This is a genomic window from Paragemmobacter straminiformis (assembly GCF_014243445.1).
Taxonomy (GTDB): domain Bacteria; phylum Pseudomonadota; class Alphaproteobacteria; order Rhodobacterales; family Rhodobacteraceae; genus Paragemmobacter; species Paragemmobacter straminiformis.
In genome coordinates, this window is sequence record NZ_JACLQD010000004.1 from 337,324 (window position 1) to 390,309 (window position 52,986).

General features: G+C 66.9%; 59 protein-coding genes, 1 tRNA gene and 1 pseudogene (2 of these 61 cut by a window edge). 23 read left to right on the forward strand and 38 right to left on the reverse strand.

Going from position 1 to position 52,986, the window contains the following annotated elements:
• The 6 genes from tpa to H7F16_RS15030 all read left to right on the forward strand — a co-directional run.
• Window positions 1–333 carry the end of a hypotaurine--pyruvate aminotransferase Tpa gene (gene tpa / locus H7F16_RS15005; protein WP_185798429.1) on the forward strand. Its footprint begins 1,050 nt before the window's first position, so the window shows 333 of its 1,383 coding nt (coding positions 1,051–1,383); its start codon lies off the left edge, out of view; the stop codon is at window positions 331–333.
• A 157-nt stretch (window positions 334–490) separates the two neighbouring features.
• A complete protein-coding gene (locus tag H7F16_RS15010) occupies window positions 491–1,090 on the forward strand; it encodes a riboflavin synthase (RefSeq protein ID WP_185798430.1) in 600 nt (199 codons plus the stop codon).
• Between the two features lie 266 nt (window positions 1,091–1,356).
• The gene (gene ribB, locus H7F16_RS15015) at window positions 1,357–2,451 is read left to right on the forward strand and encodes a 3,4-dihydroxy-2-butanone-4-phosphate synthase (protein WP_185798431.1); all 1,095 of its coding nucleotides are present in this window, start codon (window positions 1,357–1,359) and stop codon (window positions 2,449–2,451) included.
• Between the two features lie 5 nt (window positions 2,452–2,456).
• The gene (locus tag H7F16_RS15020) at window positions 2,457–2,957 is read left to right on the forward strand and encodes a 6,7-dimethyl-8-ribityllumazine synthase (RefSeq protein ID WP_185798432.1); all 501 of its coding nucleotides are present in this window, start codon (window positions 2,457–2,459) and stop codon (window positions 2,955–2,957) included.
• Window positions 2,954–3,418, forward strand: a complete 465-nt coding sequence (gene nusB / locus H7F16_RS15025) for a transcription antitermination factor NusB (RefSeq protein WP_185798433.1) — start codon at window positions 2,954–2,956, stop codon at window positions 3,416–3,418. Before H7F16_RS15020 ends, nusB begins: the two co-directional genes overlap by 4 nt.
• A 283-nt stretch (window positions 3,419–3,701) precedes the next feature.
• Window positions 3,702–4,025 carry a hypothetical protein gene (locus H7F16_RS15030; RefSeq protein ID WP_185798434.1) on the forward strand — a complete coding sequence of 108 codons (324 nt, stop codon included), beginning with the start codon at window positions 3,702–3,704 and terminating at the stop codon, window positions 4,023–4,025.
• A 69-nt stretch (window positions 4,026–4,094) separates the two neighbouring features.
• Here H7F16_RS15030 and H7F16_RS15035 read toward each other — a convergent pair whose 3' ends face one another.
• Entirely contained in the window at window positions 4,095–4,919 is an 825-nt protein-coding gene (locus H7F16_RS15035; protein ID WP_185798435.1) for an SDR family NAD(P)-dependent oxidoreductase, read from the reverse strand.
• A 314-nt stretch (window positions 4,920–5,233) separates the two neighbouring features.
• On the opposite strand from H7F16_RS15035, the gene H7F16_RS15040 reads away from it, so the two are divergent.
• Complete coding sequence (locus H7F16_RS15040; RefSeq protein ID WP_185798436.1) at window positions 5,234–5,704, forward strand: MmcB family DNA repair protein; 471 nt, start codon at window positions 5,234–5,236, stop codon at window positions 5,702–5,704.
• Here the strand turns inward: H7F16_RS15040 and H7F16_RS15045 are convergent.
• A complete protein-coding gene (locus H7F16_RS15045) occupies window positions 5,701–5,928 on the reverse strand; it encodes a DUF6324 family protein (RefSeq protein WP_185798437.1) in 228 nt (75 codons plus the stop codon). The two genes, H7F16_RS15040 and H7F16_RS15045, sit on opposite strands and share 4 nt — an antisense overlap.
• A 174-nt stretch (window positions 5,929–6,102) precedes the next feature.
• Here H7F16_RS15045 and H7F16_RS15050 point away from each other — a divergent pair.
• Both H7F16_RS15050 and H7F16_RS15055 read left to right on the forward strand, forming a co-directional pair.
• A tRNA-His gene (locus H7F16_RS15050) sits at window positions 6,103–6,179 on the forward strand.
• 166 nt (window positions 6,180–6,345) lie between these two features.
• A complete protein-coding gene (locus H7F16_RS15055; protein ID WP_185798438.1) occupies window positions 6,346–6,738 on the forward strand; it encodes a type II toxin-antitoxin system PemK/MazF family toxin in 393 nt (130 codons plus the stop codon).
• Window positions 6,739–7,135: 397 nt separating this feature from the next.
• Here the strand turns inward: H7F16_RS15055 and H7F16_RS15060 are convergent, their stop codons facing one another.
• Window positions 7,136–8,080: a sulfonate ABC transporter substrate-binding protein gene (locus H7F16_RS15060; protein ID WP_185798439.1), complete on the reverse strand. Its 945-nt coding sequence runs from the start codon at window positions 8,078–8,080 to the stop codon at window positions 7,136–7,138.
• Between the two features lie 437 nt (window positions 8,081–8,517).
• On the opposite strand from H7F16_RS15060, the gene H7F16_RS15065 reads away from it, so the two are divergent.
• The 3 genes from H7F16_RS15065 to H7F16_RS15075 are packed head-to-tail and all read left to right on the forward strand — an operon-like array spanning window position 8,518 to window position 10,633.
• Entirely contained in the window at window positions 8,518–9,357 is an 840-nt protein-coding gene (locus H7F16_RS15065; RefSeq protein WP_185798440.1) for an ABC transporter permease subunit, read from the forward strand.
• On the forward strand, window positions 9,344–10,141 hold the full coding sequence (locus tag H7F16_RS15070; protein WP_241741462.1) for an ABC transporter ATP-binding protein: 798 nt from the start codon (window positions 9,344–9,346) through the stop codon (window positions 10,139–10,141). The genes H7F16_RS15065 and H7F16_RS15070 overlap by 14 nt, the downstream gene beginning before the upstream one ends.
• 51 nt (window positions 10,142–10,192) lie before the next feature.
• On the forward strand, window positions 10,193–10,633 hold the full coding sequence (locus tag H7F16_RS15075; protein WP_185798442.1) for an RrF2 family transcriptional regulator: 441 nt from the start codon (window positions 10,193–10,195) through the stop codon (window positions 10,631–10,633).
• Here the strand turns inward: H7F16_RS15075 and H7F16_RS15080 are convergent.
• On the reverse strand, window positions 10,617–11,135 hold the full coding sequence (locus H7F16_RS15080; RefSeq protein ID WP_185798443.1) for a hypothetical protein: 519 nt from the start codon (window positions 11,133–11,135) through the stop codon (window positions 10,617–10,619). The two genes, H7F16_RS15075 and H7F16_RS15080, sit on opposite strands and share 17 nt — an antisense overlap.
• Window positions 11,135–12,580 (reverse strand): FAD/NAD(P)-binding protein, encoded by a 1,446-nt coding sequence (locus H7F16_RS15085; protein WP_185798444.1) that lies wholly within the window; start codon window positions 12,578–12,580, stop codon window positions 11,135–11,137. Before H7F16_RS15085 ends, H7F16_RS15080 begins: the two co-directional genes overlap by 1 nt.
• A 343-nt stretch (window positions 12,581–12,923) precedes the next feature.
• Here H7F16_RS15085 and ssuD point away from each other — a divergent pair, with 343 nt between their 5' ends.
• The 4 genes from ssuD to H7F16_RS15105 all read left to right on the forward strand — a co-directional run bounded on the left by ssuD (window position 12,924) and on the right by H7F16_RS15105 (window position 16,690).
• Complete coding sequence (ssuD, locus tag H7F16_RS15090) at window positions 12,924–14,060, forward strand: FMNH2-dependent alkanesulfonate monooxygenase (RefSeq protein WP_185798445.1); 1,137 nt, start codon at window positions 12,924–12,926, stop codon at window positions 14,058–14,060.
• Window positions 14,061–14,069: 9 nt separating this feature from the next.
• Window positions 14,070–14,933, forward strand: coding sequence for an amidohydrolase family protein (locus H7F16_RS15095; RefSeq protein WP_185798446.1), 864 nt, complete (start codon window positions 14,070–14,072; stop codon window positions 14,931–14,933).
• Window positions 14,930–15,655: a glutathione S-transferase family protein gene (locus tag H7F16_RS15100; protein ID WP_185798447.1), complete on the forward strand. Its 726-nt coding sequence runs from the start codon at window positions 14,930–14,932 to the stop codon at window positions 15,653–15,655. Before H7F16_RS15095 ends, H7F16_RS15100 begins: the two co-directional genes overlap by 4 nt.
• Window positions 15,656–15,766: 111 nt before the next feature.
• A complete protein-coding gene (locus H7F16_RS15105; RefSeq protein WP_185798448.1) occupies window positions 15,767–16,690 on the forward strand; it encodes a serine O-acetyltransferase in 924 nt (307 codons plus the stop codon).
• Between the two features lie 122 nt (window positions 16,691–16,812).
• Here the strand turns inward: H7F16_RS15105 and H7F16_RS15110 are convergent, their stop codons facing one another.
• The 15 genes and pseudogenes from H7F16_RS15110 to H7F16_RS15180 form a co-directional block, all read right to left on the reverse strand.
• Window positions 16,813–18,057 (reverse strand): SfnB family sulfur acquisition oxidoreductase, encoded by a 1,245-nt coding sequence (locus H7F16_RS15110; protein ID WP_185798449.1) that lies wholly within the window; start codon window positions 18,055–18,057, stop codon window positions 16,813–16,815.
• Between the two features lie 4 nt (window positions 18,058–18,061).
• A complete protein-coding gene (locus H7F16_RS15115) occupies window positions 18,062–18,838 on the reverse strand; it encodes an ABC transporter ATP-binding protein (RefSeq protein WP_185798450.1) in 777 nt (258 codons plus the stop codon).
• Window positions 18,839–18,897: 59 nt separating this feature from the next.
• Window positions 18,898–20,232: an ABC transporter substrate-binding protein gene (locus tag H7F16_RS15120; RefSeq protein ID WP_185798451.1), complete on the reverse strand. Its 1,335-nt coding sequence runs from the start codon at window positions 20,230–20,232 to the stop codon at window positions 18,898–18,900.
• Window positions 20,233–20,275: 43 nt separating this feature from the next.
• Entirely contained in the window at window positions 20,276–21,325 is a 1,050-nt protein-coding gene (locus H7F16_RS15125; RefSeq protein WP_185798452.1) for a branched-chain amino acid ABC transporter permease, read from the reverse strand.
• A 3-nt stretch (window positions 21,326–21,328) separates the two neighbouring features.
• A complete protein-coding gene (locus H7F16_RS15130) occupies window positions 21,329–22,225 on the reverse strand; it encodes a branched-chain amino acid ABC transporter permease (RefSeq protein ID WP_185798453.1) in 897 nt (298 codons plus the stop codon).
• Window positions 22,225–23,091, reverse strand: a complete 867-nt coding sequence (locus tag H7F16_RS15135) for an ABC transporter ATP-binding protein (RefSeq protein WP_185798454.1) — start codon at window positions 23,089–23,091, stop codon at window positions 22,225–22,227. Before H7F16_RS15135 ends, H7F16_RS15130 begins: the two co-directional genes overlap by 1 nt.
• 45 nt (window positions 23,092–23,136) lie before the next feature.
• A pseudogene (locus H7F16_RS15140) lies at window positions 23,137–23,817 on the reverse strand (LLM class flavin-dependent oxidoreductase); the annotation flags it as partial.
• Window positions 23,818–23,838: 21 nt separating this feature from the next.
• Window positions 23,839–24,399, reverse strand: a complete 561-nt coding sequence (locus H7F16_RS15145) for an NAD(P)H-dependent oxidoreductase (RefSeq protein ID WP_185798455.1) — start codon at window positions 24,397–24,399, stop codon at window positions 23,839–23,841.
• Window positions 24,400–24,681: 282 nt separating this feature from the next.
• A complete protein-coding gene (locus tag H7F16_RS15150) occupies window positions 24,682–26,178 on the reverse strand; it encodes a winged helix-turn-helix domain-containing tetratricopeptide repeat protein (RefSeq protein WP_185798456.1) in 1,497 nt (498 codons plus the stop codon).
• A 59-nt stretch (window positions 26,179–26,237) separates the two neighbouring features.
• A complete protein-coding gene (locus H7F16_RS15155; RefSeq protein WP_185798457.1) occupies window positions 26,238–26,465 on the reverse strand; it encodes a hypothetical protein in 228 nt (75 codons plus the stop codon).
• 131 nt (window positions 26,466–26,596) lie between these two features.
• A complete protein-coding gene (locus tag H7F16_RS15160) occupies window positions 26,597–27,274 on the reverse strand; it encodes a glycosyltransferase family 2 protein (protein ID WP_185798458.1) in 678 nt (225 codons plus the stop codon).
• On the reverse strand, window positions 27,243–27,821 hold the full coding sequence (locus H7F16_RS15165; protein ID WP_185798459.1) for a DedA family protein: 579 nt from the start codon (window positions 27,819–27,821) through the stop codon (window positions 27,243–27,245). Before H7F16_RS15165 ends, H7F16_RS15160 begins: the two co-directional genes overlap by 32 nt.
• The gene (locus H7F16_RS15170; protein ID WP_185798460.1) at window positions 27,818–28,927 is read right to left on the reverse strand and encodes a ceramide glucosyltransferase; all 1,110 of its coding nucleotides are present in this window, start codon (window positions 28,925–28,927) and stop codon (window positions 27,818–27,820) included. The genes H7F16_RS15165 and H7F16_RS15170 overlap by 4 nt, the downstream gene beginning before the upstream one ends.
• The gene (locus H7F16_RS15175; RefSeq protein WP_185798461.1) at window positions 28,927–29,745 is read right to left on the reverse strand and encodes a UDP-2,3-diacylglucosamine diphosphatase; all 819 of its coding nucleotides are present in this window, start codon (window positions 29,743–29,745) and stop codon (window positions 28,927–28,929) included. Before H7F16_RS15175 ends, H7F16_RS15170 begins: the two co-directional genes overlap by 1 nt.
• A 156-nt stretch (window positions 29,746–29,901) precedes the next feature.
• The gene (locus H7F16_RS15180; protein WP_185798462.1) at window positions 29,902–31,044 is read right to left on the reverse strand and encodes an alpha-D-ribose 1-methylphosphonate 5-triphosphate diphosphatase; all 1,143 of its coding nucleotides are present in this window, start codon (window positions 31,042–31,044) and stop codon (window positions 29,902–29,904) included.
• An 81-nt stretch (window positions 31,045–31,125) separates the two neighbouring features.
• Between H7F16_RS15180 and H7F16_RS15185 the strand changes: the two genes are divergently transcribed.
• Window positions 31,126–31,815, forward strand: coding sequence for a DUF1045 domain-containing protein (locus tag H7F16_RS15185; RefSeq protein WP_185798463.1), 690 nt, complete (start codon window positions 31,126–31,128; stop codon window positions 31,813–31,815).
• On the opposite strand, the gene phnN is transcribed toward H7F16_RS15185, so the two are convergent.
• Genes phnN through phnG form a run of 7 tightly spaced genes read right to left on the reverse strand, consistent with a single transcriptional unit; the run spans window position 31,797 to window position 36,805 of the window.
• Window positions 31,797–32,339 carry a phosphonate metabolism protein/1,5-bisphosphokinase (PRPP-forming) PhnN gene (gene phnN, locus H7F16_RS15190; protein WP_185798464.1) on the reverse strand — a complete coding sequence of 181 codons (543 nt, stop codon included), beginning with the start codon at window positions 32,337–32,339 and terminating at the stop codon, window positions 31,797–31,799. The genes H7F16_RS15185 and phnN overlap by 19 nt on opposite strands.
• The gene (gene phnL / locus H7F16_RS15195) at window positions 32,336–33,019 is read right to left on the reverse strand and encodes a phosphonate C-P lyase system protein PhnL (protein ID WP_185798465.1); all 684 of its coding nucleotides are present in this window, start codon (window positions 33,017–33,019) and stop codon (window positions 32,336–32,338) included. The genes phnN and phnL overlap by 4 nt, the downstream gene beginning before the upstream one ends.
• A gap of 4 nt (window positions 33,020–33,023) precedes the next feature.
• The gene (phnK, locus tag H7F16_RS15200) at window positions 33,024–33,818 is read right to left on the reverse strand and encodes a phosphonate C-P lyase system protein PhnK (RefSeq protein WP_185798466.1); all 795 of its coding nucleotides are present in this window, start codon (window positions 33,816–33,818) and stop codon (window positions 33,024–33,026) included.
• A 14-nt stretch (window positions 33,819–33,832) separates the two neighbouring features.
• Window positions 33,833–34,708: an alpha-D-ribose 1-methylphosphonate 5-phosphate C-P-lyase PhnJ gene (locus H7F16_RS15205; RefSeq protein WP_185798467.1), complete on the reverse strand. Its 876-nt coding sequence runs from the start codon at window positions 34,706–34,708 to the stop codon at window positions 33,833–33,835.
• Window positions 34,705–35,805: a carbon-phosphorus lyase complex subunit gene (locus H7F16_RS15210; protein ID WP_185798468.1), complete on the reverse strand. Its 1,101-nt coding sequence runs from the start codon at window positions 35,803–35,805 to the stop codon at window positions 34,705–34,707. The genes H7F16_RS15205 and H7F16_RS15210 overlap by 4 nt, the downstream gene beginning before the upstream one ends.
• Window positions 35,805–36,374: a phosphonate C-P lyase system protein PhnH gene (phnH, locus tag H7F16_RS15215; protein ID WP_185798469.1), complete on the reverse strand. Its 570-nt coding sequence runs from the start codon at window positions 36,372–36,374 to the stop codon at window positions 35,805–35,807. Before phnH ends, H7F16_RS15210 begins: the two co-directional genes overlap by 1 nt.
• Window positions 36,371–36,805, reverse strand: a complete 435-nt coding sequence (phnG, locus tag H7F16_RS15220) for a phosphonate C-P lyase system protein PhnG (RefSeq protein ID WP_185798470.1) — start codon at window positions 36,803–36,805, stop codon at window positions 36,371–36,373. The genes phnH and phnG overlap by 4 nt, the downstream gene beginning before the upstream one ends.
• A gap of 113 nt (window positions 36,806–36,918) precedes the next feature.
• Here phnG and phnF point away from each other — a divergent pair, with 113 nt between their 5' ends.
• Both phnF and H7F16_RS15230 read left to right on the forward strand, forming a co-directional pair.
• Window positions 36,919–37,626 (forward strand): phosphonate metabolism transcriptional regulator PhnF, encoded by a 708-nt coding sequence (phnF, locus tag H7F16_RS15225; RefSeq protein ID WP_185798471.1) that lies wholly within the window; start codon window positions 36,919–36,921, stop codon window positions 37,624–37,626.
• Window positions 37,627–37,693: 67 nt separating this feature from the next.
• Complete coding sequence (locus H7F16_RS15230) at window positions 37,694–38,872, forward strand: alpha-D-ribose 1-methylphosphonate 5-triphosphate diphosphatase (RefSeq protein ID WP_185798472.1); 1,179 nt, start codon at window positions 37,694–37,696, stop codon at window positions 38,870–38,872.
• A gap of 16 nt (window positions 38,873–38,888) precedes the next feature.
• Here the strand turns inward: H7F16_RS15230 and H7F16_RS15235 are convergent, their stop codons facing one another.
• From H7F16_RS15235 to phnC, 5 genes are all read right to left on the reverse strand, one after another.
• Entirely contained in the window at window positions 38,889–39,506 is a 618-nt protein-coding gene (locus H7F16_RS15235; protein WP_185798543.1) for an LbetaH domain-containing protein, read from the reverse strand.
• A 2-nt stretch (window positions 39,507–39,508) separates the two neighbouring features.
• Complete coding sequence (gene phnE / locus H7F16_RS15240) at window positions 39,509–40,828, reverse strand: phosphonate ABC transporter, permease protein PhnE (protein ID WP_185798473.1); 1,320 nt, start codon at window positions 40,826–40,828, stop codon at window positions 39,509–39,511.
• Window positions 40,825–41,634: a phosphonate ABC transporter, permease protein PhnE gene (gene phnE, locus H7F16_RS15245; RefSeq protein ID WP_241741463.1), complete on the reverse strand. Its 810-nt coding sequence runs from the start codon at window positions 41,632–41,634 to the stop codon at window positions 40,825–40,827. Before phnE (H7F16_RS15245) ends, phnE (H7F16_RS15240) begins: the two co-directional genes overlap by 4 nt.
• A 149-nt stretch (window positions 41,635–41,783) precedes the next feature.
• Window positions 41,784–42,683, reverse strand: coding sequence for a phosphonate ABC transporter substrate-binding protein (gene phnD, locus H7F16_RS15250; protein ID WP_185798475.1), 900 nt, complete (start codon window positions 42,681–42,683; stop codon window positions 41,784–41,786).
• Window positions 42,684–42,737: 54 nt separating this feature from the next.
• The gene (phnC, locus tag H7F16_RS15255) at window positions 42,738–43,559 is read right to left on the reverse strand and encodes a phosphonate ABC transporter ATP-binding protein (protein ID WP_185798544.1); all 822 of its coding nucleotides are present in this window, start codon (window positions 43,557–43,559) and stop codon (window positions 42,738–42,740) included.
• A 160-nt stretch (window positions 43,560–43,719) separates the two neighbouring features.
• On the opposite strand from phnC, the gene H7F16_RS15260 reads away from it, so the two are divergent.
• The 4 genes from H7F16_RS15260 to phoB all read left to right on the forward strand — a co-directional run bounded on the left by H7F16_RS15260 (window position 43,720) and on the right by phoB (window position 46,503).
• The gene (locus H7F16_RS15260) at window positions 43,720–44,391 is read left to right on the forward strand and encodes a CHAD domain-containing protein (protein ID WP_185798476.1); all 672 of its coding nucleotides are present in this window, start codon (window positions 43,720–43,722) and stop codon (window positions 44,389–44,391) included.
• Between the two features lie 24 nt (window positions 44,392–44,415).
• Window positions 44,416–44,592, forward strand: a complete 177-nt coding sequence (locus tag H7F16_RS15265) for a hypothetical protein (RefSeq protein WP_185798477.1) — start codon at window positions 44,416–44,418, stop codon at window positions 44,590–44,592.
• A gap of 93 nt (window positions 44,593–44,685) precedes the next feature.
• Window positions 44,686–45,738 carry a PstS family phosphate ABC transporter substrate-binding protein gene (locus H7F16_RS15270; RefSeq protein WP_185798478.1) on the forward strand — a complete coding sequence of 351 codons (1,053 nt, stop codon included), beginning with the start codon at window positions 44,686–44,688 and terminating at the stop codon, window positions 45,736–45,738.
• Between the two features lie 63 nt (window positions 45,739–45,801).
• Complete coding sequence (gene phoB / locus H7F16_RS15275; protein ID WP_185798479.1) at window positions 45,802–46,503, forward strand: phosphate regulon transcriptional regulator PhoB; 702 nt, start codon at window positions 45,802–45,804, stop codon at window positions 46,501–46,503.
• A 2-nt stretch (window positions 46,504–46,505) separates the two neighbouring features.
• Here phoB and H7F16_RS15280 read toward each other — a convergent pair whose 3' ends face one another.
• From H7F16_RS15280 to H7F16_RS15305, 6 genes are all read right to left on the reverse strand, one after another.
• On the reverse strand, window positions 46,506–47,381 hold the full coding sequence (locus H7F16_RS15280) for a lysophospholipid acyltransferase family protein (RefSeq protein ID WP_185798480.1): 876 nt from the start codon (window positions 47,379–47,381) through the stop codon (window positions 46,506–46,508).
• A gap of 16 nt (window positions 47,382–47,397) precedes the next feature.
• Window positions 47,398–48,654, reverse strand: coding sequence for an alpha-D-ribose 1-methylphosphonate 5-triphosphate diphosphatase (locus H7F16_RS15285; protein ID WP_185798481.1), 1,257 nt, complete (start codon window positions 48,652–48,654; stop codon window positions 47,398–47,400).
• 10 nt (window positions 48,655–48,664) lie between these two features.
• Entirely contained in the window at window positions 48,665–49,462 is a 798-nt protein-coding gene (gene phnE, locus H7F16_RS15290; protein ID WP_185798482.1) for a phosphonate ABC transporter, permease protein PhnE, read from the reverse strand.
• Entirely contained in the window at window positions 49,459–50,265 is an 807-nt protein-coding gene (locus H7F16_RS15295; protein WP_338402017.1) for a phosphonate ABC transporter ATP-binding protein, read from the reverse strand. The genes phnE (H7F16_RS15290) and H7F16_RS15295 overlap by 4 nt, the downstream gene beginning before the upstream one ends.
• A 2-nt stretch (window positions 50,266–50,267) precedes the next feature.
• Window positions 50,268–51,134 carry a PhnD/SsuA/transferrin family substrate-binding protein gene (locus tag H7F16_RS15300; RefSeq protein ID WP_185798483.1) on the reverse strand — a complete coding sequence of 289 codons (867 nt, stop codon included), beginning with the start codon at window positions 51,132–51,134 and terminating at the stop codon, window positions 50,268–50,270.
• Between the two features lie 325 nt (window positions 51,135–51,459).
• A protein-coding gene (locus H7F16_RS15305) for an FAD-dependent oxidoreductase (RefSeq protein WP_185798484.1) crosses the window boundary here: on the reverse strand, window positions 51,460–52,986 show its 3' portion. It continues 231 nt past the right edge of the window; the window shows 1,527 of its 1,758 coding nt (coding positions 232–1,758); its start codon lies beyond the right edge, outside the window — the gene reads right to left on this strand; its stop codon occupies window positions 51,460–51,462.

Genomic DNA, 52,986 nt, shown 5'->3' on the forward strand with positions numbered 1-52,986 from the left:
GAGAACACCATCAGGATGGGCGACTATTGCCTTGGCCGTCTGGGCGAGCTGATGGAGAAGCACAAGGTCATCGGCGATGTGCGCGGCAAGGGGTTGTTCCTTGGTGCCGAGCTGGTGGCGGACCGTGCCACCAAGGAGCCTGCCGACGAGAAGAAAGTGCAGGCGGTGGTGGCCGATTGCATGGCGCAAGGGGTGATCATCGGGGCGACCAACCGCTCGCTTCCCGGTCTGAACAACACGCTTTGCCTTTCGCCCGCGCTGATCGCGACGAGCGACGACATCGACCAGATCATCGAGGCGATGGACGGGGCCATCGGGCGCGTTTTCGCCTGAGGTCAGGGGACGGCGGCGCGGGTGACCGCGCGGTGTGCAAGGCGCGGCCTCCGGAAACGGGGGCCGCGTTTTTGCTTGTGCGGCGGCCGCGCCGCCTGCGGGGTTGCGAAGCGGGTGGGCGGGGGCTAGGTCTTTGGCCAAAGGATAGGAGAAAGCCATGTTCACCGGCATCGTCACCGACATCGGGCGCGTCTTGGAGACCGAGCAGCAGGGCGACCTGCGGGCGCGGATCGGCACGGGATACGATGTGGCGGGAATCGACATCGGGGCCAGCATCGCCTGCGACGGGGTCTGCCTGACGGTGATCGCGCTGGGGACGAGCCCGCAGAACTGGTTCGACGTGCAGATCAGCGCCGAGACGGTGTCGAAGACCAACCTCGACGGATGGGGGGCGGGCAAGCGCATCAACCTTGAACGCGCGCTGAAGCTGGGGGACGAGCTGGGCGGGCATATCGTTTCGGGCCATGTCGACGGTCTGGCAGAGGTGGTGGGGCTGCGCCCCGAGGGGGACAGCCTGCGCGTGACCTTCCGCGCGCCGCATGCGCTGGCGGGGTTCATCGCGCCCAAGGGGTCGGTGGCGTTGAACGGCACCTCGCTGACGGTGAACGAGGTTCAGGGCACCGATTTCGGCATCAACTTCATTCCCCATACCCAGAAGGCGACGACATGGGGCGAGGTGAAGCTGGGGGACCGCGTGAACCTCGAGGTCGATACGATGGCCCGCTATGTGGCGCGGCTGCGGGAATGGGGCCAGTAAGGGCGCGGCGGCCGGGGCCTGCGGAAGGTCCGGGCGCGCGGGCGGATTGTCTGCCGCATAAGGGGCGCATCCGGGCCGCGCGGCCCTGCAGCGTGCGGCACGGGTAGAATTATCTTCCAAGATATTCCGCCCAAAGCAACGGGGGCTTCCGACTTTGCCGCAAAGGGTGTTTTCGCGCCCTTGCACAGCCCTTGTGCGGTGCCCTTGCACTGGCAATTCACCGGCAGAATCGTTAGGAGGCAAGGCGAGAGTTGCAGGAGCCTGCCATGAGCGAGACGAAGACAGATTTCTCGGACGCCATTTCCTCGGTCGAGGAGATCATCGAGGATGCCCGCAACGGGCGGATGTTCATCCTTGTCGATCACGAGGACCGCGAGAACGAGGGGGATCTGGTCATCCCCGCGCAGATGTGCACGCCGAGTGCCATCAACTTCATGGCGACGCACGGGCGCGGGCTGATCTGTCTGGCGATGCCTGCGGCGCGGGTGGACGCGCTGGGCCTGCCCTTGATGAGCCCGAAGAATTCGAGCCGGCACGAGACCGCCTTTACCCTGTCGATCGAAGCGCGCGAAGGTGTCACGACGGGGATTTCGGCGGCGGACCGTGCCTTGACCGTTTCGGTCGCCATCGACCCGTCCAAGGGGCCGCAGGATATCGCGACGCCGGGGCACATCTTCCCGCTGCGGGCGCGTGACGGGGGCGTGCTGGTGCGCGCGGGCCATACCGAAGCGGCGGTGGATGTGAGCCGCCTTGCGGGGCTGAACCCGTCGGGGGTGATCTGCGAGATCATGAACGACGACGGCACGATGGCGCGCCTGCCGGACCTGATTTCCTTTGCCCAGAAGCACGGGCTGAAGATCGGCACGATTTCGGACCTGATCGCCTATCGCCGCCGTCATGACAATCTGGTCAACGAGAAGGCGGTCAAGCGCATCACCTCGGCGCATGGAGGCGACTGGCTGATGCGGGTCTTTGCCGACGAGACGCAGGGCGCCGAACATGTCGTGCTGACCAAGGGCGATCTGACCAGCGATGCGCCGGTGCTGGTGCGGGTGCATGCGTTGAACCCGCTCGAGGATGTGCTGGGGATCGGCGGGGCGGGTGATCTGCCCGCCGCGATGCGGCTGATCGCCGCCGAAGGGCGGGGTGCGGTCGTGCTGCTGCGCGACACGACGATGAAGATGGTCGAGGGGGGCGAACATTCGCCGCAAACGCTGCGCCAATACGGGCTTGGCGCGCAGATCCTGTCGGCGCTGGGGCTTTCCAGGATCACGCTGGTGACGAATTCGCAGGCGCCCAAGGTCGTCGGCCTCGAGGCCTATGGGCTGTCGATCACGGGCACGCGCCCGATTGTGGAGTGACGCGGATGGCTGCTTCGGAAAAGCATTACACGCTGGCCTTGCCGCGCTTTGACAAGCCGGTGAAGCTGCTTGTCGTGGTGGCGCCCTATTACAGGGACATCGCCGACAATCTGGTTCAGGGGGCGCAGGCCACGGCGGCGGCCTGCGGGGCCGAGGTCGAGGTGATCGAGGTGCCCGGTGCCCTTGAGGTGCCGACCGCCATCGCGCTTGCCGAGCGGCAGGCGCAATATGATGGCTATGTGGCGCTGGGCTGCGTGATCCGTGGCGAGACCACGCATTACGATACCGTGTGCAATGACAGCAGCCGTGCGCTGAGCCTGCTGGGGTTGCAGGGGGCTTGCATCGGCAATGGCATCCTGACGGTCGAGAACCGCGCGCAGGCCGAAGTGCGGGCGGACCCTGCGGGGCAGAACAAGGGGGGCGGCGCTGCTGCTGCCGCCTTGCATCTTGTCGCGCTTTCCCGCAAATGGGCCGGCCAGACCAAGGGGATCGGATTTCGGGCATGACCACCCAAGCGGAAAAGAAACAGATGCGCTCGGCCGCGCGGCTTTATGCCGTGCAGGCGCTGTTCCAGATGGAGGTTTCGGGCCAGACGGTCGAGACGATCCAGCGCGAGTTCGAGACGCACCGTTTCGGGGAAATCCTTGATGACGTGGAAATGGCCGAGGGTGATTCCAAGCATTTCCGCGCCGTGGTCGACGGGGCGGTGAACTATCAGGCGAAGATCGACCAGATGACCGACCGCGCGTTGGTCGCGAAATGGCCCATCGACCGGATCGACCCTGTGCTGCGCGCCCTGTTCCGCGCGGCTGGGGCCGAGATGGTGGATATGGACACGCCGCCCAAGGTGGTGATCAACGAATTCGTCGATGTGGCCAAGGCGTTCTTTCCGGAAGGCAAGGAATCGAAGTTCGTCAACGCGGTGCTGGACCATATGGCGCGCGAGGCGAAGCCCGAGGCGTTCTGAGGCTTGCCGAGGCGTTCTGCGGCCGGAACGCCGCAGGTGAACGCCGCACGTGAAAGCCGCACGGGGGGCTGTCTGCCCCCCGAGGGCGCGTGCCGCGCCCTTCCCCCCGAGGATATTTGAGCGGGTGTGAAAGAAGGCCGGTCTGCGCCGGTCGGCGGGCCTGTGCCCTGCGCAAGAGGGGTGGGCCATTCGTCGCCATGCGACAGGGCTGCGGCAAAAAAGGTCTGGCGGGGCGCGCGAATCCGGTTAGGTTGGGGTCTGACATGATGAAGGGACTGCCCAGATGCCCAAGCTCGTCCGTCTTTATATCGTAAGCGTGCTGATCGGATTCGCGCTTTCGGCAGGGTTTGTCGTGGCGCTGGTCGCGATGGATGTGGCGGGGCTGCGGGGGCTGATCCTTGGCTCGGAAATCGGCTGGGTCGCGGCGCTGATGATGGTTCTGTTCAACGGTGTGGTGTTTTCGGGCGTGCAATTCGCCATTGCGGTGATGCGGCTGGCCGAGGATGACGACACGGGGCCGCGCGGGGGCCGGATGATGCCGCTGCGCCCGATCCGCGTGGAAGCCGTGGCGCGGGTCAAGCCGGGTGTGGCGCGCCGTCCGCGCTGAGATTTGCTGGCAGGGGCGTGATGCGGGGCCGGACCGAAGGGTTCGGCCTTTTGCGTTGGAGGGGCGCGGTTACAGCCAGGGGCGGAGCAGGGTTTCGCTTTCCGTCCAGAGGCGGCGGGCGGCGGTGCCGTCGGGGTCCTGGAAGTCGACGCGCATGGGGTGCGATTTGTCATAGACCTCGCCCCTTTGCCAGTCGGTGCCGGGCCTGCCCTGCACGAGGGCGACAAGCCGGTTGGCCGAGGTTTCGGGGCTGATGGTAAAAAGGTACTTCAGCGGCGAATGGTAGAGAAGGCGCATCACATGCGTCGTGTCGCGGGCAAAGGCGGTGCGGACCACGCCGGGGTGGAAGGCGACCGCCGAGATGCCGTCGGCGCGGTGGCGACGGTCGAGTTCGCGGGTGAAGAGGATGTTTTCCAGCTTGCCATAGCCATAGGCTTTGGCGGGGCGGTAGTCGCGGGTGTTTTGCAGGTCGCCGATGTCGAAGCCCTTGCCGAAGATGTTGGCGGCCATGCTGGAGGTCTGGATCACCTTGGCGCGGCTTTCGGCGAGTTTGCCGAGCAGGAGGCGCGTCAGCAGGAAAGGGGCGAGGTGGTTGACCTGAAAGGTCCGCTCGAACCCGTCGGCGGTGACGCTGCGCCGGCCCATGATGCCGCCTGCGTTGTTGGCCAGCACGTCGATGCGGGGCAGCGAGCCAAGCGCCGAGGCGAGGCGGGCGACATCGTCGAGCCGCGCGAAATCGGCGATGTGGAAGGGCAGGCCGAGGCGTCTTGCCACCGCTTCGGTCTTGGCGGGCGAACGTCCGGCAAGAATGACATTGTGCCCTTGGGCGGAAAGCCGGGCGGCCGCTGCGGCACCGATGCCGTCGCTGGCACCGGTGATGACGATTGTAAGCATGGCGCCCCTTACGGGTTACAGATGGGTGGCGGGCCCGCAGCGACCGTGGTCGGCATGGTTTCCCGAGAGCCAGAGGTCTCAGGTGGGCGCCAGGTAACAGGACCAGGATCCTGCCAGAGCCAGCATCCATTCGTTTGCTTATCGGCCACTGGAAAAGAGCCTAGCACGCGAAGAGCAGCACCCGCCGCCCCAAGACATAGGCGCGTGCGGGCGGCGGGGCAAGGGCTGGCGGGCATGGAGGGCGCAAAAGCGGGTATGGTCGGCGCATTGCGGGGGGCTTGCAAGATGTTCACCTTTGGTTCATGTTTCTTTCCATGAGCCAGCCCGTCGCAACCCTGCCCGAAACCCTTCCCGCCTTGCCCGGCCAGCGCCTTGCACGGGGGGTGTGCCGCGCGTTGCGGGGACTCGACTTTGTAACGGTGGAGGAGTTGGTGCCGACGCCGGGCCTGCGGGTCGATGTGATGGGGTTGGGCCCCAAGGGCGAGGTCTGGGTGATCGAGTGCAAATCGGGGCGGGCGGATTACGCTGCCGACCGCAAGTGGCACCACTATCTGGAATGGTGCGACCGCTTCTTCTGGGCGGTGGATGCCGATTTTCCGACAGCGCTTTTGCCCGAGGGCACGGGGCTTATCCTTGCCGATGCCTATGATGCGGAAGTGGTGCGGATGGGACCGGCGACGCCGCTGGCTCCGGCGCGGCGCAAGGTGATGGTGCAGAAATTCGCCCGCCATGCGGCCTTGCGCCTGCAGGGCCTGCGCGATCCGGCGGCGGGGATCTGGGTCTAGCGGCGCTTGGGCTTGCCGCCGGTCTGCGGCGCGCCATCGGCGACCAGACGGGCGGCTTCGGCGGCGGCGCGCAGCTCTTCGGCGATTTCCTCGGCCTCTTCGGGGTCGAAGTCGAGCGGGAGTTCGATGCCGCCCTCGGCCTCGACATAGATGCGGACCATCCCGAGGTCGGTCGGCCCGATCTGGATGTTGGCGGCGATGTCGCTTTGCTTGTCGATGCCCATTGGTCTTTCCCCGATAGCGCTTGGGGTTTGGCCTAGCGCGGGAACGCGCGGGTGGCAAGGCCGAGTAGCGGGGCAGGCCCGGCATGGCGCTTGGGGAGAGCTGCGAAATTCCGCAAGGGGGGCGGGCATCTGCCTCTTGCAATCATCCGGTCGGGGGGGTAAATCGCCCGCAGTGCAGCTTTAGCTCAGTTGGTTAGAGCACCAGATTGTGGATCTGGGGGTCCCCCGTTCGAGCCGGGGAAGCTGTACCATCCTTCCCCATGAAATCGTTGGGCTTTTGCGGAACGCGGGGCGCCATTGCGTCCGACAGTCCGATGTTGTCCGTGTCGGACGGCGTATTCTGCTAGCCCTGCCATTTGCAGGCAAAGATGTGCCGCTGTATCGTCTGCCAATCTTTCGGTAGGTGGAGTTGTGCGATTGAAACTAAACTTTCATCCCCGGGCCGGTCAGGTGCTGATGTGCGACTTTCGCGGTTTTGAAGTTCCGGAAATGGTGAAGGTTCGTCCGGTGGTCGTTGTATCGCCACGCTTGCCCTATAGGGAACATATCGTCGCAATTGTTCCGTTGAGCCTCACCGCCCCGCAGCGCACATACCCGTTCACCGTCAGGCTTTCAAAAAACTACAATCCACTCGAAACCGAAGATCTGCCCGTTTGGGCTAAATGCGATATGCTGATGAACATCGGCCTGCATCGACTGAAAGGTTTCAAAGTCGACCGGCGAAAGTGGCTTACTCCGCAGACTACCGGCGATGACCTTGCAGCAGTTCGAGCAGGCGTCCTCGCTGCTTTGGGGCATGTCTGCTCGTAGAACTGAAACCTATTGTGATTTGCTGGAACCGCCGGATGCCACTAAATAATGCGTGTGTCCCGGTCTTCGGGCTTTAAGACCTAGAGTACTAGGCAGGTTGTTCGCCGAACGATGACAAGTTCAGAGCAGCCTAGATATTGTCACCGTCCCGAGGCCTCGCAGCAATGCGGGGCCTTGTGCTTTGAGTTGGCCCCGGTCTTTCAACCGAGGCTGTCCTTCTGTGAGAGGTGTCGCGCGGTGGCCAATAGAGTCCTGCCGCTTGCGTGCCGGACAGGTGGGCGGGTGCGGCGGGTTCGGGTTGGCGGAACGGGAAAAGCCCCGCTTTTTCGGGCGGGGCGGGGCGCGGCGGGCGCGGGGAGGGGACCCGCGCCGCGATGCGGCGGCGCGGGCCGGGGGATCAGGAAATCTTGGCGACCGCGTCTGCCACCGTGACCGGATTGGGCAGAAGGCCGAGCTTGAGGAATGTGTCGGCAACGGCCTGCTGGTCGGCCACGACCTGATCGTTGATCGGTGCCACGCCAAAGCTTTGGCGGCTGATTGCGGATTTCAGCACCTCTTCCGGAATGCCGGTCGTGGGTGACAGTTCGGCGGCGGCGGCATCGGGATTCGAGGTGATCCATGCACCCACCTCGGCGATGGCGGCGATCAGCTCTTTGGCTGCATCGGCATTGCCTTCGAGGAAGCTGCGGTCGCCTAGATAGAACTGGTAGTTCGGGGCAAGGCCTTCGGCATTGGCCAGAACCTTTGCACCGAGCGCGCTTTCGGCCGAGGCGAGGAAGGGGTCCCAGATCGCCCATGCATCGACGGCCTTGGTCTCGAAGGCGGGGCGCGCATCGGCGGGCGGGAGGAACACGGTTTCCACATCCTCATAGGCGAGACCTGCCGACTCGAGCGCCTTGACCAGCAGGTAATGCACGTTCGAGCCTTTGTTCAGGGCAATCTTCTTGCCCTTGAGGTCTGCCACGCTGGCGATGGGGCTGTCGGCATGGACCAGAATGGCCTCGCCCTTCGGGGCGGGCGGTTCGAAGGCGAGGTAGGACAGGCGCGGACCGGCCGCCTGCGCGAAGATCGGCGGGGCTTCGCCGGTTTGCGCGATGTCGAGCGCGCCGGCGTTCAGGGCCTCGAGCATCTGCGGGCCGGCGGCGAATTCCGACCATGTGACGCTATAGCCGAGTTTGCCGAGTTTGTCCTCGAGCAGGCCCTTGCCCTTGAGAAGAACGAGCGTGCCGTATTTCTGGAAACCGACGCGGATTTCCTTGGACTGCGCGAAGGCGGGCAGCGTCCCTGCCGCCGCGAAAGCCCCTGCCACGCCAAGCGCGAATTGCCGTCTGCTGATCGTCATGTGAACCTCGTGGATCGTTGTGCCGCGCAGCGCCATCGCTGCGATCGGAGAAAAATCTATCTGTTTTGTCGTATATTGAAAGACCTGCTGCCGGGGGGCGGGCGCGGGCGGCTGCCTGCCTGCAACGGTTGCGGAATGGCTGGAAACTGCGGGTTCCGGCGGGGTGCTTTCGTGCTGCAAGGCTATGAAGTTAAATGGATAAAGACAGGTTTGCGCGCCGGTGCGACTGCGGCGCGCTGTCGGGTCGGGGCGGCGTTGCGCTGCGCTTCGGGAGAATGGATTTGCTGTCTTGCAGGGCCAAAAAGCTGCGTTTCATCCCTTGGCGGGGTAGAATTTGGAATGGCGGGAGCCACCCCCTTCGCCCATCTTGCAGCCCACAGTCCCGGCCTTTGCCGGGCGATGGGGCCTGCCCGAAAGCGCAGGATCACGAGGGTAAGATGACAGCCGTAGACCCAGCCTTTCGATTCCCGACGCGGCAGGACCGCAAGTCCCTGCCGGTTGCGCGGCCCTGGCATCTGCGCCACGCGGCATGGCTTCCGTTTCTGGTGCCCGGATTGATCCTTGTCCTTTGGGAGATCGGCAGCCATGTGGGCCTGATCTCGACGCAGATCCTGCCACGGCCGAGTGCGGTGCTGGTCAAGGCGTGGGATCTTGCGCTGACGGGCGAGTTGTTCCTGCATCTGGGGGTTTCGACGCTGCGGGCGCTTGGCGGTCTGGCCATCGGCGGAACGCTGGGCTTTGCGCTGGGGCTTGCCAACGGGCTGTCGGCGCGGTCGGCCCTGCTGACCGACACCTCGGTCCAGATGGTGCGCAACATCCCGATCCTTGCGCTGATCCCGCTGGTCATCATCTGGTTCGGCGTGGGCGAGACGGCGCGGCTGTTCCTCGTGTCGATTTCGGTCTTCTTTCCGATCTATATCAACACCTTCCACGGCGTGAGGAATGTCGATCCGCAGTTGATCGAAATGGGGCGCGCCTATGGCATGTCGCGGCGGAGCCTTTTCGGCAAGGTGATCTTTCCCGGTGCTCTGCCGTCGATCTTCGTCGGGCTGCGCTATGCCTTGGGGCTAATGTGGTTCGTTCTTGTCGTGGCCGAGACTTTGGCCGCCAAGGCGGGATTGGGCTATATGGCGATGCAGGCGCGCGAGTTCATGATGCTTGACGTGGTGGTGCTTTCGATCCTGCTTTATGCGCTTTTGGGCAAGCTTGCCGATGTCGTCACCCGCGCGCTGGAAGTGCGCGCCCTTGCGTGGAATCCGGCCTATGCTCGACATTGACCAGAGCGCCCTCGGGGCGGACGTCGCCCTGATCGGCGTGGAAAAGCGGTTTGACGGCAACACCGTGCTGTCGCGGCTGGACCTGACGATCCGTGCCGGAGAGTTCCTGTCGATCGTGGGAAAATCGGGCTGCGGGAAAAGCACGCTGTTGCGGCTGTTGTCGGGATTGGACCAGCCGAGCAGCGGCGATATCCGCGTCGATGGACTGACGCCCGAGGATGGCCGCGAGGACATACGCCTGATGTTTCAGGAGCCGCGCCTTTTGCCTTGGGCGCGGGTCATCGACAATGTGATGGTCGGCTTGCCGGAAGGTGGCCCCGTTGCCGAGCGGCACGCGCGGGCCGAGGCTGCGCTGCGCGAGGTGCAGCTTGCCGACAAGGCGGCGGAATGGCCGGCCAACCTGTCGGGTGGCCAGCGCCAGAGGGTGGCATTGGCGCGGGCGCTGGTGAGCCGGCCGCGCTTGCTGGCCTTTGACGAACCGCTTGGCGCGCTGGACGCGCTGACGCGGCTTGTCATGCAGGACCTGATTTTGCAGGTGAAGCGGGAAGAGGCGTTTACGGCCGTGCTTGTGACCCATGACGTCACCGAGGCCGTGGCGCTTTCAGATCGGGTCATCGTTCTTGATGCCGGACGGGTGGCGCGCGAGGTGGTGATCGACATTCCCCACCCCCGCCCGCGTGGCGATGCGCGGCTGGCGGCGCTCGAAGCCGAGATTCTGGGCGCGATCTTTGCCGAAGGCGGCCCCGTGCGGTCGGCGGCAGGTGGGACACAACTGTCAGGCTAGCAATATCTGCCGGAAACGGGCATGTCTGCCCGAACTCCGGGAGTAAGCCGAATGCTCAGCATGAAGGGGAAATACGCGCTCAAGGCGCTGTGCGAACTGGCCCGCCTTGCGCCCGGGCAGATCGCCGCATCGAGCGATATCTCTGCGCGCAACGGGATTTCCAAGAAATTCCTCGACACGATTCTGGGCGATCTTCGCGCGGCGGGCATTGTGGCGACGCGCAAAGGGCGGTCGGGCGGCTATTTCCTTGCCCGCCCTGCCGACCTTGTGTCGGTGGGCGAGGTGCTTCGGCTGATCGATGGGCCGCTGGCGCCCATCGCCTGTGCCAGCCGCACGGCCTATGCGCCCTGCACCGATTGCGGCGATCCGGCCGCCTGTGCCGTGCGCGCGACGATGCTCGAGGTGCGTGACGCCATCGCCCGCGTGCTGGACGGCAAGACGCTGCGCGATATTGCCCTGATCGGACCCGCCGCGCTTATGGCTGCGGGCTGAGCGCGGGGCGCGGGGCGGCGGGGTGCAAGCTTGCCTCGCGGCGCAGGATCATGTCGCGGACGGCGGGTGTGCCCAGAAGGTCCGTCCGGTCCACGCGTGAGACCAGCGAAGCGCCCCAGGCGAGGGCGAATTCGACCGAGGATGCTTCGGACCGGCACGCGCCGACAATCACGCTGGGAAAGGGCAACGGGTCCTGACCAAGGGCGATTGTGCCATCAGCCCCGACCCAGTCGGCGGGATCGAACAGCACGGCGCCTGCGATGCGCAGGGAAAGGTGGTCTGCCGCGACGCGGTGGAACACCGCTACGGCGGGTCCGCGTGCCACAATCCACGCCATCGGATGCGCGGCCAGACACGCCGCGACCCGCGCGCGCGCCGTGGCGCAGGGCAGGTCGCTGCCGAGCTGGACTGCCCCGGCGGGATTGTCCTGCGACCCCGCAAAACCGGCCAGAGCCTGCCGCCTGCCCTTTGCCTGTGGGGCATGGAGGTGGATGAGCCGCACTAGGCCACCTTTTCGCCGGATGCCGTTGCCAAGGGCGACAGGGTCCGCGCGATGCGCGTGGCGAGCGTCTTGGCCCATCCCGTTACTTCGGGCACGCCCATGAGTTCGCCGATGGTGCCACGCGCCAAGGGGCCTGCGACGAAAACCGTCGGATCGGGTTGCCCGTCGGGGCCGATCGCCTCGCCCGTGGCGGCGGTGGCGAGGCCAAGGCGCAGCGCGTCGGCGCGGATCGTTCCGGCGCTGGCCATCTGGCGCAGGAGCGGGTTGGTTTCGGTCACGCGGGCGTGGGCCGGTCCGGTTGCCAGCACCACGTGGTCTACCGACAGCGTGACGGCATCGCGGCCGTGGCGACGCTGAAGGGTGATCTCGATGGCGTCGGGCTTGCGTGTCACCGAAAGCGCCCGTCCGGCCAGTTGCGAGAGCTGTCCGCTTGCGGTCAGTTGCGCCAGAACGGTTGCGGTCTGGGGGGCGATGCGGAAGCGATGCACGTCCCATAGCCCGCGGAGATGGCGCAGGAAACGCCGCCGTTCGGCCAAGGGGAGGGCCGCCCAGATGATGGGGCCCTGTGCGCGCAAGCGGTCGAAAAGCGCGTGCCATGTCAGCCCGCGCGCGGCGTCGGCCGCCAGATCGCGGCGGACCCGCCGCAGCAGGCCAAGGGCGGTGCGGCAGGGGTCGGCGCTGTAATCGGCGGCCGTTTCGGCCTGTGTCGGGCCGTGGCCCTGCGACAGCCGCCCGTGGCGGGAGGACAGGAGGATCGGTCCGCTGTGGCGACGGGCGTGCAGGCTGGCCACCACATCGGCAGCCGTCAGCCCGCTGCCCAGCACCAGCACCCGCGCCGACGGTTCGACAGCGTCGAGCGCATCGGGCGCGAAGGCATCGGCCACAAGGCGGGGATCCTGCCCGATGGCGGCATATTCGGCAGGAAGCGCGGGGGCGGGATGGGAGAGGGCAAGGACGAGGATATCGGCCTCGAGGCTGGAGCCGTCGTCCAGTCCGATCCGGTGGGTCTGCCCTGTCCGTTGCGCCGAAACGGCGCGGGCGCGGATGTGGCTGATGCGGTGCGCGGCGAGTTGTGGTGCGAGCCGTGCCGCGACATAGGCCCCGAAGGCTTCGCGCTGGGCAAAGACCCGACCGTCGGCGAGCTGCGATCCGGCTGCGAGGGCGGGGGCGGCGGGGCTGGCGAGCCAGCGCTGGAAATCCTCGGGGTCGTCAGGATCGAGCGCCATCTTGGACTGCGGCACGTTCAGCCGGTGCGCCGGATCGGCGGTGCCATAGGCAAGGCCCGCGCCCAGTTCGTCGCGCGGTTCGACCACGACGATCTTGAGAGCGCCCCCGGCATTCGACCGTGCCAGATGCCATGCCACCGCAGCCCCCGACAGCCCGCCGCCCAATATGGCGACGGTGCGCTGTGCGGATGAACGGGCGGCACTGTTTGAAAGAGACATCTGGTCCAGCTTTCCGGTTTCGCGTGGCGGACGGGCCTTAACGCGACTTGCTTTATAGATTTTATGAATGGGAGGGCCGGATAATCCATTCCAAATTGGACAGGTCAGACAGATTTTTTATCTACAAATTCAGTAGTCTTTAGCCGGAGGGCCGAGCCTGACCGGAGCGGGAGAAGGAAACCGCTTTCGATCTGCGGAAAACAGGGCCGATCAACTGTTTTCGCCCCGGTTTTTGGAATCGCCTTTCGGCCCGCGCCCCGTAAAATCGACAATATGAATCGTGTATTCGCGCGGCTGGGCTTTTGCCGCATCGCGCGGTCTGAACCCCAATACCGGAGCGCCCATGACTGCCCCTGACATCTTCTGGTTCCTGCCCACTTCGGGCGACACGCGCTATCTCGGGACTTCGGATTTCGGCCGCGCTCCGACGCAGGCCTATCTGCGCGACATCGCGGTGACCTCGGAGCGGCTGGGCTATGACGGGTTGCTGATCCCGACCGGCGCAAGCTGCCTTGACCCTTGGGTCGTGGCGTCGAGCCTTGTGGGCGTGACCAGCCGGATCAAGCTTCTCGTGGCGCTGCGCACCTCGCTCGGGGGGCCGACGGGTTCGGCGCGGCAGGCGGCCACGCTGGATGCGGCGCTGGCGGGGCGGTTGCTGCTGAACGTGGTGCCGGGGGGCGATGCGGCCGAACTGGCGGCAGAGGGTGTCTACCTGTCGCATGACCAGCGCTACGAGGCGGCGGACGAATTCCTGACGATCTGGAAGCGCCTGCTTGCGGGCGAGACGGTCGATTTCGAGGGCGCGCATTTCAAGATCAGGGGCGCGCGCAATTTCCACCCCGCAGCGCAAGAGCCGCATCCCCCGCTGTATTTCGGCGGCTCGTCGCCTGCGGCGCATGAGCTTGCCGCGAAACATGTCGATGCCTACCTCACATGGGGCGAGCCGCCCGAGGCGGTTGGCCAGAAGATCGCGGATGTGCGCGCCCGTGCCGCGAAACAGGGGCGCAGCCTGCGCTTCGGGGTGCGTCTGCATGTGATCGCCCGCGAGACCGAGGCCGAAGCCTGGGCCGAGGCCGACCGTCTGATAAGCCGTCTGACCGATGCCGAAATCGCAGCCGCGCAGGCCAATTACGCGCGGATGGATTCGGTCGGCCAGTCGCGCATGGCGGCCCTGCATGGCGGGCGGCGGGACAAGCTGGTTGTCGGACCCAACCTCTGGGCCGGTGTCGGCCTTGTGCGCGGCGGGGCGGGGACGGCGCTGGTGGGCAGCCCCGGGCAGATCGCGGAGCGGTTGGCCGAGTATCAGGCGCTGGGCGTCGATACCTTCGTGCTTTCGGGCTATCCGCACCACGAAGAGGCGATCCGCTTTGCCGAGCTGGTCTTTCCGCTGATCGGCAAGGCGCCGGTGACCCTGCGCGACAGCGCGCAGACCGGCGGGGCCTTTGACGTGCGCGCCTTGCAGCGGCAGGCGGCGAGCTGAGGGCGGATCATGAACATCATCGATATGCGTTGCCGTCCGGCCTATCTGCACGATTTCTTCGGCAAGACTCCCGGAACGCCCGAATATGACGTGGTAAAATGGCTGAACCGCCGTGTCGGCACCCGTGGCGATGTGGAGCATTTCACCCGCTCGGCCACGCCGGAGGGCTTTCTGGACGAGGTGCGCGATGCCGGTCTGAGCAAGGCCGTGGTCGTCGGGCGGCACACGCCGGGCCAGCACCTGCCGAACGACACGATCCACGGGATCGTCGCGGCCTCGCCCTTGCTGGAAGGGGTGGGATCGGTCGATCCCGAATTGCTTGGACCGCGCGCCGCGCTGGCCGAGGTTGACCGTGCCATCAACACCCTTGGCTTGCGCGGCATCGACATCGAACCCGGTTTCGGCAGCCCCGCCCGCTTTCCCGACGACCCGATCTTCCATCCGGTCTATGACCTGTTGCAGGACCTTGGCGCGCCGGTGTTCCTGATGACCGGACCGACGACGCCGGACCACCGTTTCAACGATCCGGCACCCGTCGCCAATGTCGCGCGCGCCTTTCCGAGGCTGAAGATCGCGGCCTATCACGGCTATTGGCCCAATGTGCAGCAGATCATCGGGGTGGCGTTCCGCTACGAGACGGTTTCGATCATCCCCGACATGTATCTGTTCCAGCCCGGCGGTGCGGCCTATGTCGAGGCGGTGAACAGCTTTCTTGGCGACCAGTTCCTGTTCGGCTCGTCCTATCCGTTCCGGCCGATCCGCCAGACCATCGAGGATTTCACGAAGCTCGGTTTCCGCGAGGACCGGCTTGATGCGCTGTTCCATGGCAATGCCAGCCGCCTGTTGGGGCTTGGGCAGGGGGCGGCGCGATGACGGTGCCGCCGCTTCGTCTGCATGTCGAGGCGTGGTCGCTGTGTCCGCAGGCGCAGCGGGTGAAGATCGCGGCGGGGCTGCGCGGGCTGGCGGTCGTGCATCGGGTCACGAGCGGCGGGGAGCCGCAGTCGACCGCCATCGTGCCGACGGTGCTGACCCTGTCGCGCGCGGGTCTGGCCGACCATGTGCTGACCGACGGGCTGGCGATGGTCGAGCTGGTCGAGGACCTGTTTCCCGCACAATCGCTGCATCCGCGCGATGCGGGCGTGCGGGCGGTGCATCGCGAGCTTATGGCGCTTGGGGCCGAGGCCCAGACGCGCCTGTCGCGCGCGACGCGCGAACGCAATCCGCAGGACCTTGACCTTGCGCTTGGCGGTTTGCAGGCCCGGCTTGCCCGGATCGAGACCTTGCTTGCGGCGCATGCCTATCGCCCCGGTCACGGGCTGAGCAATGTCGATGTGGTCTTGGCCCCGACCCTGTGGCGGTTGCAGATCCTTGACGGGCAGGTGCAATCGCATCTTCTTTCGGGCCATCCGCGCCTGCGGCACTGGGCGGAGTGGCTGGTCGGGCAGCCGGTTGTGCGCGACACGCTTTCGGCCGAGGCGGCGGACCTGTATTTCGCGGTATTGCACGCGCGCAGGGCCGCGATCGTGAACCCCGATATTGCCGTGGCGTGGCGCGCGCTGATGGGGCCGGAAATCGGATTGCGTGGCGCGGGCTAGAAAAAGCCCATCGCACGGGGCCCCAAAAAGAGAATGCCCATCCATTGGAGGCGCGCGCGATCTGCGTTAGGCAGAGGCATCTGTGCCGGTCGCACAAGGGGAGCCGTGACGATGAACGACCTGCGACCTGCCACCCCGCCTGCCGTGCCGGTGCTGGCCGATGTGACCGCGCGTCTACGGCTGATCCGGACCGTTTCGCAGCAGCGCCGCTACAAGGGGCGTCCGACGCCGACATTGCCGTCGAAACGCATCGTCGACGATATCGTGCAGGACACGGTCGGCCTGCTGTATCCGCGCCATTTCGGCCCCGAGGGCCTGACTGCGGCCGATACCGACGGCTTTGTCGCGCGCAACCTTGCCTCGGTCATGACGCGGCTTGCCCAGCAGGTGCGGCTTGAGCTTTTGCTGGCCGAGGACGCGCGGGAGGGGCAGTGCAGCGAGAAGGCAGCCGCTATCGCGCAGGACTTCGTGCAAGGTCTGGTGCGCGTGCGCGACATCCACGACACGGACATCGGCGCCGCCTATGATTCCGACCCGTCGGCGCGCAGTCTGGACGAGATCATCTTCTGCTTTCCGGGCAGTGCCGCGATCCTGCGCCACAGGATTGCCCATGATATCCACCGTCTTGGCGCGCCGATGCTGGCGCGTATCATGGCCGAGCTGTCGCATTCGCGCACGGCCATCGACATCCATCCCGGTGCGCAGATCGGGCCGGCGTTTTTCATCGACCACGGCACGGGTGTCGTCATCGGGGAAACCGCCCGCATCGGGCGCAATGTGCGGCTCTACCAGAACGTCACCCTTGGCGCGAAGCGCTTCGAGGCGGATGAGAACGGGGTTCTGATCAAGGGGCAGCCGCGCCATCCGGTCGTCGAGGATGATGTGGTGATCTATGCCGGGGCGACGGTGCTGGGCCGTATCACCATCGGCAAGGGATCGGTGATCGGCGGGGGCGTGTGGTTGACGCGCAGCGTCATGGCGGGGTCGGTCGTGAGCCAGGCGAATGCGCAACTCGAGGGGCCGCCCGCCCCGTGAGGTGCTGACCCGCCGCATCGGCAGGGAAAAAAGGGCGGGCCGGGCGCAGGGTTTGCCTGCATCCGGCCCGCAAGCCGTTGGCACCGATCACTCCTGCCGGTGCCAGCGGCTGTTTTCGGGCATCAGCTCCACGCGTGCAGCGGAGGATTGACGCCGTTCAGGTAGTAGTTGCCGAGGATGGCATATTTCCACCGCACGGGATCGTGCAGCGTGTGGGTGCGGGCGTTGCGCCAATGCCGGTCGAGGTTATGTTCGGCCAGGGTTGAACGGGTGCCCGCGAGTTCGAAGAGTTTGTTGGTCGCCTGAATGGCGATTTCCGTCGTCAGGACCTTGGCCTCGGCGGTCTTGATCTGGGCGCGGGCGACGCTGTCGGCCGAGGGGGCGCTGACGGCGGCATCCACGGCCAGACCGGCCTGATCGAGCACCGCTTCGGCGGCGTTCGCGCGCAGCACAAGGTCTCCCACGGCCTGGATGGTGTAGGGATCCTGCGAGGCATGTTCGAGACCGCTGTCCACCCATGCGCGGCTGCGGTGCCTGACGAAATCGACGGTGTCGCGGATGGCCGCGCGGGCGATGCCCAGATCGACGGCGGCCTGAATGATCTGGAAGATCGCGCCGTCGGCGGTGGGTTCGGCATAGCCTTTCCAGCCCGGCACCAGATGGGTTTTCGGCACCTTGACGTTCGTCAGCGTCACGGTTCCCGAAAGGGTGGTGCGCTGGCCGAAGCTGGACCAGTCGTCGATCACGCTCAGACCTTCGGCCCCGCGGTCGGCAATGGCATACCAGGCCCGCCCTTCGGCATCGAGCGCGACGATGGGCACCAGATGCGCGAGAAGCGCGCCCGATGCATAGAACTTGCGGCCATTGACGAGGACATGGTCACCCCTGTCCTCGAATTTCGTTTCGAAATCGACGGCGCGTTTCGAGCCGAATTCCGAGAAGGCATTGCCGAAGCGGGTGCCCGACAGCACCTCGGAGAAGAGCAGTTCCTGCTGGGCCTTGTCCGAGACGGTGCGGATGGCCGATACGACGCCGAGGTGGTTCTGCGGCACTTGGCCAAGGCTCGGGTCGGCTTCGGAAATGATTGCGATGACGCGGTTGATCGTCACCCAGCTTGCGTCAAGCCCGCCGAATTCCCGAGGCACGTTGATGGCCCAGAGACCGCTTTGCGAAAAGGCGTCAAGCTCGGCCTGGGGCCAGACGCGGTTGCGGTCGCGTTCGGATGCGCCCTTGGCGAAGTCGGCAGCCAATCTGCGGGCGATGTCGATGGCCTCGGCCTCGGTCTTGATGACATGCGCCTTTTCCTTGGGGCGCGCGACGGGAGGGACGGGGGCGCCCTTGGGGTCGGGGCGGGTGTGTAGGGTCATGGTGTCAACTCCTGACTTGGATAGGGGGAGCGGCGGTTGCGGCGCCGCCCAGATAGCTGGCCTTGATATCCTCGCGTCCGGCCAGTTCGGCGGCGGGGCCGCACAGCACGCTGCGGCCGTTTTCGATGACCGTGGCGTGATGGGCATGTTTCAGGGCGACCGAGGAATTCTGCTCGGCCACCAGCAGCGTCAGTCCGGTTTCGCGGTTCAGCCGCGACAGGGCTTCGAAGATTTCGGCGACGACCAGCGGGGCAAGACCCATCGACGGTTCGTCCAGAACGAAGACCTCGGGGGCGGCCATCAGGCCGCGCCCGATGGCGGCCATCTGCTGTTCGCCCCCCGAGGTCAGGCCCGCAACCGAGCGCCGCCGTGTGGCAAGGCGCGGAAAGAGGGCATAGACCTGCTCAAGCCCGGCGGCGATGCGCGCCCGGCCGAAGCCGCGCCCGACCGCGCCGGTGACGAGGTTTTCCTCGATGGTCAGCGACTTGAACAGGCGCCGGCCTTCGAGAACGGGCACCAGACCCTTGCGGATATGGGCGTCGGGGCTGGCCGAGGTCACATCCTGACCGCGAAAGCGGATGTGGCCCCGCGTGATCCGTCCCCGCTCGGCCGGCAAAAGGTTCGACGCGGCCTTGAGAAGCGTGGTCTTGCCCGCGCCGTTCGCCCCGAGGAGGGCTGCGAATTCGCCGCTGCGGACCGTCAGGCTTACGCCGTGCAGTGCTGCGATGGCGCCGTTGTAGCTTGCAGCCACATCTTCGAATTCAAGGATGACGTCCGACATCGCGGTTCCTTTGCCGAAAGAAGGGGGCGGGCGGGAGGAGGCCGCCCGCCCGCGGGCAATCACTGGCCGACGACCTCGTCGACATCGGCTTGCGTGCGGATGGTGATGCCCTTTTCGGCGGCATAGGCCTCGGACGACTTTTCGATGATCGGGCGCAGCAGCGACCAGTCGGGGGCGATCCAGTCGGAAACCACGTTCCACTTCTTGCCGTCCCACTGCTGGAAGGTCACGTAGCCTTCGCCTTCGTGGTTCTGCCAGGTGACGTTGATCGAGTGGAAGAGGTTTTCGGCGCCGAGTTCCTTGACCCGTTCGGGGCTGAGCTGGAGGTGTTCGAAGCCCCAGCGGACCTCGTCGCCGGTCAGGGTGCGGTGGCCGAATTTCTCTTGGGCGATGCGCACGGCCTCGACGTTCAGGATGCCGTTGACGATGCCGAGGTTGTGGTAGACCGACCCGATGCGCTGCGGATCGGAGAGGTTGCCCTGGCCCGCATCGTAGACGGTCTTGATGATCTCTTGCAGGACCGGATATTCCTTGCCCGAGGCCTGCGTGGTGATCGCGGTATAGCCGATGGCGGCATCGCCTGCGGGGGTCACGTCCTCTTCCGAGTTCGACCAGACGTTGCCGATGATGTGGTCGACGGGAAAGCCGTTGCGCTGGGCCGTCGTCAGGGCCACGGGATTCATCACGCCCCAGCCGCGCAGCACCACGTAATCGGGGCGTTCGCGGCGGATCTGGAGCCATTGGGCGCCCTGCTCGTTGCCGGGGTGGGGCACTTCGATCTGGGTCAGTTCAAAGCCGTATTTCTGCGCCAGAAGGTCGTAGATCGGGATGGTTTCCTTGCCATAGGGCGAGCCGTGGTAGAGCACGACGATCTTCTTGCCCTTGAGCGCGTCGGGCCCGCCTTCCTTGCTTGCGATGTAGTTCACGATGCCCGAGGTTTCGGAATAGGGGTTCAGCAGCAGCGGAAAGACGTAGGGAAAGACGCGCCCGTCGGTCGTGTCGGTGCGCCCGTGGTTGATGGTGATGAGCGGAACCTTGTCGGCGGTGATGCCGTCGATCATGGCGTAGGCGATGCCGACCGAAAGCGGGTTCCATGCGGCGATGCCGGGGTTCGATTTCAGGCGCTGGTAGACCTCGACGCCCTTTTCGACCTCGTATTCCGTTTCACCTTCGGACCATGTGAGCTTGACGCCGTTCACGCCGCCGTCGCGGGTGTTGATCAGGTTCAGGTAGTCGATGAAGCCACCGAAAAAGCCCGTGCCGCCTGCGGCATAGGGGCCGACGCGATAGGATTGCAGCGGGAAGTGCTGTTCGTCGGCCTGCGCGGTGGTGAAGCCACCGGTCAGGATGGTCGCCGCCAGAAGCGCGGGGGCGATGCGTTTGAAGAAGGACATTGGCGTCTCCGTTTGGTTCTTGTGTTTGGGGGAGTGATGGGGGTCAGCCGGCGCGCGGGGCGGCAAGGCGGCGTTTCAGGCGCGACAGGATCGCGGACAGGCCGCTCGGCTCGGCGATGAGGAAAAGGATGATGACGGTGCCGAGCGCGATACGTTCGAGCAGCTCGATGGTGCCGGGATCGGCCACGCCATCGAAGAACAGGCCGGTCAGGCGCGACAGGACGAGCGGAAAGACCACGATCAGCCCCGCGCCAAGGAACGCGCCGCGGATCGTCGCCAGCCCGCCGATGATGACGATGAACAGGATCTGGAAGGACCGGTCGAGGTTGAAGCCCGCAGGTTCGACCGTGCGCAGATAGGCGAAGGCCCAGATGACGCCGGCAATGCCGATGATGGCCGAGGAGAGGGCAAAGGCGAAGAGCTTGGTCCGCAGGACCGGCACGCCGATCACGCGGGCGGCGGTTTCGTTGTCGCGCACGGCGATCAGGTTCACGCCTTGCGGGCCGTTCACGATGCGGTGGAGCAAGAACGTGATGGCCGTCACCGTGACCAGCGCAAAGAGGTAGCGGCCGACCGGACCGGACAGCGGCAGGCCTGCGATCCCGATGGCCGGTGCCGCGATGATGCCCGAGGCGCTGCCGTTTGAGAACCAGCCGAACTTGTTCAGCGCCCATTGGACGAAGAATTGCGCGGCAAGGGTCGAGACTGCCAGATAGAAGCCGCGCAGGCGCAGCGAGGGAAGGCCGAACACCAGCCCGATCGCCGCCGCCGCGACTGCCGCGAGCAGCATCGACGCGGGAAGCGGCAGGCCGAGGCGCAGATCGAAGTTGAAGGCCGCGAAGGCGCCGACCGCCATGAAGGCCGCCGAGCCGAGCGAGACCTGCCCGGCGTAGCCGGTGAGCAGGTTCAGGCCCAGACCCGCCAGAGAAAGCGCGAGGAAGGGCAGCAGGATCGCCTCGATCAGGTATTCGTTGGCGAGCAGCGGCACGGCCAGATAGGCGACGGCCAGAATGACGACGAGGGGAAGTGCTGCCAGCAGACGGTTTTCGCGGGGGGGCAGCGGGGTTGCGCTGAATTCGGTGACGAGGGACATGGGTCAGAACCTTTCCACGAGTTTCTGGCCGAACAGCCCCGAGGGCCGGACCAGCAGCACCACCAGCGCCACCGCATAGGCGAACCAGCCCTCGATACCGCCGCCGACGAAAGGCCCGAGATAGACCTCGGCCAGCTTTTCGGTGGCGCCGATCAGCAGGCCCGCGACGATGGCCCCGAGGACCGAGTCGAAGCCGCCCAGAACCAGCACCGGAAGCGCCTTGAGCACGACGAGCGAGAGGGAGAACTGCACCCCGAGCCTTGCGCCCCACAAGAGACCGGCGACCAAGGCCACGACGCCCGCCGCAGTCCAGACCGCGATCCAGATCCGGTCGAGCCGCAGCCCGACCGCGAGGGCGGCGAACTGGTCATCGGCCACGGCGCGGAAAGCGAGGCCGGTGCGGGTGAAGCGGAAAAAGGCGGTCAGCACGGCAACCATCGCCCCGGCAATCGCTGCCGCGACAAGATCGAAGGTCGAGATGAAGATGCCGGCCACCTCGAAAGGATCGTTCGAGATGCCGAGGTCGAGCCGGTGGACCTGCGTGCCCCACAAGAGTTGTGCCAGCCCTTCGAGGATATAGGACAGGCCCAACGTCGCCATGAAAAGCGTCATGGGCGAACGGTTGGCGAGCGGCCGCAGCACCGCGCGTTCGACGGTGATGCCGAGCAGCGTCATGGCGAGCAGGGTCAGGACCAGCGCGCCTGCGAAGGGCAGGCCCATCTCGGTCAGGCTGACGAAGGTCAGCGCGGCGAAAAGGACCATCGCCCCCTGGGCGAAGTTGAGCACGCCCGAGGTCTTGTAGATCAGCACGAAGCCGATGGCGACCAGCGCATACATGACGCCCGAGAGCAGGCCGCCGATCGCGACTTCGACCGCGAAGAGGAAGGTGAACCAATCCATCACGCGGCCTCTGCCCCGAGATAGGCGCGGATGACCTCGGGGTCGCGGCGGACCTGATCGGGCGTGCCGTCGGCGATCTTCACACCGTGATCCAGCACGGCGATATGGTCGGACAGGCCCATGACCACGCCGATGTCATGTTCGATGAGGATGACGGACAGCCCGCTTGCGTCGCGCGCCTGCCGCACGAAGCCGGCCATTTCGGCCTTTTCCGTCGCGGTCATGCCGGCCATCGGTTCGTCGAGCAGCAAGAGCCGTGGTTCGGCCACGAGGGCGCGGGCCAGTTCGACCCGCTTTTGCAGGCCGTAAGGAAGGGTGCCGACCTTGCGGTCCAGTGCTGCGGTGAGGTGGAGCCTTTCGGCCACCTTGCGGACCTGTCCGTTCTGGCGGGCCTGTTCGCGGCGGGCGGCAGGAAGGGAAAGCAGATGCCCCAGCACCCCGCTGCGGCGCTGGAAAACCAGCCCCGAGAGGATGTTTTCCGCCACGGTCAGCGCCGGAAACAGGGCGAGGTTCTGGAAGGTCCGCGCCACGCCGAGGACGGCAAGCCGCTGCGGCGGAACCGCGCGAAAGCGTTGCGCGCCGAAGCGGATTTCGCCCGCGTCGGCCTGATAGAGCCCGCTGATGACGTTGATGAGCGAGGATTTTCCCGCCCCGTTCGGCCCGATCACGGCGCGGATTTCGCCGGCCTTTACGTCAAGGCTGACGGCCGTCAGCGCCTTGATTCCCCCGAAACCCAGGCTGACCGCTTCGAGTGCCAGAACGGCACCGGTCGCGGCGCGCGTTTCGCCCTTGGGCAAGGCCTGGGCTTCGGTCCGGTCGCGGACCGGATGGGCAGCCGGATGGGCGCGCAGAAGGGCGCTTGTCATGGCGAAACTCCGTGGGTTCGGGGGGAGAGGGGGGGAGCGGCGGCCCTATTCGGCCGCCACCGCCTTGGCGTCACGCGCCGCTTCCAGTTCCCGGACGAGCGGGATCACATGCTTGCCGAAGAAATCGACCTCTTCCTGGAAATGCAGGAACCCGAGCAGGATCAGGTCGGCCCCGTGATCCTTGAGCGCGAGGATGCGTTCGGCCACCTGTTCGGGCGTGCCGATCAGGTTCGAACGGAAGCCGTCGTTATACTGGACAAGATCCTGGAATGTGGATTTCGCCCAGTTGCCCTCTTTCTCGGGGCTGGCATTTCCGGCGTTCTGCACTTCGTGGTGGAAGCCGCGCACGGCGTCGGGAATGGCGTGGTCCAGCACATTCTGCAATTCGGCCTTGGCCTCGGCCTCGGTCGGGCGGACGATGCCGAAGGCGTTGATGCCGATCTTGGCGCGCGGGCGGGTGCGGCCGAAGGCGGCTTCCTTGGCGCGGATGTCGTCGACCTGCGTCTTGAGCCCTTCGGGCGTGTTGCCGTTGGTGAAGTACCAGTCCGAGACGCGGGCGGCCATGTCGCGCGCCGCGCGGGACGAGCCGCCCTGGAAGATTTCGGGCAGGCCGCCGACGGGCTTGGGTTTTTGCGAGTAGTTGGCGAAGCGGTAGAAGTCGCCTTCGAGGCTGTATTCCTGCTCGGTCCAGATGCCACGGATGGCGTTGATGAACTCTTCGGAGGTCCTTGCAGAGGTTGATGGGGGTTATTCCGCAGCCACGGCCGGACGGCGGGCTTGCGGGAAAAGGTCGTCGAATTCCGAGACCGCGCGGTGAAGGCGGGCAAGTGCCGCCTCGCCGGTCAGGACACCGTCGGTGAAGTCGCGGTCCGAGACATGCACGGCGGTCGACAGGACGCGGGCTTCGAAAAAGGCGAAGAGCGGGCGAAGCTGGTGTTCGACGGCCAGAGCATGTTTCTCCCCGCCGCCGGTCGCCGCGATCAGCACCGGCTTGCGCAGAAGCGCTGCGGGGTCGATCAGGTCGATCAGATGTTTGAAAAGACCCGGATACGATGCCTTGTAAACCGGGGTCGCCACGATCAGCGCATCGGCCGAGAGCAGCGCCTGCACATGGGCCTGCGCCCTGTCAGACAGGTCGGAGAGACGCCGCGCCCGGCCCAGATCGTCGCCGAAATCGGCCAGTTCGAAAAGCTGCGTGCGTGCGTCCAGACGCCCGGCCGCCGCATCGAGAGCGACGCGCACCAGACTTTTCGTCTTGGACGGGCTTGTGGTGTTGCCCGAAAGGCCGACGAGGGAAAGGTTGCTCATGCGACCTCCAAAATACGCGATAAACTTGGTAGACATTACTTGCGCAAGTCGGCCTGCTTCCATTCCAAATATGGCCCTGAAAACAGATTTTTTATCTATTGAATGAATAGACGTTTGAAAAACAAGGGCGGTCCGGCGCGGTGGGGGAAGGATGGTCTCTTTCCATCACGGTTTTCGCGGCTGCGGGGCTGTTTGCGGCCCGACCGGGAGGTTTGCGTTCTATCGGGGCGGGGCGGATCGCCCTTTGGCGGCCTGACATCCGGTGGGCGGCGGCGCTGCGGGTCAGTTCGGGGGCTGGCGCGATTTCCATTGGCGGCGCAGGTCAAGCGCAAGGGCCACTTCGCGTTGCAGGTAGCTGCGGTCGGCGTCGTGTTCCAGTTCGGCCCAGCTGTTGACGGCCGAGAGGGCATCAAATCCCGGCGAGAGCGCCTCGGCGCGGTCGAGGTGGCGCGCGGCGGCGGCGGCATCGCCGAGGGCCGCATGGCAGGCGGCAAGGCGGGTCTGTTTCCACGCATCGGTCCCGGGCAGGCGCTGGATGCAGGCGATGGCCTGTGCATGGTTGCCCGCGATGTGATGGGCGATGGCAAGATCGCCGTGATACCAGCCCGGATGCAGCGGGTTGAGGCGCACGGCCGCGTCGAGACAGTCGATGCCTTCGTGCGGTTTGCCGCGCAAGGCGAGGACATAGCCCAGCATGGCGAGGGGGTCGGGGTCTGACGGGTTGGTTGCGACCGCCTTGCGGGCGGAAAACTCGGCGGCGTCGAAGTCGCGGCGCCAGAGGCGGGCCAAGGCCAGAATGGCGTGGCAGCGGGCCTCTTCGGGGGCGAGTTCCACGCCGCGCAGGGCATGGGAAAGACCTTCGTCCAGCACGGCGGGCGGGGCTGAATCGTAGCCGCCGAGGATAAGCACGGCGAGGCCGAGGTAGCTGTGGCCCAATGCGAAGCCCGGGTCACGTGCGAGGGTCGCGCGGAAATGGGCATGGGCCTCTTCGTTGACGCCCTTGCCATAGCGGCGCAGGGCGGCGACGCCTGCGACGAAGTGCTGCCATGCGCCCAGATCGGCGCTGGGCGAGGCGGGGCCGAGCGCAATCCGCTTTTGCTGGTCGATGCCGAGGCGGGTGATGATCTGGTGCGGCAGGGCCATCAGCACCTCGGCGGGGCTGGATTCGCCGATCAGGAAGGTGTCGGCCCAGATCTGGCGGCCCGTGGCGGTTTCGCACAGCGCGGGCGCAAGGCGCAGGCCGTTGGCGACACGGCGCGCGCTGCCCTCGACGAACCAGTCCGCGCCCAGGGTGCGGGCGGCATCGTGGGGTGACATGTTCTCGGGGCGGCACTGGAAAGCGGAGTGGCGGGCAATCACGCGGACAAGGCCGTAGCGTCCGAGGCATTGGCAGATTTCCTCGGTCACGGCATCGGCGAGGATGCTGTCATCGGCGCGGTCCGAGAGTGTCAGGAAGGGAAGGACGACGACGGCGGGCGGGCCGTCGGGTGCCGGGTCTTGACGCGGCAGGTCGAGCATGTAGCCGCGGCGGGGAATGGTGCGCAGCGCCCCGTCGTCCAGCACGCGCCGAAGGTCGCTGACGGCCTGCGTCAGCGAGTCTTCGCCCACGGTCACGTCGGGCCAGATGGCGTCAAGGAGTTCGTCCTTGCCGATGACGCGGCCCGCATTGCGGGCAAGGTAGGTCAGAAGCGCGAAGGTCTTGGCGCGCAGATGCACGGGCTGCCCGTCGCGGAGCAGCGTTCCGCGGCCAAGGTCGAGATCATGCGCGCCGATTCTCATTCGCGGCCCCCCGAACGGGATGGTTCAGCGAAAGGCGGGCGGGCGGGTCTGTCAAGCGTTCAGAAGCCGAGGATGCGGAAGATCCATCCCGGCCCGTCGGTCCAGTCGGGAACGGTCGGGTCGAGCGAGGGCATGAGCGAGAGAAGATCGCCTTCGGGACAGCCGTTGAGGCTTGCCGCTTCGAACAGGCGGTGGTGACGGTCGCGCACGAGGCCGTCTGCGGTGTCATCCGGCGGGGGGCATGGCTGAAGGCGGGACAGCGGCGCGGGGCGGGGGGGAGGGATCATCGGCATGGGACACCTTCGGGAGTGCGATCCCTGCAAGGTCGGCCCTGCGGCGGGTGAAGTCCTGAAACCCCGGTGATGTTTTTCTGAAAAGCGGTCGGGCGGGCGGGATGCGGCCTGCGCTGCGCGTGGCCCTAGGCAGAGCGGCTTTGCCGCAGCAGGCTCAGGATCTGGCGCAGGGCTGCGGCCGGACCGATGGCGCGGGCGATATCGTGCAGCATGGCGATATCGGCGCGGATCCCTGCGACAAGGCCGCGCTTTCTGGCCTTGGTGGGGCTTGCCACGCCGCGCCAGCGCACCACGGCGATCGGGTGGCGGGCGGCGATCCAGAGGGCGTTTATATAGACCTCGACCCCGAAGCGGGGCAGGCGGCAAAGCGCCTCGGCGTGGGGGGCGATCATGGCGCGGGGCAGGACGCGTTCGCCCGAGATGTAGTCGAGCCCGATCCAGCGCCACAAGAATGGCGCGTTGCGGCGCAGGCTGATCGAGGTGGCTGCCTTGCCCGTGAGGACCGGCAGGAGCAGGCGGGTCAGGTCGCGGGGGGTGAGGCCGACCAGATCGGCATCGAGAAACAGCAGGTAGCGGCCTTGCGAAAGCGCGATGCCGGCAGCCAGCGCGCGGGTCTTGCCGCCGTTCTGAGCCATGTGCAGCAGGCGCACGCCGGGGCGGGCGGCGACATGGGCGGTGGCGTCGGTCGAGCCGTCGTCGATCACGATCACCTCGTCGATCAGCGGGTTGGCAAGGGCTGCGTCAAGCACGGCGCCGATGCGCGGGGCTTCGTTATGGGCGGGGATCAGGCATGAGACGCGCATGGGGTTTTCCTTGCTTGCGAAGCCAGAGGAGGGCGAAGCCGAGGGTGAGGGCGCAGAGGGCGAGACCCAGCGGAACAAGCCAGTCGCTGTCGCGCAGGCCAGTGCCGAAGGCATAGCCGAGCAGGGCGAGGATGGCAGCCTTGGGAAGGGTCGCCGCAAGGTTGAAGCCGAGAAACGGGAGCAGCGGCACGCGCGCCATGCCCGAGGCAAGCAGGACCAGCGCGCCGATGGAATGGGTGAGCTTGTCGTAGACGAGCACGCGGCCCGCATTGCGGCGCAAGTCTGCCAAGGGGACGGTGCGGTTGATCCGCCGTGACAGGCCGCGCGGCAGGCGGTGGCGCAGGGCGCGGCCTGCGCCCCAGAGGAGGGCGTCTCCGGCAAGATCGGCAAGCGTGGCGACAAGGATGACGCCGCCAAGGGGAAGCGTGCCACCTGCGGCGAGGGCGTCTGCCGCGAGGGTGGCGAACGGGCCTTCGACAAGGGCAGCGGGGGCCAGCAGCCACAGGCCGTGGGTGGACAGCACGGCCATGACCGAGGCCGGGGTCATTCGGCGGCCAGAACGGTCGCGCCGGGCGGCTGCATGCTGGTGCCGCGCCATGTGATGCCGCGCGAGGCGAAGGTGGCCAGCCAGATCGGCAGCAGCATCGCATCGCGCAGCGGCATGGCCAAAAGATCGCGCCAGCCGCAGGGCCAGCCCGCCGCCCTGAGCAGGGCCGCTTCGGCCAGATACCAGAGTTTCAGCAGCGCAAGCGCGGGCAGCGGGCCGAAAGCCGCCGCGCAGGCGATTGCGGGCAGCAGCGGGCCGTTGACCGGTTCGAGCAGGAAAAAGCGCGGAAAGGCATCGCGGCGGACGCGCGACCAGCGCAGCTGCCGGTTCCAGACCGCGCGGAGGCTGCGCTTGCCGATGGGTTGGGCAAAGGGGCGGGGGGTCAGCGTCACGCGCTTGCCAAGGCTGCGGACAAGTTTCGTGGCGGCGGCATCCTCGGCCAGATCGCGGGCGATGGCGGGCAGGCCGCCTGCGGCGTCGAGGGTGTCGCGCCGCCAGAACATGGTCTTGCCTTGGGCAAAGCCGAAGCCGAGGCTGTCGGCGGCGAGTTGCAGACGCGCCTGATTGCCGTTGAGGAAGGCGCATTCGATCGAGGCTGCCAGCCCCTCGGGGCGGATGCCTGCGGGGGGCGAGGAGACGAGGCCCGTCTTGCCCTGCCAGCAGGCGATGAGCGTGCGCAGGTAGTCGGGCGGAAGCAGGAGATTGCTGTCGGCCATCGCGACCCATGCGGAGGTGCTGCCCGTCCAGCCCTTTTGCAGGTTGTTGAGTTTGGGGTTGGCGGTGATGCGATCCTCGCCCAGCAGAAGGCGGGCGGGGATGCGGGGGTGGCGTGCGATCAGGTCGCGCAGCAGCGGGACGACGGGGTCGTCGCTGCGGGCGACGCAGAACACCACTTCGTAGGCGGGGTAGTCCTGAAGGAAGCTGGAGCCGAGGGTTTCGGCATCCTGCGCGTCAAGCCCGCAGGCGGGGCGCAAGAGGGTGATGAGGGGCGTGCCGCCCTGCGGCAGCGGGCGCGGCCGCATCAGGCGGCGGGCGACAAGCGCGGTCGAGCCGAGATGCGCCGCCGTGCAGGCGGTGGCGAAAAGCGCAAGGGCTGCGGCGGGCATCAGATGCCCCGCCGCACGGGCAGGCCCGCAAGGTCGGGGCCGCGTTCGGCAAGGCTTTGCCGTCCGCCGAGGATTGTCAGGGTGCCTTTCGCATCCTCGGCAAGGGCCGTGAAGCTATCGACCCAGTCGCCGCAATTGGCGTAGAGCAGGCCGTGATCGGCGTGCAGATCGGCAAGGTGGAAATGGCCGCAGACCACGCCGTCATGGCCCGTGGCGCGGGCGAGTGCGACAAGGCGCTTTTCGTGCCCGTGGCCAAGGGCCATTGCCGCGTTGATCCACGAGAGGACACGTTCCACGAGGCTGCGCTCGTGGGGGCCGAGGCTGCGGCCGAAGCGGCGCAGGCCACGGTCGATCCGGCGCAGGGCCGTATCGGCGCGGCTGCCGATGCGGGTGAAGATGTGCCAGCGGAACAGGCGCGCATCGCAGGCGTCGCCGTGCAGGACAAGAAGTTTCTCGCCCGTCGCGGTTTCATGGGTGAAACGGTCGGCAATCTCGGCGGGAAGCAGGTGTTCGAGCCGCGTCTCGCGCATTTCGGCATCGTGGTTGCCGACGAGGTAGACGATGCGCGTGCCTGTCGCGGCGCGGCGGGCGAGCAGGGCCATGATCGCGTCATGCGTGGCGCTCCAATGGACATGCAGCGGATGCCAGAGGTCGAGCACATCGCCCACGAGGTAGATGACGGGGGCCGTGTTGCGGTGCAGGAAGTCGAGGATCAGATCGGCCCTGCATCCCAAGGCCCCGAGATGCAGATCGGACAGGAAAAGCGCACGGTGGAGGCGCGGCAGGGGCAGGTCTTCGGCGGGCCGTGTCTGGGGCATTGTGTCCTCACGCGGGGTGAAAAGCCGGTTGCGCGAGGTGTGACAGGGTTCGGGAACGGTTTTGTTAAGGCAGTGTGTCGGTTGGGTGAAATTGCGGGCGGGGGATTGCGGGCCGGGATTGCAGGCGGGCGGGTGGCCCGCCCGGCAGGGAAGGGGTCAGCCGACGCGCTGACCCGCGACCCATGTGCCACGCAGCGCCCCCGCGCTGCCGATGCGGGCCACGCGGATCACGTCGGCGCGTTGGCCGGTGGCAAGCGTGCCACGATCCGCCAGCCCCGCCGCCGCCGCAGGGGCCGCCGTCACGGTAGAGACGCCGCGCGCCATGTCGCCCCAGAGGTCGCCCAGCATCAGCGCTGCGGAAAGCAGCGACGAGGGGACGTAGTCGGAGGAGACGATATCGAGCAGATCGGCCTCGGCCAGAGCGCGGGCGGCGACGTTTCCGGAATGCGAGCCGCCACGGATCAGGTTCGGGGCGCCCATCATCACGGCGATGCCGTGGTCACGGCAGGCGCGGGCGGCTTCGACGGTCGTGGGAAATTCGGCGAAATGCGCGCCCTGTTCGGCCGAGCGGGCGACGTGGTCTTCGGTCGTGTCGTCGTGGCTTGCGAGGACCGCGCCGTAGCGGCGCGCCTCGGCCACGGCGGCGGCTTCGTGGGTGGCACCGACGCGGGCGGAGAGTTCCTTTTGCGCGGCGATATGGTCGAGGAATTCGGCATCGGAAAAGCCGTGCTTGCCGCAGACGTAGTTCCGGAGTTGCTCCATGTGCCGGAACTGGCGCTGGCCGGGGGTGTGGTCCATCAGGCTGACGATGCCGACGCCGTCTTCGGGGCCGAACTTGGCCATCTCGTCGGTCAGGGTTTCCGAGCAGGCCTCGGCCCGCAGGTGCAGCAGATGGCTGATCCGCAGGCTGCCCGCGCGGCGCAGGGCCATGATCTCGTCGGCCAGATGGCGGGCATATTCGCCGTAGTTCGCCTTGGCCTTGGACGTGACCGAGCCGACGCGGAGGGCATCGAAAACGGTGGTGATGCCGACGCTGGCAAGTTCGGCATCATGGGCGAGGATGGCGGCCGTATGGGGCCAGTCGACCTTGGGGCGAGGCTCGATGTGGCGTTCGAGGTTGTCGGTGTGCAATTCGATCAGGCCGGGCAGGACGAGGTCGCCGTTGCAATCGATGGCGCCTGCCGGGACCTGCGCCCCGCTGTCGATGGCGGCGATCAGGCCGTCTTGCAGCACGAGCGAGCCGCGCAGGGTTTCGCGCGGCAGGACGAGGGTGGCATTCGCAAGGATCGTTTCGGTCATCTTCTGGCTCTTGTATCCGGGGGGGCGAGGGTGTCAGAGGCGTGTCACAGCGGTGTGACAAAGCGCGGGTAAGCGGGCGGAATGGAACAGTTCAAACGCTATGCGGTCTATTACGCGCCCCGTGCGGGGGCCTTTGCCGAGGCCACGGCCAGCTGGCTGGGCCGGGATGTGGCGCGCGGTGTCGCGGTGGCGCATCCGGACCTTGCGGGCCTGCCGGACGCAGTGGCCCGCCTGACGGAAGCGCCGCGCAAATACGGCTTTCACGGGACGATCCGCGCGCCCTTCCGGCTGGCCGATGGCGTGACGCGGCAAGAGCTGTCGGGGGCTGTGGACGATCTGGCGCGGCGCTTGCCCCGCGTCGCCTTTCCCCGGCTGGCGCTGCGGGTGATGAAGGGCTTCGTGGCCCTTGTTCCCGAAGGCGACGACAGGGGGCTGATCGAGCTGGGGGCAAGGGTGGTCACGGCGCTTGATCCGCTGCGGGCGGCCCTGACGGCGCAAGAGATCGCCCGCCGCGATCCGGCACGGCTGAGCGAGCGGCAGCGCGAATTGCTTGGCCTTTGGGGCTATCCTTACGTGATGGAGGAGTTCCGTTTCCATCTGACGCTGACCGGCGACCTGCCCGGCGCGCAGGCCGAGGCCGTGGTCGGGGTGCTTTGGCCCTGGATTGCGCCGGTGCTGCCCGAACCCTTCGTGATCGAGGATCTGTGCCTGTTCGGCGAGGATGGGACGGGGCGCTTCCATCTTGTGTCGCGTCATGCGCTGGCAGGCTGAAGGGCGGCGAGGAAGCGGGCGATGCCCTGTTCGAGCGGGCCGTCGTTGACCACATCGGTGACCGACAGGCCCTGCGGGATGTCGTAGCTGGCGCGGCTGATGCGGGCGGCGATCTCGTCGCGGGTTTCGCGGCCACGGGCGAGAAGCCGCTCTGTCAGCACGGCCGAGGGGGCGGTGACGCGGATCACGGAGAGGTCGGGAAAGAGACGGGCGGCGCTGTCGAGCGCGGCCCGCGAGCCGTTGAAAAGGACATCATGGCCCGCATCGCGCCGGGCGAGGGTTTCGGCGGGGATGCCGTAGCAGAGGCCATGCGCCTTCCAGTCGAGCGCGAAACCTCCGGCCTGTTTGCGGGCGGTGAACTGCAAGAGGCTGACGCCCTCGAAATCCTCGCCACCTGCCGAGGCGGGGCGGGTGATGACGCGGCGGGCGATCACGAGATCGGGCCGGGCCGCGCGGACGGCGTCGATCAGCGTATCCTTGCCCGCGCCGGAGGGGCCGACGACTGCGAAAAGACGGCCCTTCATGCGGCGGCACCGGGGGTGAAGCCGGTCACGTCGACCAGACGGTCGCAGAGGCGGGCGCGGGCGGATTCGTCATGGAAGATGCCGATGATGGCGGCACCGCGGGACTTGGCCTCTTCGATCAGGGTCAACACCACCTCGCGGTTGGCGGCGTCAAGGCTGGCGGTCGGTTCGTCGAGCAGAAGCGCGGGGTAGGGGTGGACGAAACCGCGTGCGATGTTGACGCGCTGCTGTTCGCCGCCCGAAAAGGTGGTGGGCGACAGCGACCAGAGGCGACGGGGGATGTTCAACCGTGCAAGCAGGGTTTCGGCGCGGGCGCGGGCTTCGGCCAAGGGCGTGCCGAGCGTCAGGAGCGGTTCGGCCACGACATCGACCGTCGGCACGCGGGGCACCACGCGCAGGAACTGGCTGACATAGCCCAGCGTCTCGCGCCGCAGGGCGAGGATGTCGCGGGGGGCGGCGGTGACGAGGTCGACCCCGCCCACACGGATGCTGCCCGATGCCGCGAGGTAATTGCCCCAGACCATGCGCATCAGCGTCGATTTTCCGGCCCCCGAGGCACCGACGAGCGCCACGCATTCGCCCCGCCCTACGCTTAACTGCGCGCCCTGCATCACGGGGATCACCGCGCCGCCCTGATTGTGCAGGGTGAAGGATTTCGAGAGGTTTTCGATTTCGATCATCGGATCACACCTGAAGGACGGAGGAGACGAGAAGTTGCGTATAGGCGTGCTGCGGATCGTCGAGCACCTGATCGGTGAGGCCCTGTTCGACCACATGGCCCGATTTCATCACCATCAGCCGGTCGGCCAGCAGGCGCACGACGGCTAGGTCATGGGTGACGATGATCGCGGAAAGCCCCATCTCGCGCACGAGACCGCGCAAGAGGTCGAGCAAGCGGGCCTGCACCGAGACGTCGAGGCCCCCCGTCGGTTCGTCCATGAACACGAGGCGCGGGCCGGTGACGAGGTTGCGGGCGATCTGGAGCCGCTGCTGCATGCCGCCGGAAAAGGCCGAGGGGCGGTCGTCGATGCGGCTTGCGTCGATTTCCACGCGGCCCAGCCAGTCGGTCGCGGCATCGCGGATGCTGCCATAGTTGCGCGCGCCCACGGCCATCAGCCGCTCGCCCACGTTGCCGCCTGCGGTCACGCCCATCCGCAGCCCGTCGCGCGGGTTCTGGTGGACAAAGGCCCAGTCGGTGCGGGCAAGGCGGCGGCGTTCGGGTTCGGTCATCCGCAGCGTGTCGCGCGGGCCGCTTGCGGTGGCAAAGACCACTTCGCCCGTATCGGGGGCAAGATGACCCGCAAGGCAGGAGAGCAGCGTGGATTTGCCCGATCCGCTTTCGCCCACGATGCCCAGAACCTCGCCCGGCCAGAGGTCGAAGGCGACATCGGTGCAGCCGATGCGGGTGCCGTAGCGCTTGGATAGACCTTTAACGGACAAAAGCGGCGCTTGCGGCTTCACCTTTGCGAAAATACTCATTTCCGTAGCCTGCATCACGCGCCTCCCCCTGCCGTTTCGCCCAAGCGGCCGACATGGCCTGCTTCGCGGCGCGAACGGCAGAAATCGGTGTCGGAGCAGACGAACATGCGGCTGCCCGCATCGTCGGTGATCACCTCGTCGAGGTAGCTTTCGGCTGCGCCGCAAAGGTCGCAGTCATGCGGCGCTTTCGAGGGATCGAAGGGGTGGTCGTCGAAATCGAGGGAGACGACGCGGGTAAAGGGGGGCAGGGCGTAGATGCGCTGTTCGCGGCCCGCGCCGAAGAGTTGCAGCGCGGGGCTGTCCGAGAGTTTCGGATTGTCGAATTTCGGGATGGGCGAGGGGTCCATGACGTAGCGCCCCTCGACCCGTACCGGGTAGGCATAGGCCGTGGCGATAGAGCCGTGGCGGGCGATGTCTTCGTAGAGTTTCACATGCATCAGCCCGTATTCCTCGAGGGAATGCATCTTGCGCGTCTCGGTCTCGCGCGGTTCGAGAAAGCGCAGGGGTTCGGGGATCGGGACCTGATAGACGAGGATCTGGCCGGCCGTCAGCGCCTGTTCGGGGATGCGGTGGCGGGTCTGGATGACGGTGGCTTCGGCCGTTGCCTCGGTCGTGGCGACGCCTGCGGTGCGCTGGAAGAACTTGCGGATCGAGACGGCGTTGGTGGTGTCGTCGGCGCCCTGGTCGATGACCTTTAGCACGTCTTCGGGCACGAGGCAGGCCGCCGTGACCTGCACGCCGCCCGTGCCCCAGCCGTAGGGCATGGGCATCTCGCGGCTGGCGAAGGGGACCTGATAGCCCGGAACCGCGACGCCCTTGAGGATGGCGCGGCGGATCATGCGTTTGGTCTGTTCGTCGAGATAGGCGAAGTTGTAGCTCTGGTCGGTCATTCCGCCGCCTCCTGCCGTGCCGCCCCGATTGCCGTCAGCGCTTCGGCCCGCAGTTTGCGAATCAGTTCCAGCTCGCTTTGGAAATCGACGTAATGGGGCAGTTTGATATGTTCGAGAAAGCCCGTGGCCTGCACGTTGTCGGCGTGCATCAGGACGAATTCCTCATCCTGCGCGGGGGCGCCGCTGTCGTCCTCGCCCAGTTCCTTCCAGCGCAGGGCGCGATCCACAAGGCTCATGGCGATGGCCTTGCGTTCGGTCTGGCCGAAGGTGAGGCCGTAGCCGCGGGTGAATTGCGGAGGTTCGGTTTTCGAGCCTGCGAACTGGTTGACGGTTTCGCATTCGGTCAGCTCGACCTCGCCGATCTCGACCGCGAAGCCAAGCTCGGGGATGTCCATTTCCACGGCAACGGTGCCGATGCGGAGTTCGCCCACGAAGGCATGGGTGCGCCCGTAGCCGCGCTGGGTGGAATAGGCGAGCGAGAGGATGAAGCCTTCGTCGCCGCGTGTGAGGGCTTGCAGGCGCAGGGCGCGGCTGGCGGGGAGTTCCATCGGCTCGCGCGTGAGGTCGGGGGGGATGTCGTCGTAGGCCGTTTCGGACTGGATCAGGCCGTCGCGGTTCAGGAAACCGGTGATATGGGGCAGGTCGGAGGTCGGGACGGGGGCGGTCGGGGCGGCGGGGGGCAAGGCGCCCTCGGCGGCGAGTTTGAAGTCGAGCAGGCGGTGGGTATAGTCGAAGGTCGGCCCGAGGATCTGGCCGCCCGGCGCGTCCTTGAAGGTGGCGCTGATGCGGCGGGTGCAGGCCATGCGGGCGGTTTCGACGGGGCGCGAGGCCCCGAAGCGGGGAAGCGTGGTGCGATAGGCGCGCAAGAGGAAAACCGCCTCGATCAGGTCGCCGCGCGCCTGTTTGATCGCAAGGGCGGCAAGGTCGGGGTCGTAAAGCGAGCCTTCGGCCATCACGCGGTTGACCGAAAGGCGGAGCTGTTCGCGGATCTGTGCTGTGGACAGTTCGGCCACGGCGGGATCGCCGCGGCGTTCTTCGGCAAGGAAGGCGTGGGCGTTGTCGATGGCGCGTTCGCCACCTTTGACGGCGACATACATCAGGCGGACTCCACTTTGGTGGACCGTGGCAGGCCGGCGAGGCGGTTGCCTGCGGTCAGGATGCAATCGAAGCCGAGCGGGAAGAGCGCGTGGTTGGCCTTGAAAGCGGCGGTTTCGGGAAGGGACAGCGTGGCGCGGTCGCGGATGCCGGGGCCGGAAAGCTGCGGTCCCCGAGAGGAGAGGGACGGCAGCTCGACGATCAGAGTGGCGGCGCGGTCGGGATATTCGGGGGTGCCGATGGCAAAGCGGTCATGCGGGGCGAGGGCGTCCCATGTGCCGAGGGCGAAGGTGGCTTGGGCTGCGGCAACGAGCGGGGCGCCGGTGTGGAAGGTGATCCAGTCGCGCACCGCAGGGGTGTCGGCCGCGCCCGCCAGATGCACGGGGGTGGTGCCGTCGGCGAGTGTCAGCAGGACCAGACCCGCCGCCTGCGACAGGGGCGCGGGGGGTGTTGCCCCCGTCACGGTGACGATGGTGCCGGGCCGCGACAGGGCGTCGAGGATGGCGCGGAAGGCGCGGGCGGATTGGGTGGGGGCGTCGCTGAAGCCGCCGGTCAGGGCATCGTGGGTCATTTGTCCTCGCCCCTGACCATGGTGAAGAATTCCACGCGTGTTGCGGCGGCCTTGGCGGCGCGGAGGCTGCGGGCGGCGGTCTCTGCCTCGGCCAGCGGGGCGAGGATGCGGGTCTGCACATCGGCCGCGCGGGGCGACTGCATCAGCGCGTCGACAAGTGCCGCGCGGCGGGCGTGGTCGCGGCTGCGGCCCTGCACATGGGCGTGGCCGACCTCGCCCGTGGCAAGGCGCAGCGAGCAGCGTGTCACGGTCATCTCGCCAAGGTTGAAGGCGGCCCCCGTCGCGCCGATCCGGCCGCGCACCATGACGGTGCCGATCTCGGGCGGGCGGAGGAAGGCGGCTTCGGGTTCATCGGGCATCAGCGCGGCCAGCCTGTCGGCGCAGGCGCGGGCCAGAAGGCCCATCCAGTCGCGGCGGGAGGGTTCGGTCATTGTGGCCTCGACATCTTTCGGGGTTGTCCAGTATTCTATACAACTATACAAATCTTCTAACGGTGCGGGGCCTGCGAGTCCCGTGAAATTTTCATGACAGGCGGAGAGTGCCGATGGCGCGGGCGGCGATCTGGGCGGATATCGCGGCGACCCTTTCGGGCGAGATCGGGCAGGGGTTCTATCCCAAGGGAAGCAAGATTCCGACCGAGGCGGAGCTTGCCGCGCGCTTCGGGGTGAACCGACATACGGTGCGCCATGCGCTGGCGGAGCTTGCCGCCAAGGGGCTGGTCGTGTCGCGGCGCGGCGCGGGGGTGTTCGTGGCAAGCCGCCCGACCGATTATGCCATCGGGCGGCGGGTGCGGTTCAACGAGAATGTCACCGCCTTCGGGCAGACCCCTTCGCGCGAGTTGACGCGGCTGGAGACGCGGCCTGCCGCCGCGCATGAGGCGGCGGCGCTGGGATTGGCGGCGCTGGCTGCGGTGCATGTGGTCGAGGGCGTGTCGCTGGCCGACGGGCAGCCGCTTGCCATGTTCCGTTCGGTCTTTCCGGCGGCGCGGTTTCCGGCGCTGTTGCAGGCGCTGGGCGCGGTGCCGTCGATCACGGCGGCGCTGGCTGCGGCGGGGGTGACGGATTACGTCCGCACCAGCACGCGGGTTACGGCGAAGCTGGCCAAGCCCGTGCAGGCGTTGCGCCTGCGTGTGCCCGAGGGCGCGCCGATCTTGCGGACCGAGGCGATCAACGCCGATGCGGCGGGCGTTCCGGTCGAATATGGCGTGACATGGTTTGCGGGCGACCGCGTGACCCTGACGATGGCGGGGTGACCGTCACGTGGCCGTTGCAGGGCGATGTTATCCACAGGCTCACCCCCCGCAAGATGGACCCGAGCCGATGCCGAACCCCGCCTTTCTGCCGCCATTGCGTTTCACCGGAGCCGAGGTGCTGCGGGAGGGGAGGCTTGGGCCGGATGCGATTGCCGTAGCCGAGGGGCTGCTGACGGATGCCGCCGCGCCCGAGATCGACCTGAGCGGCTTTCTGGTCTTGCCCGGGATCATCGATCTGCATGGCGACGGGTTCGAGCGGCAGATGTTTCCGCGTCCGACCGCGCCCTTTCCCGTGGCATCGGGACTTGCCGCGACCGACCGAGAGGCCGCAGCGCACGGGGTGACGACGGCCTATCTTGCGCAGAGCTGGAGTTGGGAGGGCGGGCATCGCGGGCCGGAGCAGGCCGAGGCTTTGCTGGCGGCCCTGGAAGGGTTCGAGGCCGCAACCGACCTGCGCGTGCAGATCCGCGCCGAGACGCATCTGGTCGAGGCCGCCCCGCGCCTGCTCGAGGTGGTGGAACGCTACGGCGTGGATTACGTGATCTTCAACGACCATCTGGAGGAAGGATTCCAGATGCGGCGCGGCAATCCGGACGGATTTGCCCATTGGGCGCGCAAGGCGGGCTTGGCCGAGGACGCACTTTTCGCCCGTATGGAGGCGGCGCGGGCGCGGACGCGGGAGGTTCCGCGCAGCCTTTGCGCGCTGGCGAACGGGTTCGACCGGCTGGGCGTGACCTATGGCAGCCACGACGATCCGGATGCCGAGACGCGCGAGTTCTATGCGATGATCGGGGCGCGGGTGGCGGAATTTCCGACGACGCGCAAGGCGGCGATGGCCGCGCGGCCGACGGGATCGCCCATCATCATGGGGGCGCCGAACGTGGTGCGGGGCGGATCGCAGGCGGGCAACATATCGGCCGCCGCGCTGCTGCGTGACGGGCTTTGCGATGTGCTTGTGTCGGACTACCACATTCCCGCGCTGCCGCTGGCGGTGTGGCGGCTGGTGGACGAGGGGCTGGCGCTTTCGAGGGCCTGGGCCCTGATTTCGTCAAACGCGGCCGATGCCTTGCGGATGGCCGACCGCGGGCGCATCGCGGCGGGGCTGCGGGCGGATCTGGTGGTGGTGAATGCCGCGACGCGGCAGGTCGAGGCGACGATCGCGGGCGGACGTCTGGCCTATCTGTCGGGCGAGGCGGGGCGGCGGTTCATGGCGCAGCCGCAGGCGATGCGGATGGCGGCGGAATAACCGCGCGCCCTTGGCGTCAGCCGCCGTATTTTTGAAGGAAGGCTTCGGCTTTCAGGCTGCGGAAATCGTGCAAGGCGCCGCGCAGGCGGGCGTGGTCCCAGTCCCACCATGCGAGGGCCAGAAGCCGGTCGATGATGTCTTGGCCGAAGCGGGGGCGGAGAGGTGCGGCGGGGACGCCTGCGACGATGTGGAAATCCGGCACATCCTTTGTCACCACCGCGCCCGAGGCGACGATGGCGCCGATGCCGATGGTGATTTCGGGCTTGATGATCGCGCCGTGGCCGATCCAGCAATCCGCGCCAAGCGTGGTGCGGCGGGCGGCGCGGGCGGCGAAGGTGGCCGGATCGTCTGCCGCGTCGTCCCAGTAATAGCTGGAGCGGTAAAGGAAATGGTGCTGGGCCGCGTGGCTGTAGGGGTGGTCGGTCGGGCCGATCCGGGTAAAGGCCGCGATGTTGGAAAAGCGCCCGACGGTGGTGTTGGCGATATCGGCGTAGCGGTCGCAATAGGCGTAGTCGTGGAAGGCCGAGTTCATCACCCGCGCGCCGCGCCCGATTTCGACATAGGCGCCGAAGGTCGCGTTGGCGATTTCCGTCTCGGGGTGCAGGAAGGGCTGGTCGGGCGAGAGTTTCGGCATGGTCATGCCCCCTTTATCAGCTTGCGGCGGAGCCAGCCCGACAGGCTGTCCATCGTCATCACCATGAGGATGATGAGGGTGATGTAATAGGCGACTTCCTCCCAGTCCTTCTGGGTCTGGATCGCCTGCGTCAGGAGAAGGCCGATGCCACCGCCGACGATGGCACCGATCACCGTGGCGCTGCGGGTGTTGGATTCGAGCGAATAGAGCGTTTGCGACAGAAGGACGGGGGTGATCTGCGGGATCACGCCGAAGCGGGCGCGCTGGAGGGCGTTGGCCCCTGTGCTGCGGATGCCTTCGAGCTGTTTTTCGTCAATGTTTTCGAGCGCTTCCGAGAAGGATTTACCAAAGGCGCCCGCGTCGGTGATCAAGATCGCAAGGGCGCCGGTCATCGGGCCGGGCCCGAAGGCACGCGACAGGATGATGGTCCAGATCAGCCCGTCGACGCCGCGCGTGAAGTCGAAGACGCGGCGCAGGGCGAAGCGGGCCGGGGCAAGCGGGTTCATGTTGCGGGCGGCGGCGAAGGCCAGAGGCAGGGCGATGATGGCCCCGCCGAAGGTGCCGAGGAAGGCCATCAGCACGGTTTCGAAGATCGCCCCGGCGACATCGGCGTGGTGCCACATGCCGTTCGTCCAGATGTCATGCGCCATGCCCGCGATGTTGCTGCGGGCCGGGTCGATGCGGTCGCCCCAGAGGGCGAGGGCGGCAAGCTCGCCCCAGCCTTTGCCCGCAAAGGGGCTGTCGAGGGTGAAGAAGAACAGCTCCCACCCCGCGAAGTAGCGGAAGGTTTCGACCTTGGACCGCGTGTAGGTGAAGCGGCCCGCGTCGGTGGTGACCGAGACGCGGTTGCCGCTGGCGTTGATCCAGTCGGGCAGCGGTTCGGGGGCGGTGAGTTTCAGCCCCGCGCCGTCGGGGCGGATGTCGATGGTGCCGTAACCGGGCACGGCGAAGCGCGCGCCCGTCGCGTCATAGGTGACGACATGGCCGGTGCCGAGGTCGATGGTCGTGGTCGCGCCCGTCTGGCTGACCCAATCGGGGAAGGTGCCTGCGGGGTAGGCGCCCTTGGCCTCGCCCTCGACCGCAGCAAAGACGCGGCCGGTGCGGTTGTCGCGGGTGACATGGGTCTTGTAGGACCAGAAATCACTGGCGAGGATGGCCGCGTTGTCAAGCCGCGCCTTGGCGAAAAGGCTTGGTATATCAAAGGCGAAGAAGGCGTAGCAAAGGTAGAGCATGACCAGCGCGGGCAGGGCTATGGCCTGTAGTTTGCGGCGGTGGAAACCGGCCAGCAGCGCGGGTGCGAGGGGATGGGTTGCGGCGGTCATTGTGCGGCCCCTTTGACCAGACGGTGGCGCAGGCGGTCGGAAAGCTGGTCGATCAGCACGATGGTGGCGAAGAGGACGAGGAAGATGGCCACGACCGAGTCATAGCGCCCGCCGCCCCATTGCATCGCGATCTTGAGGTCATATCCGATGCCGCCCGCCCCGACGAAACCGAGGATGGCCGAGGCGCGGACGTTGATCTCGAAGCGCAGCAGGGCGTAGGAGAACCAGTTGGGCGCGACCTGCGGGAGGATGCCGAGCCACATGCGCTGGCCCCATGTCGCGCCGACCGAGGCAAGGCCTTCGACCGGTTTGAGGTCGGCGTTTTCGGCGACCTCGGAAAACAGCTTGCCCATCGCGCCGGTGGTGTGGATGGCGATGGCGACCATCGCGGGGATCGGCCCGCCGCCGAGGATGTAGATGAGGATGAGCGCGATCACCACTTCGGGGATGGCGCGCATGGCGTCGAGCAGGCGGCGGATGACGGGGGTGAGGAGCGGCCAGCGGGCAAGGCCGCGGGTGGCCAGAAGCGAGAGCAGGCTTGCGGCCAGAACGCCGATCAGCGTCGAGACGGCGGCGATGTTGACGGTTTCGATCAGCGAGGGCAGGGCAGCCCACATCAGCGCGGGCAGGTTGGCCCGCTTGGTCCATGCCTCGGCCAGCACCTCGCGCGGGAAGTCGTCAAGCTGGGCAAGACCCGACAGGAAGCCGCCCGCGTTGCGGGTTTCGGCGGCATGGAAGCCCGAGGCAAGCATGGCCAGAAAGACGACGAGGATCAGCCCGCCGTAAAGGCGCTTTCGCCGCGTCATGGCAAGATAGGCTGCCCCCGGGGCCTTAGGGTCTGGGCGTTTGCCGGGGGTTGGCCCGAAGGCGATGTCGACCATGCGCGTGACCTGCGTGCAGCGAAAAAAGGCCGGACCCCCGCAAGGGAGGTCCGGCAAGGGGGACAGGTTCGGGATTACTGCGAGGCTTCTTGCAGTTTGCGCGCCGCGATCACGCCCTGATAGGCGTCGAGCGTGACGGGGATGAAGTCTTTGGCTTCACCGGCGGCAACGCCATAGGCGCAATCCTTGTCGGTTTCGTGCAGGTCGGCGGTGAGCTGGGTCACCTTGTCCTTCACGTCTTGCGGCAAGGCGGCGCGGACGACCATCGGGCCTTCGGGGATCGGCTTCGATTTCCACAGTTCGACCAGATCGTTCATGTCGACAAGGCCCGCATCGGCAGCCTTGCGGAAGGCGCCCGAGGTATAGCCGTCCTCCCAGTTGCCCAGACCGTCGGCCCAGGAAACGCCTGCCTCGAAGTCGCCGTTGGCAACGCCGACGATGGTCTGTTCATGGCCGCCCGAGAATTTCACATCGGCGAAATACTGCTTCAGGTCGCCGTATTTTTCGGTCAGCTCGGCAGCGGGGACGAGATAGCCCGAGGTCGAGTTCGGTTCGGCGAAGGCGAAAACCTTGCCCTTGGCATCGTCGAGCGAGGTGATGCCCGAGTCCTTGCGGGCGAAGGCGATCGAATAGTAGCCGGTGGAGCCGTCGACGTTCTGCTTGGTCAGGGCAAGGTCGACTGCCTTGGCATCGGTCAGGTAGATCTTGGCGAAGGCCGAAGCGCCGAGCCATGCCATGTCAAGCGTGCCGCCGAGCAGGCCCTGGATGACGCCGTCGTAATCGGCGGGGGTGAAGAGCTTGACCGGAACGCCGAGGGCTTCCTCGATCTTGGCGCGGTAGCATTCGTTCGAGGTCATGCGGTCCTGGGCGTTTTCACCGCCGAGGATGCCGATGTTGAATTCCTTGATCTCTTGTGCCTGTGCGGCACCGGCAAGCATCGTGGTCGCAGCGAGAAGGCTGAGCAGCGTTTTCATCGTCGTCTCCGTGTGGATGGCCCCGCAGGGCCGGGGGAAGGGAAAGGGAAAGGGTCAGGCCAGCATCCGGCGCGCGTAGTCGGCGTCGGCGTCGCTGGGGAGCGCCTCGATGGAGGTCGAGGTGGCGTTCTCGGAGAAAGAGGCGTCCGCGCCGTAGATGTCGCGGGCGACGCCGGTGGTGAGCTGTTCGGGGGTGCCGTCAAAGACGATGCGCCCGTCACGCATGCCGATGACGCGGTCGCAGTAGCGGCGCGCGGTGTCGAGCGTGTGAAGGTTGGCGATGACGAGGCGGCGGTCCTCGTCATGGATGCGGCGCAGCGTGTCCATCACGATCTGGGCGTTCATCGGATCGAGGCTTGCGATGGGTTCGTCGGCCAGGATCACCTTGGGGTCCTGCATCAGCGCGCGGGCGATGGCGACGCGCTGCTGCTGGCCGCCCGACAGGGCCTCGGCCCGTTTGGTGGCCTGTTCCGCGATGCCGAGGCGGTCGAGGATGGCGAGGGCCTTGAGCACATCGTCATCGGGCCAGAAGCTGAACATGGTCGACAGGGTCGAGCGGCGGTTCAGGATGCCGTGCAGCACGTTCGAGGCGACATCCATGCGCGGCACGAGGTTGAACTGCTGGAAGATCATGGCGCATTGGCTTTGCCATGCGCGCTTGTCGGCCCCTTGCAGGGTGAGGATGTTGCGACCCTCGAAGGCGATTTCGCCGCCCGTCGCATCGGTCAGCCGGTTCATCATCCGCAAGAAGGTGGATTTGCCCGCGCCGGAGCGGCCGATGATGCCGACGAAGCCGGATTTCGCCACGTCGAAGCTGATGTTGTCCACGGCGGCCTTGGTGCCGAACAGGCGGGTCACGTTCCGGACTTGCAGCAGCATGATGCGCCCCTTGGTTGCTTGGCTAGGGTGCTACTCGCCCTGCGTGACAGGGGTGCTGCGGTTTCGTGAAGGTTTTCCAACGACGGCGCGGCGAAACTGACGTCAGAGTTTTACAAAGATGTCTTAACCCGTGATGCGGTTGGGGCAGGGGGTGCCGATGGACGAGCAGGTGGACGAGCCGGTCGCAGCGGTCGAGCTAGCCGAGATCGGGCCGGGGATGACCGCCGAGGCGGCGTTCCGGCATATCGCGCAACGCTGCGGGGCCGAGATCGACGCGCATCTGGCGTTTGTCCTTGACCGCGACGATCCCGAGGGGCCGCACAAGGCGCGGGTCTGGTTGCGGCGGCTGGTGACGGCACTCGATGCCTTCGGGCCGATCCTGAAGCGCCGCGCCACGGCGGGGCTGCGCGACGAGGCAAAGGCGATCTTCCGCGAGCTGGGCAAGTTGCGGGATCGCGATGTGATGATGGCGCGGCTGGATGCGGCCGATGTGTCGCCCAAGCTGCGCGACGCTTCGGCGCGGCTGCGCGAAAAGGTGCGGATGCGGTTGCGCGAGCGCAATGCGGTGCTGTTCTCTCCGGTGATGCTGCGCGCGGTCGACGAGGGTGCGCTGTTCCGCACGGGGCCGGCGGCGCTGGTCTTGCGGGCGGGGCCGGTCGATGACATCGCCGTCGAGGCGCTGGATCTGGCATGGGAGACCTGTGCCAAGCAGAAGGCCGACCTGCGGCGCCTGCCGCCCGAGGTGTTGCACGGGTTCCGCAAGCGGCTGAAGACGTTGCGCTACCTTTCCGAGTTCTTCGCGCCTTTCCTGATTGCCCAAGGGGCCTAGGCCTTTCGTGCCGAGTTGCAGCGGATGCAGGATCTGCTGGGCGTTGCCACCGATGCCGAGGCGGCGCGGGCCTTGGGCAAGAAAAGCTGGGGACTGGTGGACAAGGCCGCGGTGCGGGATGCGATGGACCAGGCGGGGGCGATCTGGGAGGCGCTGCTGTTGCACAGGCCGTGGTGGCGCGTGGCGGCCGTGCGTCACTGAACTGTCACGGAAGTTAAACAGGACTGTCACGCCGACGCAGTAAATCCGTCGGCAACGCGTCACGTTCGGCGCGCTGTCAACCGGAGTAAAGACATGTCCTTCATGAAACTCACCGTCTCGACGCTGGCAGTGCTTGCCGCGACGGGGGCGGCCAATGCCCGCGACAACCTGCAAGTTGCCGGGTCCTCGACCGTGCTGCCCTATGCCACCATCGTGGCCGAAGCCTTTGGCGAGAACTTCGACTTCCCGACGCCGGTCGTCGAAGGCGGCGGTTCGGGTGCGGGCCGCAAGAAGCTGTGCGAGGGCGTGGGCGAGACCACCATCGACATCGCCAATTCCTCGAGCCGGATCACGCAGGGCGATCTTGACCTGTGCAAGACCAATGGCGTGACCGATCTGATGGAAGTGCGGATCGGCTATGACGGGATCGTCTTTGCCTCGAAGCTGGATGGCGCGGAATTCGCCTTTACGCCGTCGGACTGGTATCTGGCGATTGCGGCGCAGGTCGCCAAGGATGGCGCGCTGACCGCGAACACCGCCAAGACCTGGGCCGAAGTGAATGCCGCGCTTCCGGCGCAGGACATTCTGGCCTTTGTTCCCGGCTCGAAGCACGGCACGCGCGAAGTGTTCGACGTCAAGGTGCTGGAAGCGGGTTGCAAGGAGACCGGGGCCTATGACCTGTTCCTTGCTGCAGCGACCGGCAAGGATGACAAGGAAAAGGCCGACAACGCCAAGAAAGCCTGCCACGAATTGCGCGCCGACGGTGTGTCGGTCGATATCGACGGCGACTATACGGAAACGCTGGCGCGTCTGGATGCCAACCCGACCGCGGTGGGCGTGTTCGGCCTGTCCTTCTACCAGAACAACACCGACAAGTTGCGCGTCGCCACCATGTCGGGTGTCGTGCCGTCGACCGAGACGATCGCTTCGGGGGAATATCCCGTGTCGCGTCCGCTGTTCATGTACGTCAAGAAGCAGCATATCGGCGTGATCCCCGGCCTGAAGGAATTCGTCGAGTTCTTCGTGTCGGACGAAATGGCCGGACCGGATGGACCGCTGGCGCAATACGGGCTGGTGTCGGACCCCGAGCTTGCCGCGACGCAGGCTGCCGTTGCCGCCGAGACGGTCATGGGGCCGCTGGAATAAGCTGAAACGGGGGGGCGGTGCAGCGATGCGCCGCCCCTTTTCCATAAGCGGAGGACGCGGGACATGACCACCGACAAGCGCAGGATGCAGCCACGGGTTTTGCTGGTCGAGGACGAGCCGGCGCAACGCGAGGCGGTGTCCTACAATCTCGAGGCCGAGGGCTTCGGCGTGATGACGGCCGACAATGGCGAGGACGCGCTTCTGATGGTCGAAGAGGATGCGCCCGATATCATCATCCTCGACTGGATGCTGCCGCGCCTTTCGGGGATCGAGGTGTGCCGGCAGTTGAAGATGCGCCCCGAGACGCGGGGGATTCCGATCATCATGCTGTCGGCGCGGGCCGAAGAGGTGGACCGCGTGCGGGGGCTCGAGACGGGGGCGGATGACTATGTGGTCAAGCCCTATTCCATGGTCGAGCTGATCGCGCGGGCCAAGACGCAGTTGCGCCGCGTGCGCCCGTCGACGGCGGGTGTCTGGCTGGAATACGGCGACCTGCGACTGGACCCCGAAAGCCACAAGGTGCATCGGGGTGACAAGGTGCTGAAACTGGGGCCGACCGAGTTCCGGCTGCTGGCGACATTGCTCGAGAAGCCGGGCAAGGTGTGGAGCCGCGACCAGTTGCTCGACCGGGTCTGGGGGCGGGACATCTATGTCGATACGCGCACCGTGGACGTGCATGTGGGCCGTCTGCGCAAGGCGGTGTGCGCCCACGGCCACGAGGACCCGATCCGCACGGTGCGCGGATCAGGCTATGCGCTGGGCTGACGCTACCATTTGACGTGGGCGGGCCAGAGGAAGGTTTCATCCCTCTGGCCGCCGAGTTGCATGGTGCGGCGGCGCAGTTCGGCGGCGATGGCCTCTTTGGGCAGGGCGGCCAGTTCGGCGGCAGTGACCGGAGCGCCGATGGTCATGCGCAGCGCGCGGGCCGCAAGACGCCGCGTTTCGTGAAAGACGAGGGCGACGCGCAGCGGGTAGGACAGGTGGCTTGCGATCTGGAACAGACGCGAGTTCTGCCCCGCGAAATGCACAGGCAGGGTGGTCACGTCGGGGATCGTCGCAAGGCGGGCGACGAAGGCGTGCCATTCGGCATCATGCGCCCGTCCGCGCAGGGGCGCATTCGCGGTGGAGATGCCGCCTGCGGGAAACATGGCGACGGTCTTTCCGGCGGCCAGAAGGTCGATCGCGAGGCGGCGGCTTTGGGCCGAGGTCTTGCGGGCCTGCGGCGTGCCCGAGAAATCGATGGGCAGCAGATGGGGCGTGACCTCGGCGGGCTGGCAGAGGACGGCGTTGGTCAGGATCTGGACGTTGCCGCGCAATTGCATCGCAAGCTGGCACAGGGCGAGGCCGTCGACGATGCCATAGGGGTGGTTGGCGACCAGCAGCAAGCCGCCCTTGGCGGGGATATGGGCGGCGGGGACAGTCCAGCGCCGGTGCGGCGTGATGCGCAAGAGGCGCAGTGCGGCGTCGAAAACCGGCTCGTCCGGCAGCGGGGCTGCGGCCCAGTTCAGGTAGAGGCTTTTCAGGCGCGGCTGTCCGGTCGCGCGTTCGACCGAGCGGATCAGGGCGCGGCGGAAACGGCTTTGGCCCGGATGCGAATAGGTGAAACCGGGGTCGGATGGTGCGTGATAGCTTGCGTCGGTCATGCGGGCGTCCTTTGCATCACGGAGAGATCGGGGCGGGTGCGCTTTGGTCCGGCAGGGCGGAATATCCGCCACGGCCGGCGACCCATGTGCGCAAGGGGGCGGGGGTGCCCCTGTCGGGCCAGTCGAGCAGGACGAGGTCGGCGCGCGTTCCGGTGGCGATGCGGCCTCGGTCCGCCAGTCCGAGGGCGGCGGCGGGATTGGTCGAGACGAGCTTCCACAGGTCATGCAGCGGGGCCGCGCCTTCGGCATGCAGCTGCGCCATCGCGCCAAGCATCGCGGGGTAGAAGTAGTCCGAGGCGAGGATGTCGCACAGGCCGCGCCGGATCATCTGCCCCGCATCGGCCGAGCCGAGATGGCTGCCGCCGCGCATCGCGTTGGGCGCGCCCAGAACGATCCAGTCGCCCGCGTCGCGGGCGGGCTGGAACACCCGTTCGTGCATCGGGAATTCCGCGATGGCAGCACCTTTGGCCCGATAGAAATCGCGGGTTTCGGTCTGGGTGTCGTCATGGCTGAGCATCGGCGCGCCCGAGGCCCGCGCAAGGCTTGCGATATGCTCGATGCCTTCGGGCACGGCGTCGCGGGCGGCCCAGACCGACAGCATGAGGGCGATGTAATCGTCGGTTGCCATGCCTGCGCGTTTGGCGCGACCCTCGATCCTGTTGCGGAACGCGGGGGTGTCGAGCGGGGTAAGGGGGTAATCGGGGATCAGGTCGAAGGGGCGGTCGTGCAGCGCGACCGAGGGGTGCAGCAGGGCTGCGGTGGTGTGGTCGTTGAAGGCGAGGGCCGGAATGTCGGGCTGGTTCATCGCCGTGGCGATCAGGGAATGCGCGGCGGGGCAAAAGGTCTCCCAGCGCAATTGCAGGCGGTTCGCGGCCGTCAGGCGCGGGGCGAGGCGGATGAGCGCCCGCAGCACGGCCCATCCGGTCTCGACCGAGCGCAGGCCCGGCTCCCAGCTGAGGGTGAGCGCGTGATAGGCGGTGGCGATGCCGTTGGCGGCAAGCTGGCGGTCGGTTTCCAGCAAGGCGGTCTCGACCGGGATCATCACGCCGGGGCGGGGCATGAGCTGCCGCTCGAACGCGTCGCCGTGGATGTCGACGAAGGCCGGGGCGAGGATGCGGCCGCGCCCGTCGATCACCTGCGCGCCGTCGCGGGGCGTGTCGATGCCGGTGATGATGCCCGCCTCGATGCGGACCGAGGCGGTGGCGATGCGGTCGGGGAAGATGACGCTTGCGCCTTCGATCACCGTGGCGGGGAAGCTGTGCTGTCGGGTCATGGGCGGGCCATCAGATGAGTTTCGAGCGGATCCAGCCGGACCCTTGTTCGACGATCAGGACAAGGGCGAGGAGCATCAGGATGATGGTCAGCGCCTCGTCATAGTTGAACAGGTCGAAGGCGACCTTGAGATCGACGCCGATCCCGCCCGCGCCGACGAGGCCGAGGGCCGCCGAGCCGCGCACGGCCTTTTCCAGCGCGAAAAGCGAGGTGGCGGTGAAGGAGGGAAGGCAGGCGGGAATGACCGCCGAGAAGATGATGCCGAGGCGGCTTGCGCCCATCGCGCGCAGGGCGTCTTGCGGGCCGGTGTCGGCCTCTTCCATCGCTTCGGCGAAGAAGCGGCCGGCAAAGCCGATCTTGTCGACCATGATCGCCAGCACCCCGGCGGCGGGGCCGAGGCCGACCATGATGATGAAGAAGATCGCCCAGACAAGGTCGGGAATGGTGCGAAACAGCGCGATGATGGCGCGTGCCGCCATGCGCACGAGCGGATGCGGCGACAGCCGGTCGGTGGCGAGGATGGCGAAGGGCAGGGCAAAGACAAGGCCGAGTGCCGCGCCCGCGACCGCCATTTGCAGGGTTTCGAGCAGTTTCCACGCGATGCGGTCGACGCGCGACAGATCGGGCGGGACCATCTGCGCCAGAAGGCCCGAAGGCGCGACGAGGCGGGCAAGCCCGCGCCCGAGCGCATCGGCCTGCGGTGCCGTGGACAGAAGGCTCGAGATCACGAGGGCGCCGACCGTCAGGAGTGCGGCGTATTCCACGAGGCCGCGCTTGCGGAACCGGGGGGGAAGGGGGGCGGCGGTCATGCGGAGGCTTCCGGATGGTCGAAGAACCGGCGCAGACGGTCGGCATCGGTCTGTGCGGTCGGACGGCTGAGGACGATGCGACCGGCTTGCAGGCCGAGGATGTGGTCGGAGAAGGCCAGCGCATGTTCCATCCGGTGCGAAATGAAGATCAGCGTCAGCCCGTCCTGCCGCGCGAGGGACGACAGGATGCGCATGACCTCTTCGCCCGACTGCGGGTCGAGGCTGGCATCGGGTTCGTCGGCAAGGATGATGCGCGGGCGTTGCATCAGCATGCGGGCGATAGCGACGCGCTGCTGCTGGCCGCCCGACAGGCTGTCGACGCGTTGCAGCGCCTTGTCGGCAAGCCCGACGCGGGCGAGGCAGGCGAGCGCCTCGCGCCGGACATCGGCGCGGGCGAGGGACTGGAACCACGTGCGCGGACCCGCGCTGCGCGATTGCACGCCATGCACCACGTTGGTCAGGGCACAGAGGCGCGGCACGAGGTTGTGCCTTTGCCAGACCACGCCGACGTGCGACCGGAAGCGGCGCAGGTCGCGGGGTGGCAGGGTCAGCACATCGCGGCCCAGAAGGTCGATCCGGCCCGCGGTCGGTTCGACCAGCCGGATCAGGCATTTCATCGCCGTCGACTTGCCCGACCCGTTCGCGCCGATCAGCGCCGTGGCGACGCCCGGCTGCACGGTGAAGTCGATGCCGCGCAGGACATCGTTGGCGCCGAAGGATTTGGTCAGGCCCGTCACGCAAAGGACCGACCCCGCCTGCGCGGGACCGGCCGGAGCCTTGGAGGGGCGCAGGGTGACGTTCACGCCTATTCGCCCACGAACTGCGTGAACTCGGTGACGCCGACGTTTTCGAACATCTTGCGGACGCCATCGTAATCGGCATCGGTCACCGAGGCGTCGAAGCTGCCGCCGATGTATTTCTCGTTCTCTTCGGTAGCGGTGATCGCGGCGAGGAGTTCGTCGCCATGTTCGGCAAAGGTCTTGCGGACGGCATCGACCACCGGGGCGGGCACCTTGGCCGAGGCGAGGAGGACGTCATCGGGAAGTTCGTCGCCCTTGAGCAGGACGCGCAATTTCTGGTCGGGGAATGCCTCGGCCATCTGGTCGATATGGGTCTTGTTCAGGCCGATGGCCGCGATTTCCCCCTGGATCAACGCTTCCATCGCCACGTTGCGCTTGAGGAAAACCGGCTCGTAATCGGTGCCGTAGACAAGGCCCGCATCGGCGAGCAGGGTTGCCGGCGACAGGTGCTGCGAGGTGGAGCCGATCTCGCCGAAGGAAATCTTCTGCCCCTCGAGGTCACCGGCCTGTTTGAGGGGCGAGGCGTCGAGGACGACGACATTGGCGTAATAGTCGGGGCGGTTCCATGTGACGACGGGCTTTGCGTCGAGGCGCGCGTTGAACACGATATATTCGGCGGGGCCGGTCAGGACGAAATCGATCTGGTCGGCGGCCATCGCCTCGACCGCGACGGTGCGGCCCGAGACGGGGAAGAATTCGACCTTGAGCCCCGAGGCGGCTTCGAACGCGTCCTTGAAGGGGCCCATTTCCTTTTGCAGGGCTTCCAGACCGTCGATGTCGGTCACGGCGAAGCGGATGGTGTCCTGCGCTGCGGCGGCGGTGGCCGCAAGGCTGGCAAGGGCGATAAATCCGGCTTTCAGAAAGGCGTTCATGGCGCATCCCCTGTTGGTTACGGTCGCCTTGGACTAGCGGAGCCGCGTGACGGGGATGTTGCCGGGCTGTGAAGCTTTGGTGACGCTTGCCTTGCGGCGGGGGCTTTCAGGATGGCCGTTGCTGGCAGGGATCAGGCGCGGGGCCGTTTCGCGGCCCTTGGGTGCGGCCCTTGGGCGCGACCCTTGGGTGCGGCGGGCATCCGTTCTGCGCCAGTCTGTCCCTCGGGCGTCCGGACGATGGCGGGGGAAGGCATCGGCTTGACCGGCGCCAGATCGGGGTGGGGGCGGGCCGCCACGGGGTGATGGCCCGTGGCGGCCCTGCGCATCAGCGTGCGAGGATGGCGCGCAGCACCCGCAGGAGTTCGGCCTTGGGAGCGGTGGCGAGGGTTTCCGCGCGCCAGCAGACATGGTGGTCGGGGCGGACCAGCAGGCAGCCGTTGTCGCGGATTTCGCTGGCGCGGGCCCAATCGCCGCTGTGGTCGATGTAGGTCTGGCGCGGTCCGATGACATGGGTGACGATTTCGAGACCCAGTTCGCCTGCGACCTCGGCCGCGGCTTCGGCCCATGCTTCGCCGCCCAGACCCGTGAGGAGGGTAAAGCGGCCATGACCGCAGAGGTCGAGGGTCGAAACCTCGGCCCCGTTGTCGCGGCGGTAGAGCCATGCGTGCGGCAGGCGCGCGCCGGGCCATGTGGTGGGCTGGTAGTGCAGGTCGGCATCGAGGGCGAAGGCGGGTTCGATCTGCCCGTCGGTGACGACGGCGGCAGAGCGGTAGCGCTGGTTCATCTCGACCCCGTGGGCGTCGAATTCGTATTTCTTGAAGGCGATGGCCTTGCGGATCGCCTCGCGCTGGCGTTCGGCCGCCTCGGTGCCTTGGGTGCGGGCGTTCAGGTTCTTTTGCATCTGCACCGGATCGACGCCTTCGCCCATGCCGAGGGATTCGAAGATCGGGCCGAATTCGGCGATGGACTGGTTGGCGCGGGTGACGATCTGGCGGGCGATGGGCGCGCGTTCGGCGTCATAGCTGTCGAGCAGCTTCTCGCCCGCCTGACCCTTGAGCACGAGGGCCAGTTTCCATGCGAGGTTGAAGGCATCCTGGATCGAGGTGTTCGACCCGAGGCCGTTCGACGGCGGGTGGCGGTGGATCGCATCGCCCATGCAGAACACGCGGCCGTTGTTGGTGCGGGTGGCGTAGCGGTTGTTCACTGTCCAGACCGAGGCCGAGAGCAGTTCGATTTCAAGGGTCGGGTCACCGACAAGCTGGCGGGCCACGCCGGTTGCGAATTCGGGGGTGACTTCGGGTTCGGGGCCGTTGATGTCATAGCCCCAGACGATCAGCCATTCGTTCCACGGGCGCACCATGCGCACGAGGCCCATGCCGATCCCGCCCACATCGGCCCCGGGTTGCATGACCCAGTAAAGCACGCTGGGGCGGTGGGCGACGTATTTGGACAGGTCGGCACGGAAGAGGATGTTCATCGAGCCGCCGACGCCCATCTTGCCCTCGAAGGGAAGGCCCGCGTGTTCGGCGACGAGCGATTTGCCGCCATCGGCGCCGATCAGGTATTTCGAGCGGATGGTGAGTTCCTTGCCCGTCAGGCGGTCGCGGCAGGTGGTGGTGACGCCGTCGGCGTCCTGGGTATGGGACAGGTATTCGGTGGACATGCGCGCCTGCGTCCCGCGCGAGCAGGCGGTCTTGAACAGCAGCGGTTCCATGAAGGTTTGCGGCAGGTCGTTCATCAGCGTGGGCGAGGACATGAGGTGTTCCGCTTTCGACAGCGGGTGGTTGCCCCATGATTTCATGCGCCCGATCTCTTCGCCCGCGAGGCTTTCGCAGAAGATGTTCTCGCCCAT

Excerpts from the sequence above, each read along its gene's own strand:
- H7F16_RS15145 (WP_185798455.1), bottom strand. The coding sequence starts at position 24,399 with ATGAGCAACCTTTCCCTCGTCGGCCTTTCGGGCAACACCACAAGCCCG.
- H7F16_RS15070 (WP_241741462.1), top strand. The coding sequence starts at position 9,344 with ATGCTCGACATTGACCAGAGCGCCCTCGGGGCGGACGTCGCCCTGATC.
- H7F16_RS15105 (WP_185798448.1), top strand. The coding sequence starts at position 15,767 with ATGAACGACCTGCGACCTGCCACCCCGCCTGCCGTGCCGGTGCTGGCC.
- H7F16_RS15270 (WP_185798478.1), top strand. The coding sequence starts at position 44,686 with ATGTCCTTCATGAAACTCACCGTCTCGACGCTGGCAGTGCTTGCCGCG.
- ssuD (WP_185798445.1), top strand. The coding sequence starts at position 12,924 with ATGACTGCCCCTGACATCTTCTGGTTCCTGCCCACTTCGGGCGACACG.
- H7F16_RS15020 (WP_185798432.1), top strand. The coding sequence starts at position 2,457 with ATGGCTGCTTCGGAAAAGCATTACACGCTGGCCTTGCCGCGCTTTGAC.
- H7F16_RS15110 (WP_185798449.1), bottom strand. The coding sequence starts at position 18,057 with ATGACCCTACACACCCGCCCCGACCCCAAGGGCGCCCCCGTCCCTCCC.
- H7F16_RS15045 (WP_185798437.1), bottom strand. The coding sequence starts at position 5,928 with ATGGGCATCGACAAGCAAAGCGACATCGCCGCCAACATCCAGATCGGG.
- phnE (WP_185798473.1), bottom strand. The coding sequence starts at position 40,828 with ATGACCGCCGCAACCCATCCCCTCGCACCCGCGCTGCTGGCCGGTTTC.
- H7F16_RS15115 (WP_185798450.1), bottom strand. The coding sequence starts at position 18,838 with ATGTCGGACGTCATCCTTGAATTCGAAGATGTGGCTGCAAGCTACAAC.
- phnE (WP_241741463.1), bottom strand. The coding sequence starts at position 41,634 with ATGACGCGGCGAAAGCGCCTTTACGGCGGGCTGATCCTCGTCGTCTTT.
- H7F16_RS15235 (WP_185798543.1), bottom strand. The coding sequence starts at position 39,506 with ATGCCGAAACTCTCGCCCGACCAGCCCTTCCTGCACCCCGAGACGGAA.
- H7F16_RS15300 (WP_185798483.1), bottom strand. The coding sequence starts at position 51,134 with ATGAACGCCTTTCTGAAAGCCGGATTTATCGCCCTTGCCAGCCTTGCG.
- H7F16_RS15010 (WP_185798430.1), top strand. The coding sequence starts at position 491 with ATGTTCACCGGCATCGTCACCGACATCGGGCGCGTCTTGGAGACCGAG.
- phnH (WP_185798469.1), bottom strand. The coding sequence starts at position 36,374 with ATGACCCACGATGCCCTGACCGGCGGCTTCAGCGACGCCCCCACCCAA.
- H7F16_RS15285 (WP_185798481.1), bottom strand. The coding sequence starts at position 48,654 with ATGACCCGACAGCACAGCTTCCCCGCCACGGTGATCGAAGGCGCAAGC.
- H7F16_RS15040 (WP_185798436.1), top strand. The coding sequence starts at position 5,234 with ATGAGCCAGCCCGTCGCAACCCTGCCCGAAACCCTTCCCGCCTTGCCC.
- phnF (WP_185798471.1), top strand. The coding sequence starts at position 36,919 with ATGGCGCGGGCGGCGATCTGGGCGGATATCGCGGCGACCCTTTCGGGC.
- H7F16_RS15075 (WP_185798442.1), top strand. The coding sequence starts at position 10,193 with ATGCTCAGCATGAAGGGGAAATACGCGCTCAAGGCGCTGTGCGAACTG.
- H7F16_RS15175 (WP_185798461.1), bottom strand. The coding sequence starts at position 29,745 with ATGCCCCAGACACGGCCCGCCGAAGACCTGCCCCTGCCGCGCCTCCAC.
- H7F16_RS15120 (WP_185798451.1), bottom strand. The coding sequence starts at position 20,232 with ATGTCCTTCTTCAAACGCATCGCCCCCGCGCTTCTGGCGGCGACCATC.
- H7F16_RS15155 (WP_185798457.1), bottom strand. The coding sequence starts at position 26,465 with ATGATCCCTCCCCCCCGCCCCGCGCCGCTGTCCCGCCTTCAGCCATGC.
- H7F16_RS15280 (WP_185798480.1), bottom strand. The coding sequence starts at position 47,381 with ATGACCGACGCAAGCTATCACGCACCATCCGACCCCGGTTTCACCTAT.
- H7F16_RS15035 (WP_185798435.1), bottom strand. The coding sequence starts at position 4,919 with ATGCTTACAATCGTCATCACCGGTGCCAGCGACGGCATCGGTGCCGCA.
- H7F16_RS15185 (WP_185798463.1), top strand. The coding sequence starts at position 31,126 with ATGGAACAGTTCAAACGCTATGCGGTCTATTACGCGCCCCGTGCGGGG.
- phnE (WP_185798482.1), bottom strand. The coding sequence starts at position 49,462 with ATGACCGCCGCCCCCCTTCCCCCCCGGTTCCGCAAGCGCGGCCTCGTG.
- H7F16_RS15180 (WP_185798462.1), bottom strand. The coding sequence starts at position 31,044 with ATGACCGAAACGATCCTTGCGAATGCCACCCTCGTCCTGCCGCGCGAA.
- H7F16_RS15160 (WP_185798458.1), bottom strand. The coding sequence starts at position 27,274 with ATGCGCGTCTCATGCCTGATCCCCGCCCATAACGAAGCCCCGCGCATC.
- H7F16_RS15060 (WP_185798439.1), bottom strand. The coding sequence starts at position 8,080 with ATGACGATCAGCAGACGGCAATTCGCGCTTGGCGTGGCAGGGGCTTTC.
- H7F16_RS15265 (WP_185798477.1), top strand. The coding sequence starts at position 44,416 with ATGCAGGATCTGCTGGGCGTTGCCACCGATGCCGAGGCGGCGCGGGCC.
- nusB (WP_185798433.1), top strand. The coding sequence starts at position 2,954 with ATGACCACCCAAGCGGAAAAGAAACAGATGCGCTCGGCCGCGCGGCTT.
- H7F16_RS15130 (WP_185798453.1), bottom strand. The coding sequence starts at position 22,225 with ATGGATTGGTTCACCTTCCTCTTCGCGGTCGAAGTCGCGATCGGCGGC.
- H7F16_RS15230 (WP_185798472.1), top strand. The coding sequence starts at position 37,694 with ATGCCGAACCCCGCCTTTCTGCCGCCATTGCGTTTCACCGGAGCCGAG.
- H7F16_RS15085 (WP_185798444.1), bottom strand. The coding sequence starts at position 12,580 with ATGTCTCTTTCAAACAGTGCCGCCCGTTCATCCGCACAGCGCACCGTC.
- H7F16_RS15205 (WP_185798467.1), bottom strand. The coding sequence starts at position 34,708 with ATGACCGACCAGAGCTACAACTTCGCCTATCTCGACGAACAGACCAAA.
- H7F16_RS15170 (WP_185798460.1), bottom strand. The coding sequence starts at position 28,927 with ATGCCCGCCGCAGCCCTTGCGCTTTTCGCCACCGCCTGCACGGCGGCG.
- phnK (WP_185798466.1), bottom strand. The coding sequence starts at position 33,818 with ATGAGTATTTTCGCAAAGGTGAAGCCGCAAGCGCCGCTTTTGTCCGTT.
- H7F16_RS15260 (WP_185798476.1), top strand. The coding sequence starts at position 43,720 with ATGGACGAGCAGGTGGACGAGCCGGTCGCAGCGGTCGAGCTAGCCGAG.
- phnD (WP_185798475.1), bottom strand. The coding sequence starts at position 42,683 with ATGAAAACGCTGCTCAGCCTTCTCGCTGCGACCACGATGCTTGCCGGT.
- H7F16_RS15100 (WP_185798447.1), top strand. The coding sequence starts at position 14,930 with ATGACGGTGCCGCCGCTTCGTCTGCATGTCGAGGCGTGGTCGCTGTGT.
- H7F16_RS15210 (WP_185798468.1), bottom strand. The coding sequence starts at position 35,805 with ATGTATGTCGCCGTCAAAGGTGGCGAACGCGCCATCGACAACGCCCAC.
- H7F16_RS15165 (WP_185798459.1), bottom strand. The coding sequence starts at position 27,821 with ATGACCCCGGCCTCGGTCATGGCCGTGCTGTCCACCCACGGCCTGTGG.
- H7F16_RS15150 (WP_185798456.1), bottom strand. The coding sequence starts at position 26,178 with ATGAGAATCGGCGCGCATGATCTCGACCTTGGCCGCGGAACGCTGCTC.
- phoB (WP_185798479.1), top strand. The coding sequence starts at position 45,802 with ATGACCACCGACAAGCGCAGGATGCAGCCACGGGTTTTGCTGGTCGAG.
- phnG (WP_185798470.1), bottom strand. The coding sequence starts at position 36,805 with ATGACCGAACCCTCCCGCCGCGACTGGATGGGCCTTCTGGCCCGCGCC.
- H7F16_RS15135 (WP_185798454.1), bottom strand. The coding sequence starts at position 23,091 with ATGACAAGCGCCCTTCTGCGCGCCCATCCGGCTGCCCATCCGGTCCGC.
- phnN (WP_185798464.1), bottom strand. The coding sequence starts at position 32,339 with ATGAAGGGCCGTCTTTTCGCAGTCGTCGGCCCCTCCGGCGCGGGCAAG.
- H7F16_RS15095 (WP_185798446.1), top strand. The coding sequence starts at position 14,070 with ATGAACATCATCGATATGCGTTGCCGTCCGGCCTATCTGCACGATTTC.
- ribB (WP_185798431.1), top strand. The coding sequence starts at position 1,357 with ATGAGCGAGACGAAGACAGATTTCTCGGACGCCATTTCCTCGGTCGAG.
- H7F16_RS15065 (WP_185798440.1), top strand. The coding sequence starts at position 8,518 with ATGACAGCCGTAGACCCAGCCTTTCGATTCCCGACGCGGCAGGACCGC.
- H7F16_RS15125 (WP_185798452.1), bottom strand. The coding sequence starts at position 21,325 with ATGTCCCTCGTCACCGAATTCAGCGCAACCCCGCTGCCCCCCCGCGAA.
- H7F16_RS15030 (WP_185798434.1), top strand. The coding sequence starts at position 3,702 with ATGCCCAAGCTCGTCCGTCTTTATATCGTAAGCGTGCTGATCGGATTC.
- phnL (WP_185798465.1), bottom strand. The coding sequence starts at position 33,019 with ATGATCGAAATCGAAAACCTCTCGAAATCCTTCACCCTGCACAATCAG.